The organism is Vagococcus elongatus (assembly GCF_003987645.1).
GTDB lineage: Bacteria > Bacillota > Bacilli > Lactobacillales > Vagococcaceae > Vagococcus_A > Vagococcus_A elongatus.
The window spans coordinates 1-53,018 of sequence record NZ_NGKA01000018.1; the positions used below are offsets into that span (position 1 = coordinate 1).

A 53,018-nucleotide genomic window follows, 5' to 3' on the forward strand; every position below is an offset into this window, starting at 1 on the left:
GAGTTCGTTTGGTGTAAGATGGGTGTAGGTCATTTGTACTCACTCCTTATAATTCTTTGGATGGAACTATCTTGAGTGTAGCACAGATGACTTTTTTTATTTGTCTAGCTTAATTTTACTATCGGCGCCAATAAAAAACCATCGTACTTATGCTGTGCTCTAAAATAAAATTTCTAGAACACGACATATAACGACGGTTTACAATTATTTTTTAAAATTTTAACCTTTTGCTATTCAGAAATCCCCTAATTCCAAAACTATTTATTTTCCCCTACAATCATCAGATCTTTTGGAAAATGATTGAGATTTTCATAGCCAGTTTCAGTTGCCACCACCAAATCTTCTATGCGAACACCTACTTCACCTGGCAAATAAATCCCCGGCTCGATAGAAAAAATCATTCCCGGTGCCACCACTGATGTATTGACTGCGGAAACATCTCCTGCTTCGTGACACTCAAGTCCGATAAAATGACCTGTGCGATGAGTAAAGTATTCCCCGTAACCTTTTTCTGTAATGTAATCACGGGCCGCCCCGTCAATGTCAGAAAATTTAACACCGGGTTTGACTGCTTCAATCGCACGGCGGTTTGCCTCCAAGACAATATTATAAATGTCCCGGTGCCGGTCGGAAACAGATTGGTAGAAAACAGTGCGGGTCATATCAGAACAGTAATCATTTTTTACCCCGCCGATATCCAAGATAATACTATCCCCTTCAGTCACCACACTGTCATCTGTCATGTGATGAGGGTCAGCACCATTGGCTCCGTAAGCAACAATGGGATCAAAGGAAACACCAGAATTTCCTAACTGTCGATAAATTTCTTTCAATCTATCAGTCATTTCTAGTTCTGTTAATTTCTCCGGTATTAAAGCGATCAACTGTTTCATCGCCTCATCGTTATCTTTAGATGCTTCACGCATCAATTCAATTTCCTCTGCCGACTTACGAGCTCTCACCGCATCAGTAATGTCGGAACCAAGTGCGATTTCCCCGATTTCCTTCTTCATCACTTTCATTAGGGCAATCAAAAAATGAGCCGGCCAAACTTTGTCCACAGCAATCCCTTGGGTTTCATCTAAATATTCAGATAGAATACCAACCCCGTCATCTGTATCATCTAAATAAACGATTTTGATACCTAACTCATTATTAATGGTAAAGAGTTTGTTTAGAAATAAAACATGTTCTCCGTTAGCTTTTAACATCAGAACTAGCAGACGTTCTCCCGGGTGAATCCATTCCCCCGTCAAATAAAATATTGTGGTAGGATCAGAAACCAATAACTGGCTTACTTTTTTTTCAGTCATTTTAGCTAAAATATTGTGTAATCTTTCTTGATTCAACGTAATGCCTCCTAAATTTTATTCATCTATCATTAGTTTATCATATTGCGCATTTTATATGGGATTTTGGCACTTTCAATTTCTGTCTCCATCAACAAAATGCAAAAAACTTCAGGTCTAACATCCCTAATCCCTGAAGCTCCTTTTCCCAAATGTCTTTTTCCTGTAATAAATAAAACCAGTTAGACTGACTATAAAACAAATGCCAATAAAAATCGACACGCTGACAGGATTACTGATAATGCCGCCTAAAACGATAATCAAACTGCCTAGAACTCCTAAAACAGGGGACAACAACCCTTTAAATACACTTTTTACTTCTTTTTTCCAATACATCTGAATGATTTTTACGTACAAAACAGGGTAACAAATATAGCCGAAAATAATAGCAATCTCGCTAATGTCTCCACCGGGGATAAGATTCATCTTCTGAGTCAAATAATGAATCAGCATCCAAAATATGGAAAAGAACAATGAAATATAAAAAGAGTTCTTCGATAATTTCTTTTTCATATCTACTTCGCCAACTTCTTTAGCGAAAGGAATCATATTTTTCGTAGCTAGAGCTTGAGGCATTCGCAAGTTACCGATCGTCAGTCCGTTAGTCACCCCTAAAACTGAAACGACGACAAACGATAAGATAATTGCTCCCCCTCGTTCTCCCAATAACAGTCTGCCCACATCATAAATCGCTTGATCTCCGACTTGCAAAATATACTCTGCCCCAAGAATTCGATTGATTCCTAAAAAATAAAGGACATAAACAGTCAAAACAACGGTCGGTCCAATAATCAGCGCTAAGGGCATATTGCGTTTTGGATTTTTTATTTCATTCGTAATGCTTGTAGCAACAGGCCAGCCATCATAGGAAAAAGCTGTCGGCGCCAGTGCTGCAAGCCACAACCAGCCCGACGAGTTAGTCGTAGCAACTTGCCCGCTAGTCTCTAGTGCAACGTCCGGCTGCCAAAACATACCTAATAAAGCAACACCAGCTAAAGGAATCAGCTTGACATAAGTGGTAATAATTTGAAAATTTCCCCCAAGTCGCAAAGATAGATAATTCATACCATAAATAAGTAATAAATAAACTGCTCCCACTAAAATCTGTCTTTCAAGAGTGGAGGTGACACCCAACATCATCAGTGTATAAATGCCTGCCGCCCACGAAACCACTACGTTTATTGAAGGGATGTATAAAAAAGTCTGAAACCAGCCAAAGGCGCTGGCAATCTCAGGAGAAATAAAATCTTCAAAATACCCAACCAGTCCCCCGTTTTTTTCTGTCCTCACAGACAATTCTGTCAAACTCAAACTCCCAAAGATGATGCTGAAGGCACCTAAACATAACACGACCACCCCCAGAGCAACATCTCCTCCAGTGTAACGTAAAATGTCATCTGCTTTGAAAAAAATTCCTGAACCGATACAAATACCGACTATCATAGTAATAGCGGTCATCAATCCATAGTGATGCTCATTGTTTTCCATCTAATTCTCCAAATTCTGTTTTTAGTCATAAAAATTATAACACACCTTGGAAAATATCATCTATCTCATCACAGAAATCGAACCTTCAGTGTAAATTAGCGATTTCCTCTGTGGCTTAAAGTCTCTTTCGTTGGCTTAAAACAAGAAAGTTCTGCTGGACAATTTTCCTTTTGTAACAATTTTCCCCACTAATAAGAGAAATTCTCTGTGGATTATTTTGTTTCTAATACAAAGACACCTCTCGAAGTATCTTGATAAAACTTACTAAGAACAAAGGGACTACCTGAGAAAATGAGATTCAAAAAAATTATGAGAGTTTCCTCCGTTCTATTTCGATTAAAACAAAAGCAGTCATAGAAAATCGCTGGATTAGCACAGAATAAAAGGAGTTCCTTTGAATCATCAGGATTAGAGTGCCCTGTCCAGTTTGATTCAACAAATAATTGTTATTTAAAAATAAATGTTGCAAACGAATTCAAATTGTGCTTTAATGAACTTGAATCGATTCAAGTAAAAAGAGAAAGTAGGAGTAAGTATGTCTTTTACAGATAAGTTAGGTAGTTGGTTGATGCCTTTTGCATCTAAAATGGCAAATCAAAAACATTTGGTCGCAGTACGTGATAGTTTTATTGATATTATGCCAATTATCATGGTGAATTCTTTATTCATATTATTAAATTCATTGGTATTTTCAAACATTAGCAGTTTAAATTTCCTATCAGACCTGGCTTTCATGGTAAATAATGGCACCATGGGGGTTATGACTATATTTTTAACTTTTATCATTGGCTATCGATTAGCTAATCATTATATTAACCAAGGGGATATCGAAGCAAAATTTTTAAATCCTATTCATGCTGGAATCTTGAGCTTGGCATTAACACTGATTATGTTCCCTTTAATAAACCCTGTTACACCGATTGGTTCTGAAGAAAGCGTTGAAGTATATGGTGTGTATTTACAATCTCTTACTTCATCTGGCGGTATGTTCGTGGGGATTATTGCAGCATTACTTGGAACAGAGTTGCTATTAAGAATTTCCAAAAACAAAAAATTTAGAATTTCAATGCCTGAAGGTGTACCACCTGCTGTATCAGACTCTTTCAATTCATTGATTCCAGAAAGCTTAGTTATCATAATATTTGCAACACTTACTTTTGCTTTTGTAAAAACAACTGATTCAACTGTTCCTGCTATTATTGAAAAAATAATATCTGCACCTCTTCAATATGCAATGGAATCACCTTTAGGTCTAGTTGTGGTACAATTATTTACACAAGTCTTTTGGTTTTTCGGACTACATGGACAGAATATTGTCTCATCAGTAACATCTCCATCTATGTTAACAGCAATCCAACAAAATGTTGATGCTTTTGCTGCTGGTGATGTTATTCCAAATATCGTTACAAACCCCTGGATTGGGATGTATACGTTACTTGGAGGGACTGGTGCCATTTTACCGTTACTGATTGCCATATTCATTGGGTCTAAACGAAAAGACTACCGTGACATAGGTAAAATCGGTTTGCTTCCTAGTATCTTCAATATCTCCGAGCCTGTAATGTTTGGAATACCTGTAGTAATGAATCCTTTTTTTGTTATTCCATTCATTTGTATTCCACTAATAAATCTAGGGATTGCATACCCGCTAACTGCACTTGGTTTAGTTGCTAAAAGTGTTGTAATCCCACCTTGGATATTACCTCCTATCCTAACGGCTTGGGTGACTACCGCTGGTGATATTCCGGCAACTCTACTGTCTGCCGCACTGTTTATACTAGATATATTTTTATACTTACCCTTTGTGATAGCTAGTAATAAAGCAATAAAAACTGATAAATTAAATTAAATAAAAGGGGTCATAATGATGGCGACAATACAAGAAGTTGCAGAACATGCTGGTGTATCTGTTGGTAGTGTTTCAAGGTATTTAAACGGTCATAAACTTAGGGAAGAAAATGTCAAAAAAATTGAAGCAGCAATCAAAGAATTAAACTACACAGAAAATTTTTTCGCTAAAGGTATGAAAAGTAATCAAACCCGTTCAATTGGTCTACTAATAAATAATATGCAAAGTAATTTCAGCGCTTCTCTTGTTGCTTGGATTGATGACATTTTAGAACGTCATAACTATACAATCCTATTATCCAGCTATCGAGATGACCCTTCTCGTATTGAACAAAAAATTGATTATTTCCGCTCTAGGTCAGTAGAAGGATTAATTGTAGTCGGAATAGAAAAGGATTGGGAACAAGTTTCCATGCTGAATCAAATAGATATTCCCATTATTTCAATTATTACCCCCTTAGATTTACCTAGAGTGGATTCAATAATTGTCGATAACCGTGTCAGTACAGAAAAAGTTATCAGTAAAATGATCGATCTAAATCACAACAGAATTGGAGTAATTGCAGCTCCTCAAACGGATTATGTCTCAAGAGAAAGACTCCAAGGTGTCTTTGATGCTTTTAAATCTCACAACAAAGTCTTACCTGAAGAATTAGTCTTTTATGGGGATTATTCCAAGGAGAGCGGGTCTCGAGGTATGGATTACTTGCTATCGCAAGAGACGACAGCAGTTTTCGTTTGTAACTATAATATGTCTCTTGGAGCTCTGCAAAGAATTCATGAACAAAAGATAGAGATAGGTAAAGATATTTCATTCGCTAGCTATGATTATTTTGATGCAAGCGACATCTTTTCACCAAAATTAACGGTCATAAAACAACGTGTTGCCGAAATTGGCTCTTTGGCAGCTGATCGGATATTAGAAAAAATCAGAAATAACAATCGACTCAAAGAACAGACGCTAATTGTCGCTAACGATATTTTGTGGCGAGACTCAATTGTTAAAATAAAAGATAAAAATGAGGATATATAATGAGTAAAATAAGAAATGATATCGAAGAAAATCACGACACAGCACGTGAGACCTACTCTTCATTATCTACTACCTTAAAAGATAAAATTGAATGGTTTAAAGACCAAAAAATTGGGGTTATATTCCACTGGGGTCTGTATTCCTTGGCTGGGATCGTTGAATCTTGGCAATTATCTGAAGAAGATGATTGGGCAAGAAAAAAGCCATGGCGAGATGATTTGAATTTGTTAAGAAGAGATTACTGGTCTTTAAACAAGTCGTTTAATCCTAAAAATTTCGATCCAGCCTCTTGGGCTAAACAATCCAAAAATGCTGGCTTCAAGTACATGTTATTTACAACCAAACATCATGACGGCTTTAATATGTATGACACTCAGTATTCTGATTATAAAGTGACTGATAAGTCTTGCCCATATTCCGATAATCCTCAAGCCGATATTTTTGGAATGGTTGCTAAGTCATTCAGGGAAGAAGAGTTATCCGTTGGTGCTTATTATTCTAAAGCCGATTGGCACAGCCCTTTTTATTGGGTACCAAATCAACATCCAAAGGGGAGATATGCGAGCTACAACCCAATTGAAGAACCTGAGACTTGGAAAAAATTTAATCAATTTGTTGAAAATCAACTCACTGAAATTTGTCAAAATTATGGAGATTTAGATATTTTATGGCTAGATGGAGGTTGGGTAAATTCAGCAAACAATGAATATTTAGAAATGGAAACCATAGTTCCTAAATTACGTGAAACACAACCTGACCTACTAGTAGTTGATCGAACTATAGGTGGAGATTTTGAAAACTATGTGACACCCGAGAGAAAAATACCCGAAGTTTTACCTGCAAAAGCTTGGGAAAGTAACATCCCTTTAGCTAAAAATTGGGGATATGTTCCAAATGATCAATATAAATCTTTCTCTGAAATTTTGGAAACTGTCGTTCGAGTTGTTTCTTTAGGTGGAAACATCGTCCTAGGTATTGGCCCCAAACCTGATGGTTCTCTACCTGAAGAAGCTCAAAAAATTATGGATTCATTGGGTGAATGGCTATCAGTTTATGGCGAAGGGATTTATGGGACACGGCCACATAGCATCCATTCAATTGATGAATGGCATTTCACCAAAAAAGAAAATTTATTATTCGCCTTTCTGATACCTAACAAGGAAGAAAAACATCCGTACACTTTAAATTTAAATGAACTTAACTTGAATCAAAAAATTAAAAGTTGCCATGACATGTACACGGAACAACCTTTAGAAATTATTTCAAATAGTGTCACTGTTTCAAACCTTAATCACGAGATTATCGGAATCAAATTCAACCTAGAAAATGAGGAAAAATAATAACATGCTTAAATTTCCAAATGATTTTTTTTGGGGTGCTGCAGCTTCAGCCCCCCAAACAGAAGGTTATAGTCTATCTAAAGGGAAAAGCCCATCTACTTGGGATCAATGGTTTAAGCTATCACCAGAAAAGTTTTATCAGAATCAAGGACCAACGGACACATCAAACACTTATGAGCTATATGGCGAAGATATTCAGCGAATGGCTGAAATGGGAATGAACTCATATCGTACATCTATTTCCTGGTCCAGATTACTACCAGATGGCCGGTCAGTAAACACTGAAGCTGTTTCTTTTTACAGAGCTTATTTTAATAATTTAAACGCTAATGGTGTTGAGCCAATCATCAATCTTTTTCATTTCGATATGCCTTGGTGGCTAATGGAAAAAGGTGGTTGGGAAACACGAGAGTCTGTGGAAGCTTTTACTTTTTATGCGAAAACATGTTTTGAACTTTTCGGCGACATCGTTAAGTATTGGACAACATTTAATGAGCCGATTGTCCACATAGAATGTGGGTATTTGTACGGCTTTCATTATCCAGCAATTCAAAATTTCAAAAAGGCTGTGCAGGTGGGATATCATACTTTGATAGCCCACACATCAGCAGTTGAAGCTTTTCGGAAATCTAAAAGAGAGGGAAAAATTGGAATTATTCTTAATATTTCCCCTTCGTATGCAAGAAGTGAAGCTGAAAACGACCAAAAAGCAAAAGAAAATGCCGATTTATTGAATATCAAAAGTTTTCTTGACCCTTGTGTTTGGGGAGAAATTTCCCAAGATTTGAAAATTCTCTTAAAGGAAAATAACCTTTTACCTAAAACACAATCAAATGATATCCATTTAATTTCTCAAAATACTGTAGACTTCATAGGATTGAATTATTATCAGCCAAGAAGAGTTAAAGCACCCGAAGAATATAATACCCCAGCTAAAATGCCAGAAGATTTTTACGCTCCTTATGACTGGCCCGGAAAAAAAATGAATGTTTATAGGGGATGGGAAATTTATCCGAAAGCTCTGTACGATGTGGCAATAATGATTAAAGAAGAATATAAAAATATTCCTTGGTTTGTGTCAGAAAATGGTATTGGTGTTTCAAATGAAGATCGCTTTATGGATGAAAATAAAGTAATTCAAGACGATTACCGAATTGAGTTTATACAAGATCACTTAAAAGAACTCCATAAGGGAATTAAGGATGGCAGTAATTGTTTCGGCTATCACGCATGGACTTTTGTAGACTGTTGGTCTTGGCTTAACGGGTATCGAAATCGTTATGGCTTTTATCGAGTTGATTTAGAAAACAACTATGCCCGCTCTTTGAAAAAAAGTGGTCTGTGGTATAAAGAACTGATAAAGAATAATGGTTTTTAAATTTTAATCTCTAAAGTAAAATTCCTATTCAGTTAGATTATTGTTTGTTTACAGAACGCAGCACACAGATTCTTTCAATTCAAAGACTTTAGCCATTAAGAGAAGTCATGTAAAAAAGATGTATAATATGCAAAAAAGAAGCAGGACGAATGTATCGACCTGCTTCTTCTTTTAATTATTGAAAAAATGGGTTGTGTTTTTTTTCAAATCCAATAGTACTAGATCCACGATGACCGGGATAAATTTTATAATTTTCTGGCAAGGTAAATAATTGCTCGCGAATGCCGTGAATCAACACTCGGCTATCTCCAGTGGGCAAGTCACTGCGTCCCACGCTACCGGCAAACAGAGCATCCCCGGTCACGACAAATCGTGCCTCAGGAAAGACAAAGCTGACACCGCCTTGCGAATGTCCCGGTGTATGACGCACTTCAAAAGTCATCTCTCCCAAAGTGTATTCTTTCAGTTCAAATTCAAACTCCGCAGGTTCGCAAACAATCATATCCATCGGGCGCAGTCCCGACAAGTTAAGGTTAGGATCAGTCAGCCAGCCTTGCTCTGAAGGATGAACATACACCGGAATATCGTAAGTGCTGCGAATCTCTTCTAACGCTCCGATGTGATCGTAATGTGTGTGTGTCAGCAAGATGGCCACCGGTTTGCGATTCAAGTTGGCAATCATTTCTTTGATTTTTCCCCCATCTTCCCCCGGATCAACGATAAGAAGACTTGTCTCATTATAAATAAAGTAACAGTTAGCCTCTACTGGTCCTGTGACCAATTGCTTGATTTGTATCATTCATTTGCTCCTTCAACAATAGTATTTATTTAAGTATAACGAATAAATCAAACTCTGCCAACTGTAAACGATTAAGCATAATGATGAATAACATCCCGTAAAAACCTTGCCGCCCCCTCGACGGTACGCTCATCATAGTAACAGGTAAACTCCTCCGATTCAACGTACATTTGTGCCACACCCTTATGACTTTCTGCGGAATATCTTCCCCAAGCTTGGCTTATCCAAGCTTTATGCAAACGGAAGATTTTTTCTGCTTCAGTTGAAGGGATGTTAATTTTTTGATGTTTGCTCAGTAGCTCAAACAATTCCTTTTCTACTTCTTGTCTTTCTTGATAATCTTTTTCCGACATATTTAAAAATTGGCGGTTGGATGCTTCGACCTGTTTTTCACCATATTTTTCACGAATTTCTTTACCGTAGTTCTTTTCGTTGTCTTCCAGCTGTTGTTTCTTGAATGCTTCAAATTTTTGCTTGTCTGACATATTAATCCTTCCTTCTTTTTCCATAATTGATTGGTCTACTAAATCAAGTAAACGGTCAAACTGTTCCCGCTTTTCCAGTAATGCTTCACGATGCTTTTTAAGCAAGGACAGATAATGACCCTCCTCCTGATTTAATAGCGACTGGATTTGTTTCAAGGGCATCTCCAATTCCCGTAAAAAAAGTATATGCTGCAGCTTTTCTACTTCTTCTTTTCCATAAATACGGTAACCAGACGAATTGATTTTTTTAGGCGGCAATAACCCCACTTCGTCATAATAGCGCAGGGTACGAGTCGTCACTCCTGTTAATTGCGCAAATGCTTTAATCGTATAGTCCACTGATGTCAGCCCCTTCATTTTCCAATCTGCTTACACTATAAAGGATAACGTAACGTTAATGTCAACAAAAAAGGAGAAACAATTTTTGTTTCCCCTTAGATATTTTTGTTTACTTCTTACTTAATTCCTCAATAAACGCCGCCGTTTCTTCAATAGAACGATTGTCGACATGAATCACAGTGGCATTTAATTTTTTATAAACATCTTCTGCGTACAGAACTTCTTCACTGATTCTTTCAAGGCAAGCATATTGCGAATCAGCATTCAAGCCTAAGAAATTCAGACGAGCTTTCCTGATCTCAACCAGTTTTTCCGGTTCTGCTGTCAAACCAATCAACTTCTCTGAAGGCACGTCCAGCAACTCTTGAGGTAAGGGCATCTCCGGAATCAAAGGCAGATTAGAAATTTTATAAGATTTATTTGCCAAATACATACTTAGCGGCGTTTTAGACGTACGGGACACACCCAAGATCACAAAATCAGACTGCAAGAACCCGCGAGGATCCTTTCCGTCATCATACTTTATCGCAAATTCTATGGCTGCCACACGATCAAAGTATTCTTTATCCAACTTATGCAGTGCGCCTGGCTGCTCCATGGCGGTAACACCGGATTTTCTTTGGACTATTTCTGTCAATGAAGACATATAATCTACATATTCCAGTCCTGTCCGAGCTGAAAAATCCTGAAGTACCTTAACCAACTGACTATTTACTAGCGTTGCAACAACAATAGCCTTTTCCTGTAGAGCATCTCTTAAGATTACTTTTAATTCTGCTTCATCTGTCACAAAAGGGTAACGTTTAAATTCTGAATCAGTCACACTCGGAAACTGAGCCATTACCGCTGATATCATTTTTTGAGCTGTCTCCCCTACAGAATCAGATATGATAAATAACGTAATTTTCTTCATTCTCTATACCTCTTTATTTTTTTCTATTTGAAGCCCAGCCTCAATAAAATGAGTGAGCAATTTACTTTTAGAAATCTTTCCGACAACTTTTTGCGAATCATCCGTCTCTACTACAGGCAATGAATCAACTTCCTGATGTACAATCAAATAACCTGCATCCACTACTCTTTCTTCTGGTGTGACTGTAATAATATTCGGCGTACGTGTCATGATAATAGCCACCGGCGATGTATCAATATTGGGATTGTTCAATGTGGCGCGAAGCAAATCCTTTCGTGATAATAAACCGACAAAGTGGTCATCATCATCAATCACATACAAACTGCCTGCATCGTGTAAAAACAAATCCGTCACTGCATCCTGAATGCTCGTCGTCTGTTTTATCAGTATCGGAGGCACCATGATATCACCAATTTTTTTATGATACAATTCTTCAAACAATAAGGGTTCAATTGTTTGTCCCGAGTAAATATAGCCGACTTTCGGCCGAGCATCTAAAATCCCGGTCATAGTCAATAAAGATAAATCACTCCTTAAAGTAGGCTTGGTCAACCCTAATCTTTTAGCAATCTTATCCCCACTGATCGGCTCATTTTCACGGACGATTTTAATTATTTCTTTTTGTCTCGTTGTTAATTCCATTCTCATTACCTCGTCCTATTCATATTAATTCTATTATATATGACGTTCTAATAAAATACAACACAACTTAATATGTAGATTAAAATTTTAATAAAACTCAACTCGATCTCTCATTTTAGCAAAAAATCATTTGTTCTTCTATCTGCTGCAAATTATCCTGACTGATACCAGATATTAAAATTTCTTAACGTGCCATTAAGACTGTGATTCATTTCTGCTCTATTCTTATCAAATGTGATTTACTTTGGTTAGCCGTCTGAAAAAGCTTACAAAAAATCACGAGACATCTAGCAAATCCAAAAATGTCTCGCGATTTTCTCCTGTTTTGTGATTAAGTTATTTCATAATGGCAGCCTGAGCTACCGCCAGACGAGCAATCGGTACCCGGTAAGGAGAACATGACACATAATTCAGACCTAACTGTTGGAAAAAGGCTATAGAGGATGGGTCTCCGCCAACCTCACCGCATACTCCGATTTTCAGATCAGGTTTTACTTGTCGTCCTCGTTCTACCGCAATTCTCATCAACTCGCCAACACCTTCAACATCTAATTTTTGGAAAGGATCTGCCGGGAGTAGCTTTTTTTGCTGATAAGTCGTAATGAATTTTCCTGCATCATCCCGGGAATAACCGTAAGTCAACTGTGTCAGGTCGTTCGTACCAAAACTGAAAAATTCGGCTTCTTCAGCTAATTGATCCGCAATAAAACATGCCCGGGGAATTTCTATCATCGTCCCTATCGTATAATCAAGGGTAATATTTTCTTCAGCAATAATTTTATCAGCCACTTGAATCAGCAATTCTTTTAAAATGGTCAGCTCTTTTTTTACCCCTACTAGCGGAATCATAATTTCAGGCGCTACGTTTATCCCTTTTTTAACTAAACCGCAAGCGCTTCGGATGATTGCTTCCACCTGCATCTCATAAATTTCCGGGAACGTCACCCCTAAGCGGCAGCCCCGGTGCCCTAGCATTGGGTTCGTCTCCATCAAACTGTGAACTCTTTTCTCCAGATAGTCTTCCGTTAATTCGAGTTCCTTGGCTAATTGCCGGATTTCTTCCGCACCATGAGGTAAAAACTCATGTAAAGGAGGGTCAAGTAAACGGATAACGATAGCTTTTTCTTGGGTAATATTGAAAATATTTGTAAAATCTTCAATTTGAATCTCCAATAATTTTTTCAAAGGGGCTTTACGCTGTGCACTGTCCCCAGCCAAAATCAGTCGACGCATTTCCGTCAGACGCTTGCCTTCAAAAAACATATGCTCCGTTCTTGTTAAACCAACGCCCTGAGCCCCAAAAGCAAAGGCTGTGGTTAAATCTTTAGGTGTTTCTGCATTTACACGAACGTTTAAATCAGCCACCTCATCCGCCCAAGACATTATGGTTTTAAAGACGGAACTTTCCTCCGTTTTTTCCATCTCCAACTTTCCTAAAAATACGATACCATTACTGCCGTCTACCGAAATGAAGTCTCCTTCTTCAATGACCCCGCCATCGAAAATAATTGAGCGTGCAGCTTCGTTAATTGTTAAATTAGCACAAGCGACCACGCAGCAAATACCCATGCCCCGGGCGACTACCGCAGCGTGGGAAGTCATGCCGCCGCAACTCGTAACAATAGCATTGCTCACTGACATCCCTTCCACGTCTTCAGGGGATGTTTCCCGTCGAACTAAAATTACTTCTTCCCCATCTTCAACATATTTTTTTGCCTGACCCGCATCAAAGACTACGCGTCCAGTAGCCGCACCTGGGCTGGCTGGCAATCCTCTAGCCACCTCCTGGGCAGTTTTGGCAACCTCCTTGGAAAAAACAGGATGAAGAAGCTGGTCGATCATCTCAGGTTTCAAATGCATCAAAGCTTGTTCTTTTGAAATCACCCCTTCTTCTTTTAAATCATAGGCAATCTTAAAAGCCGCCGCAGCTGTTCTCTTACCGCTTCGGGTCTGCAAAACAAATAATCGCTCTTCTTCAATAGTAAATTCTATATCTTGCATATCTTGATAATGATTTTCTAATAAGTCAGCTATTTTTATAAATTCTTCATAGGCTTTAGGCATTTTTTCAGCCAACGTATCAATTGGTTCAGGAGTTCTGATACCCGCGACCACATCTTCACCTTGTGCGTTAATAAGATATTCACCAAAAATATGTTTGTCCCCGGTTGCCGGACTTCTGGTAAACGCCACACCTGTGCCGCTCTTTTGACCGCTATTGCCAAAAACCATTGTTTGAATATTCACTGCAGTGCCTAGGTCATCTGCAATCCCGTGAAGACGGCGATAAACTTGCGCCCGGTGATTATTCCAAGAACGGAAAACGGCTTCTACCGCCATAAACAACTGGTCGATAGGTCCTTGAGGGAATTCTTTCTTGACGGATTCCAAATAAATTTCTTTAAAAACTTTTACTATCTCTTTTAAATCTTCTGCAGTCAACTCATTATCAGAAGCATAATTATTTTTTTCTTTCACATGGGTCAAATACTGCTCGAAGCGTTGACTCTCGATTCCAAATACCACTTCACCGAACATCTGCAGTAAGCGTCTGTAACAATCATAAGCAAAACGTTCATTCTGAGTTTGTTCAGCTAAAGATTCCACTGTCTTATCATTTAGTCCTAAATTTAATATCGTATCCATCATTCCGGGCATCGAATACATTGATCCGCTGCGTACCGATACCAATAAAGGTTTTTCAGTGTCATCAAATTTTTTACCGCTGGAGGATTCCATGTGTTTTAAGGCTGTTAAAATCTGCGACTTTAAATCTTCTGTCAAGTAATGATCCTGTGTCAGATATGTCATACAAGCTTCAGTGGTAATGGTAAATCCTTCCGGAACGGGTAAGCCCAGCTTTACCATCTCCGCTAAGTTCGCCCCTTTCCCACCTAATAATGGTTTCATTTCAGCATTTCCTTCAGAAAATTGATAAACATTTTTTTTCAATTTTATTCCCACCTTTATTAAGATGTGTTAAACCTTTATTAATACTATATAATACGTCTTATATAAAATCAATAGGCGTTTTATTTGTTTGGAGATAAATTTATATTAAAACTGCTTATCACGTAAACCAGCCAAAAAATTCATAGCAAACAAATTTCATTGCCTTCGCTATACATGAACAATTTTTCCGCAAATAAAAATAGAGAAAACATTGTCATAACAACATTTTCTCTATTTCTGATTTTATACTCTCTTACTAGCCAAAAAAACTCCCTGCCGAGGCAACTGCCCTCAGCAAGGAGTAAGAATCAAAAATTAGTCTTCTTGTTCTTTTTCAGTGATTACTTCTGGTTCTGCTACAGCTTCTTCATCTGAAGGCTCTTCTTCAACAGCCATTTCTACAACTGAAGCAACTTGTTCTTCCGGATCAGTGATGATAGTATAATCCTCATGTTTTGGAATATCAGCAACTGAAATAGATGAACCGATAGCCAAACCTTCAACGTTGACTTCAATACTTTCAGGCAATTTGTCTGGTGTTGCTGAAACTGTTGCAGTATACAACGTTTGAGTCAAGACACCGCCCTCTTTGACACCGACTGGCAAGCCTACTAAGACGATTTCAGCTTCAACTTCTTGTTCTTCACTCATATCAACAGCCAAGAACTCTGCGTGAACCCATTCATTAGTAAATGTATCTGTTTGTGTTCTATGAAGCAATGTTGGGATTTTTTCTCCGTTCAATTCTACATAGTAAACAGCATTCACACCGTTTTCTCGAAGTGCTTTTGATAAGGCTGGTCCATCAATAGAGATTGCTGTGTTCTCGATTTTGTTTCCGTAGACTACCCCTGGTACTTTTCCTGCTGTCCTTAATTGTTTACGAATAGAACGTGGACGCAACGCTCTTTCTTCTGCATGTAAAACTACTGCCATTTTCTGTTTCCTCCTTGGTCATATAAAATAAGCTTCAATGGTTTGTCGTTTGACAGGAAAATCCTGCAACAAATACCCACTAAAGCTTCACCTATAGTTATAGAGAGTTCCTCCTCAAAAAGAGGGGGCGAGTGTTTCCACTTAAACAAAAACAATTTCTCACTTTTGCTTGCTCATCATGATTACTTGACAGATTACAGGTAAAGCCCATTCTCTCAAGAAATCACACTATAGTATAAGCTTATAGCCCCCATCTTACGATAATATCCCCTCAAAGTCAAATACTCATATTTTTTTATTCATAAACCGCCCGGGCACCACCGATAAGTTTCGGCCTTGACCCAAGAGCTGTGACATGTGCTTCTCCCAAAAATTTCTCTTTCGGACGGATGGGGACTGCAACATGTTTGATGTGCATGCCTATAGCCGTATCCCCAATATCTATTCCCGCTTTAGCCACGATATGTTCGACTTCAACCGGGTCATTAAATCGATTGAATGCTGCCAGAGAACAAGACCCGCCTGCATGAACAGCCGGAATTACCGATACTTCTTCAAATTTTTCAGCTTCCATTACCGTCCTTTCAACAACAAGGGCACGATTGATGTGCTCACATCCTTGAACAGCAAAATTAATCCGATAATTTTCCAAAACTTCCAGCATGGCTTCAACAATCACTTCGCCAACTTCTAAACTAGAGTTTTTCCCAATGACCCCGCCGATGACTTCACTACTGCTGCACCCTAAGACAAATAGCTCTCCCGCCTTGATGTTTGATTTTTCAATCACATCCTCGGTCAAAGATGTCACGTCTCTGCTCAACTTGTCTAAATCAATTGTTTTGTTCATCTCGAACATCCCCTCTTTTATTTTTACTCATACTATGACTGTCGAATACCTTCTGTTTCAAAAGTCAAACATCACTTATCCGATCAAATGCTTTTATGCGAACAACTTCCCTAAAGCATCTGCCTCGCGAAGCTGATGATGTTTCTAAACTTTTATGGATGATTGCCACAACTTCGTTTCTGATACCCAGATTGACAGATTAAAAATGGGTTTTATACTTAAAAAGCAAACCATCCCTCATGTTATTTTAAGATAAAAACATCAAACTTGTTTCTATGATTTTTCACGGCCATCTAGACACTTTCCCTTTGAAACACGAGCAAGCTGCTAATACTTTCTGCCTTAAGAGTAACATAAACACGGAGCCTTTTCATGGATTTCTCCTTGTAATTATTTCTGCTCTTTGAAATCAGATTAGGTTGTCGTACAATAGGAAGTAGTTTTATTTTTTAGGGAGGAAAACATGGTTCGATTACTAAAATATTCAAAAAAATATAAAAAAGAAATTCTCTTGGGACCCTTCTTCAAATTGCTGGAAGCCATCTTTGAACTCTTTCTGCCTTTATACATGGCAAAATTGATCGACCAAGGGATTCGACAAAACGATCTGACATATATTTGGCAGACCGCAGGAAAAATGTTTTTAATGTCTTGCATTGGATTAGCTTGCGTCATGATTTGCCAGTATTACGCGTCCATCGCTTCACAGGGATTTGGCACGGAATTACGCCGAGTAGTTTTCCAAAAAATCAATCAATTTCCCCATGCTGAACTAGACCTTTTCGGTACTGATACGCTGGTTACGCGTATGACCAACGACATCAACCAATTGCAGCTTGCTTTGGCTATGTTGATTCGTCTGGTAATAAGAGCACCTTTTTTAAGTATCGGCTCTGTCATTATGGCCTTCTACATTCACCCGAGGATTGCCCTTATTTTTGCTATTGTACTGCCGGTATTCTTTTTTATTCTGGTCTTTTTAATCAAGCGCACCGTCCCTTTATTTCGCAGAGTACAAAAAAATATGGACCAGCTGACACGCAATATTCAGGAAAATCTAGTTGGGATTCGTGTGATTCGAGCGTTTGTCAGGCAAAGGTCACAATCAAAAAAAATCAGCCATACTAGTGAGTCTTTGGCAAAAAACAGCTTAAAGGCTGCTAATATTTCAGCTTTACTTAATCCACTAACAATTCTGATTATGAATTCAGCCACTATTCTTCTTCTTTATGTCAGCGGGGATGCAGTGAATATCGGTTCTCTCAACCAAGGAGAAGTGGTGGCCTTGGTCAATTATTTAATGCAAATGCTGCTGGCACTTATCATCGTCTCTAATTTAGTTGTTATTTTTACACGTGCTGCCACCTCAGCCAGCCGAATTAATGAGATTTTGGATACAAAAGAAACATTGACTGATTCTCCCGAAACGCAGATTCAGCTAACCGACCACGCAAAGAAGGACAAAATAATTTTCGAAAACGTCTCATTCAAATACCCTCGTCAAAACGGCTGGACGCTTGAGAATATCACTTTTGAATGGGGCATGGGAAAAACGCTTGGCATCATCGGGCCTACCGGAAGCGGTAAATCCTCATTGATTCAATTACTTCCTAAATTTTACGATTATGCAGAGGGAAATATTTTTCTTTTCGGAAAAAATATCGGCGCTTATCCTGTTTCTGAATTAAGAAATAAGATACGTTTGGTGCCGCAAAAAGATACGTTGATTTCTGGAACGATTCTCAGTAATCTGCAATGGGGGAAACAAGATGCCACAGAGGAAGAAGCTTGGCAGGCTTTAAGAATTGCTCAAGCAGAGGAGTTTGTCAGAGATTTAAAAGAAGGTTTAAACAGTCCGGTCGTCGAAGGGGGAGAAAACTTCTCTGGGGGACAAAAGCAGCGCTTGGCTATCGCCCGTGCAGTGATCAATCAGCCTGAGATTTTGATTTTAGATGACTCTTTAAGCGCTTTGGACTATCGCACGGACCTTGCGCTAAGAAAAAATTTAAAAACTCAGTTGCCTAATACAACCAGTCTAATTGTTTCTCAGCGAATCAGCTCTATTCGTCAGGCTGACCACATTTTAGTTCTTGACAATGGAAAAATCGTCGGGCAAGGCAAACATCATGAACTGATACAAACAAATACTGCTTACCAAAAAATTGCAGCATCTCAAGAAAACCAATCTGCGGAGGTGAAATAGATGGAGAATCAATGGACTTTAAGAAAATTTTCCCATTACCTTCTGCCTTATAAATGGCCGCTGCTTTCTGCTTTTTTATTTGGCATTATCGGTGGAGGCAGTTCTGTCTTGATGACCTACTTGACAGGGAAATCTATTGATAAAATGCTTGGAGAAGGTCAGGTCCTGTTTGCAGAACTTTATTCTGTGTTGACTTATTTTGCACTTGCCATTCTGACTGCTTCATTGACCCAGTGGTTCATCCAAAGAATTGCCAATCACATCAGTTATCAAGTTGTAGATGAAATTCGAAAGGATACCTTCGACAAGTTAAATCACTTGCCCCTTCACTTTTTCGATACCCAGTCCATAGGGGATATTACTAGCCGTTTCACCAATGATTTAGATTACGTTGCTGAAGCAATGATTTCAATTTTTAATAATATATTTTCAGGCATGACCATCGTCATTATTTCGCTCATCACTATGCTGAATTTAAATATCACCTTAACCCTTGTGGTTCTGCTGACGACGCCTTTTATGTTTTTTGTCACGTGGCTCATCGCTCAAACCAGTCAAAAAAGATTTTTGGAACAACAGGAAATCGTGGGAAATATTTCAAATTATGTAACAGAAATCGTTGGAAATCAAAAATTGGTGAAAGCTTTCCAGTATGAACACGTCAGCATGAATGAATTTGATAGTCGAAACGAGAAACTTTATGGCGTAGGTCAAAAGGCCCAACTGGTTTCTTCTCTGACAAATCCTCTATCACGATTTATTGACCATCTTTCTTATATTGCCATCGGATTCACTGGAGGCTACTTAATTTTGAAGGGACATCCGTCGCTGAGTGTGGGGATTTTAAGCAGTTTTATCATTTACTCTAGCCAGTTTACAAAGCCATTCATTGAACTTTCTGGTATCACGCCGCAAATTCAATCTGCTTTAGCCGGCTTGACAAGAGTTTTCAAAATCATGAATCATAAGAACGAACCTGATGACAGTCACTTGCCGGATGTGCCTGGGAAAATCCATGGGGAAATCGAGTTTCGCAATGTTAATTTCTCCTACCAAAAAAATCAACCGTTGATTCAAAATTTTTCTCTTAAAGTTACTGCAGGCGAAACTATCGCTATTGTCGGGAATACCGGTGCAGGTAAATCCACCTTAGTAAATCTGTTGATGAGGTTTTACGATATTGATGCCGGCGAGATTTTATTAGACGGCAGCTCCATCAGTCATTATCGCAGAGACTCCTTGCGCCGCTCCTTTGGGATGGTGTTGCAGGATACATGGTTATTTGACGGCACCATCAGGGAAAACTTGACATTCGGCAACTCCGAGGTAACAGAGGAACAACTAATAAGTGCTGCAAAATCAGCTAAAATCGACCGTTTCATTGAAAACTTGCCTCAGAAATATGATACGCTCATTGGAAATAACGGTATCAGCATCTCAGAAGGTCAGCGGCAATTACTGACAATCGCCCGTACCATGATTGCTAACCCGCCCATGTTGATTTTAGATGAAGCTACAAGTTCAGTGGATTCATTGACCGAACTCTCCATTCAAGAAGCTTTTTTAAAGATGATGACAGGTAAAACCAGCTTCGTTATCGCCCATAGACTTTCGACCATCAAAGAAGCCGATCGAATCTTAGTCATGAAAGACGGCCAAGTGGTAGAAATCGGCACCCATGATGACTTATTAGCAAATAAAAACGGCTTTTATTACCAACTCTACCATGCCCAATTTGCTGAAGTCTAAACTTCGAAAATTGAAAAATAAAACGAATGAGTGAGATGTTTGATAAACAAAACACCTTGCTCATTCGTTTTTATCTGTTCTGACTTTTAATCTAACGGAATATAGGGATTTTCAATTACTAGAACTTGTCCTTTAATCAGTATGCTATCTTCCAATCCATTCCACTCAACAAGCTCTTTTAATGGCACTTCTGTCTGTTCCGCAATTGATACAAGCGTATCTCCCACTTTGACTTGATACGTCTTTGCATCTTTAACTTGGCTGCTGCCTAACTTAACAACCTTCTCACCCTCAAAACTAGCCGGCAGGGCACGTGTCATAGAGTAGGCAATCTGACGTGCTTTTAACATTGCTAATTCTTGCTGACGTTTTTTTTCAATTTTTTCGTTCTGTTTTTCTTCTTCGCTAAGCGCCGGATTCTTTTCAGCCGAATCATCCGTGTCATCTTTTTTGTTCTCATCGATTCTCTCACGTTTTACAACAATTAATTCATTTTCCACTAAGTCTTTTTGACTCTGGATGTCATTTAATTCTTTAAGTTTATTGATAGTCGTTCCATAAGTCTTGGAAATATCCCATAGTGTTTCATTGCCCATCACTTTATGACGAGTGACGCGGACTTTTCTAACTATTTTTTGAGCATGATCATACTCGTCCAAATCATAGGCAGAAATCAAGCCATTTAATTTTTGATTATAGAGCGTATCTGTAGCGTATCTTCCTGTCAAAAAAGCCGTGGCATCCTTATAAGAATCAGTATGACTTTTGCGTGCACCTGTATAGAAACTAGTATTCAACAGTTTTGCATAGTCTTCTAAAGATTCTTTATAGGACGGATATTTTCTAAAGGAGGCTTTAATCATATACATGGCACCTTTGCCATCATCTTCAAGTGTTGACATTTCAACACCTTTACCTCTAAAAGTACCTTTGATGCCAAAAAGATTATAGTTTGGCTGGCGTGCCAAAGCACTATTTCCAGAAGCACTCTCCAATATCGCTTGAGCAATCATTACTGAAGCATATAAATCATGTTCCGCAGCTATGACCCTTGCCTCGTTGCCGATTTCTTGAACAAACTCTTGTGTTGTCTGATTTTTCCCGAAAACGATACTTCCCTCTTTGTCGATAGATTGAGAAATATCATCGTCCCGTCCCCTATCATTAGTACTTGGATGAGTTGTTTCTTTTCCATTCACATCCGTGCTTGGGTTTGCACCGCTATCGATATTTGAACTAGAATCTGTACTCGAATCAGAGCTGCCAGTATCTGTACTGCTGCTATCGTCGGTACTACTAGAGTCGCTAGTCTCCTCCGAACTACTTGAGTCGCTGTCTGATACATCTGTGCTTTCTGTTTCCTCTGGTTCGATGTCAGAAGGGGGATTATCAGTGCTTGGTTCTGATGGCACATCAGAGACTTCGGGTGCCGTCTCAGCAGGCGATTCCTCTGGCCCATCTAGATTATCCTCTCCCGATTTCCCAGCCTCGTCGGCCAACGTTTGAGAATTAAGCCCGGATAAATTAGTTTCTTTTGCAAACGCAATAGAACTGACGGTAGGTGCCACCGCTGAAAACAAAAGGGTCCCTACCCCGACACAAGTATAAATGCACTTAAAGCATATATTTTTGCCGTTCTTGCCCACAAATCCTCCTCCTCATCTATACAAAAAGCAGTCATTTGCATCTATTTTTATTTTTTCCAAACTGCTAATAAACTATAATAGACTCCTTATCCTAAGCAGATATAACGTTTTCAAACAATCCCGATTTGCTCTCTTACTTTCAATTTCTTATCCCTCTGCCTTATTAATAAGTTTCGTCATAATAATTACTTTCATCTTAAAATATGCTTCTTTTCAAAATAATCATCATATATATAATCTCTTTACTTCCAATAAAATAATTATCAAAAAAAGAATATTTCTTCCGATGCCTGTTATTAAATAACACGACATTTTAATGCTATCTTATAGTATATATTATATCACAATCCTTTGATTAAAGTAACGTAGCTTTTAAAAATCAAAGGCCTAAAACTGCCTTTGATCCAGTAAATATATTCTAATCAAATGTTATGATACTCTTTGTAAACTTCTTGTTTTTTGAGCCCTCTAAGCTTAGCAACTTCTTTGATTGCCTCTTTAGAACTCATATTGTTTTTTTCTTCCAGTAATTCGACGTGCGCTTTGATACTTATTGCCTCGAAACTTTCTGATAAAGTTTCTTTTTCTTCCAAAGTACTTCCGCCGATCAGAAGACAACATTCTCCCTTAAGCTCCTCATTTTCGGCTATGTTCAGCACTTCGGTTAGGGTCCCGCGGATATATTCTTCATGAATTTTAGTCAACTCGCGGCACAAAACGACTGGGTGATCCTGAGGATAAACTTCCAGCATATTTTTCAATGTATTTTTGACCCGATAAGGCGATTCATAAACAATCAACGTTTCTTTGCGAGTCGATAATTCTTTCAAATATTTCTTTTGCTCGCTTTTTTTCCGCGGCAAAAAACCGATAAAGGTAAATTTTTCAGCAGAGAGTCCGGAAGCAATTAATGCCGTCACCCCTGCTGTCGCTCCCGGCAAGGAAATCACTGGGATATTTTGACGGATACACGCTTGGACTAATTCATTTCCCGGATCACTGATAGAGGGCATACCTGCGTCACTGACTTGAGCAATCGACTCGCCCCTCTCAAGCTTTTCCAGAAATTCAGGAATTCTTTTTTGGGTATTATGTTCATGAAAACTGATTTGATTCGTTGAAATATTGAAATAATTTAAAAGCTTTTGCGTATTTCTCGTATCCTCACTGGCGATCCAGTCAACATCTTTTAATACTTTTAAGGCTCGAAAGCTGATATCTTCCAAGTTGCCAATAGGAGTGGGAACCAAGTACAGTGTCCCTGTCAACGAATGGTCTTTATAACTTTTTTGACGATTCAATTATTTTTCCTCACTTTATTCATCATGATAAAAAAGTTGAGATAAATGATTATTTATCTCAACTTTATTTTCTTTCTCCATAAATAACATCCAAACAAAAAGCACATTCCTCATCGTTTTCTCTTCGCGTGCCATAATATATATTGCAGACGTGAAACCCTTCTTCATAGATATTTTCTAAATTCATGCGAGATTTTGATAATCCGTGTTTTTCATCTGTCGACTCCACTTGTTCCCGCTCCAGCTCAAGCAGCCGTTCACGAAGATGCTTATTTTCCACTTCCAAACGGACATTTTCTTCAATAACGGTGTCCAAAGATGTTTTCATTTCACTCAAGCGCAACATCATATGTTTAAGATCATTTTCAAAATTTGAAAACTCGTCATGTAACATTCGTTTATCCATCAAGATCTTCCTTTGGTTTTAAGTACTTTTATTTCATCGTGATCAAAATTTATCGCCATTTCTTGGTGAAACAATCTGACTTTTACTATCCGATCTAATAAATTCAACCCCACAACTTTTCCTTTGCCTTCTGGCGTTTCTACTTCATCACCGAAATCCGGCAATTCTTTTTTTGCTTCTTCATATAAATCATTTTCGTATTTCAAACAACACATCAGCCGGCCGCAAAGACCAGAAATTTTTGTCTGATTCAATGAAAGATTTTGATCTTTAGCCATCTTGATCGACACAGGCATAAAATCACCTAAAAAAGTAGAACAGCATAGCTGACGACCACAAGGCCCAATCCCACCTAATATTTTTGCCTCGTCTCTCACACCAATTTGTCTCAGTTCGATTCTGGTTTTGAAAACGGACGCTAAATCACGGACCAATTCACGAAAATCAACCCGTCCTCCTGCTGTAAATTGAAAGACCATCTTCGCACGGTCAAAAGAATATTCCACATGGACTAATTTCATTTCCAACCCATGTTCCTCGATTTTTTTTCTAGTGATCCCAAAAGCATCTTTGGCATCTTGAACATTTACTTCCTGCTGGTGCAAATCCCTATCAGTTGCTACACGAATTACCGGCTTAAGACCTTCTGGCAAGTCCTCTTTTGCTATCTCTTTACTGGGAATGGCAACATATGCCAACTGCTTGCTTTGTTCCGTTTCAACTAAGATTCGCTGATTAAATTGATAATCACTATTTTTTTGAGCTAAAAAATAATAAATTTGTCCGGCAGGTCTGAATCTCAATCCGACTACTCTAGCCATGTATCTTCACCTCATTTACCTACGATTTTAATAACTAATTGTTCCAATGTTGCCTGAAAAGCTACGTTAAAGCGCCATTTTTCTTGGCACGACAAGACTATTGCCAACCCTTCAGACAATTCCTCCTTGTGCCACTTCTCGACTCCGGGGAATTGCTGTTGGTCAGTTACTGTCAGCAGTTGATGAAAATAGGCAATCAGCAAGTCATATAATGTTTCCTGTTGCTTCTTGTCACGACACATCTTCACCAAAGACTGCTGTACGAAAACAAACGCATAAGGATCTTTCCTGACTAAATACTGGACCCATTTATCCATGAGTTCTTTTAACTCATTAAACCACTGATCTTGATATAATGTCAAAGCTCTATCCAAATCATTAGTTAATTCTGACAACAAACTTGCCATCATCGGCGGAACACCCTCGTCTGTCAACGCATTCTGCAAGACCGCAAGTGAAAAGGGCGTAAAATGCAAGATTTGACATCTGGATTGAATCGTGGGCAAGATTTGTTCTTTATTTTCAGTGAGAAAAACAATTTGCAGTTGTCCTGTGGGTTCCTCAATAAATTTTAGCAAACTATTGGCAGACTGTACCGTCATTTTTTCCGCCTGTTCCACTATCAAAAATTGCTTGGACTGTTCCAAACCGCTTTTTCCTAAATAACTTTTGATTGCTGCCACTTGACTGATTTTAATACTCTGACCGTCAGGCTGTAAAAAATGCACATCTGGATGTTCCTCTGCCAGCACCCTTTGACAGTTATGACAATGGCCGCAAGCTATTGGACCATTCTGACAAAAATATGATTGTGCCAGCCATTTCGCCATTTCTTTTTTGCCAGTCCCTTTTTCCCCTTCAAACAAAAGGGCATGGACTAGTTGTCCTTTTTCAATACTTTTTCTAAGCATTTCCCAAATTCTAGGTTGTTTTTCTTGAATAGACATGATTAGTAACGATGAAAGCTTTCTACTGGCATTACGAAGACCGTTGCTCCGCCGACTTGTACCTCAATAGGACGTCCTCCCATATATGAGTCGATAGATGTGTCCAAATGTATCGGTGCCGTCAGATACTGTTCCCTAGATTCACAAGTATCTTTGATGAGTTTCAACACTTCATCCACTCGTTCGTCTTCGATTCCCACGATGAACGTGGTGTTGCCTGATTTAAGAAAACCACCTGTCGTCGACAATTTTGTCGCCCGCACATTGGCATCAATAAATTTATTGGACAATCTTTGACTATCCTTATCCTGAACAATCGCTAATATCAGTTTCATCGTCATTCCGCCTTTCTGTTATGAATGAAACTTATCTGCATATTTTTGTTTTATTACCTGATAGCACTCCGTTACTACCTGATCCAATCCTTTACGAGCATTGATTGTTACAATCCTCTCAGGGAACTGCTCTGCTAGTTTTAAATACTCATGCTGAACTCTCTGATGGAACACAGCGCTCTCTTGATCCAAGCGGTCTAATTCCGCTTGAGTGCGCCCTTTCTGGATTCTGTTCAAACCAGTTTCCGGATCAACATCAAGATACAACGTCAAATCAGGGGTCAATCCCTCTGTCGCAAACTGATTGATTGAGGCGACTGCCTCAACCCCGATTTTGCGACCGGCTCCTTGATACGCAAGAGAGCTGTCAACAAAACGATCACACAAAACAAAGGTATTCTTTTCAAGAGCTGGCAATATTTTTTCAATCAGATGCTGGCGTCTAGCAGCTGCATATAGCAGGGCTTCCGTACGCTCATCCATTTCCATATTCTTCGGATCCAGAATGATTTGACGAATTTTTTCGGCAATCGGAATGCCGCCCGGTTCCCGTGTAACAATCAAGTCTACTTGGAGATTTTTCTTCAGCATACGCTCCAGCTTTTTGATTGCACTCGTTTTTCCTGCGCCATCTGGTCCTTCAATTGTTACAAACACACCTGTCAAAATATTTCCGCTCCTTCTTCTTCACGATAACATTCAATTATTTCAAATAATAAATCGCTAAGAATAGAGGTTTCCTCAGCCTATTTATTCTTTTATTCTACTTGATTATTCCGATTATGTCTACGGAATTCACATCTCCCGCCGGCCTTCCACTGCCTTCAAAAGGGTAATCTCATCTGCATACTCAATGTCGCTGCCTACAGACAGGCCATGAGCAAGTCTGGTCACTTTGATTCCCGCCGGTTTAATCAATTTAGACAAATACATGGCGGTCGCCTCCCCTTCAGTCGTTGCATTTGTTGCAATGATGACTTCTTTTATTTCATCATTGTGCAGACGCTGAATCAAAGAAGTAATATTGATGTCATCTGGCCCCGTACCATCCATCGGAGAAATGACACCGTGAAGCACATGATATTGCCCTTTGTATTCGCGCATTTTTTCCATCGAGATAACATCCTTAGGCTCCTCCACCACTAGCACTTGACTTTTGTCCCTTGAAGTATCTTGACAAATGGTACACGTTTCACTTTCTGCAATATTACCGCATATGGCACAAAAATGCAGGTCTCGCTTCACACTAATCAAAGCTTTGGCAAAGTCATTCACGTCTTCTTCACGCATGTCCAAAGTGAAAAAAGCTAGTCTGGCCGCAGTCTTAGCACCTATCCCCGGTAATCTCATGTAGCTTTCTATTAATTTAGCAATCGGTGCTGGATAATACATGTTCATCCTCTTTTCATAAAAAATTTAACCTATCCTAAAAAAACAGGAAGTTCCCCTCCTGCTCTTTTAAGCACTAGAATCCCGGCAACCCTTGAGTATATTTGCCCATAGTTGCTTCGGTTTCATCTGCAATTTGCGTCAGGGCATGATTGACAGCTGTCAATACTAAGTCCTGTAACATCTCCGGATCTTCCGGATCAATAACTTCAGGTTGAATACTTAACTCAAGCATTTCTCTTTTGCCATTGAATATAACTTTCACTAGATCATTTGCCGCTGACCCTGTAAATTCTTTTTTTTCTAAAGCTGCCTGAGCTGCTTCCATTTCTTTTTGCATTTTTTGAACTTGCTTCATCATCCCTTGCATGTTGCCCATTCCGCGCATCATCTTTTACATCTTCCTCTCACAGTTCTCTAGTTTATGCCGCTATTCTTACAGCAATCAAAACAATCTGTTTTTTATCCTTTATTCGTTCACAATTTCTACCACATCACTGCCAAAAAGCTCTAATGCTTTGTCCACGACCTGTTTTTCAGGATCCTCCTGGAGCAGTGCTGCATCCTCACGCATCTCCGTCGCTGTTTGACCAGAAGCTTGTTCATCCACCGGATTAGACTGCAAAAATTCCCGGCGCAACACACTCCATGAATCTTTAGGAACAAACACCACATTCAATTCTAACTGAATCAAACGCTGAATGCCGCTTGCAATCACTGTTTTAAGTTCCATATCATCATCAGCACGCTGACAAATGATTTCATAATCAAAGGCAATAACGACCCCTTTGCCGCTGGCTGCAACCGGCTGACTGGCCTTGAGCATCGCACGGTGAGTGACAGATAAAAATTGCAGCAACTCTTCCCAGACGTCCTGCGTCATACGTAAATATTCCCTAGTTGCTTCATGGAGAATCTGATAAACTTGCTCCTTCGGCAAACGATACTGTGTCACAGGCCGATTTTGTACAGGAGCACTAGCGGTTTGCGACTTGCCTTCCGCATTTGCATTAGCCGCCTGCCATTGCTTCATCTCATTTTTTAAAGCAGAAAGTTGCTCCTGCAGCTCAGTTATTTCCTGAGTAGACACTGAGGAGTGAGCCTCCATATTTTTTTCAGAGCCGCTGTCACTGGCTAATTTCACTGTTGCTACTTCCAAATAAATCGCTGTATGAGTCGACATCTTTAGTTGTCTTTGTGTGTCACTCAGCAAGTCAATGTAGCGATATATTTTTTCCGCAGGCAATGCCTGCGAAAGAGTTTTAAACTTCTCGCTTAAAAAGCCTCGCTCAGTTAAGAGAAGTTGCGGTGCCTGCTGGTAGATCAGCAAATCTCGACAATAAAACAGCATGTCCTCAATAAAACGGCTGCTTTCCTTGCCTTCAGACAAAATAGCTTGTACCGCTTGAAGGGCCTCATCGACACTGCCTTGGGCACATAATGAGACATACCGATCCATCATTTCTGTGGTCAAACTCCCTGTCACTTGCAAGGCAGCTTGATCAGTTAATTCACCATCGCTGAAAGACAATGCTTGATCCAGTAAACTCAAAGCATCCCGCATGCCCCCTTCAGCCGCTCTGGCAATAATATATAAACTTTGTTCTTGAAAGTTGATACTCATCTCTGACAATATATGCCGTAAATGCTCAACAATATCCTCTGCGGTAATACGTTTAAAATCAAATCGTTGCGTACGGGAAATAATCGTCGCCGGAATTTTATGGGGCTCAGTGGTGGCCAAAATAAACAAAACATTTTTAGGAGGTTCCTCCAGTGTTTTCAGCAACGCATTAAAGGCTCCTGTAGACAGCATATGGACCTCATCAATGATATATACTTTGTAAGTTGCTTGAGTAGGAGCATATTTCACCTTTTCTCGAAGGTCCCGAATCTCGTCAACACCATTGTTACTTGCCGCATCGATCTCTATCACGTCATTTAAACGTCCTTCAGTGATCTCTCTGCAAATATCACAGTCATTGCAAGGCTCCCCGTCTTTTTGATTAGGGCAGTTGATTGCCTTGGCAAAAATCTTGGCAGCACTTGTTTTTCCAGTTCCTCTTGGTCCGGTAAAAAGATAGGCATGAGAGGTTTTATGCTGCGATAAGGCATTTTTCAATGTTTGAGTTACCATCTGTTGGCCAACGAGGTCTGAGAAGCGTTGGGAGCGCCACACACGGTACAATGCTTGATAAGCCATGATTTCCTCTCCTGTACATTCATTTTGATTTTTACAGTTGATTCCTTAGTCATTTCGACACACAACTATAAATTTTCCTCTCATTATTATACGTGATAAATTAACAAAAAACCACCTTAAGACGTATTCAATAGATTTTTCCGATATGGTACAATGAATGCATAAAATAACGAATGGAGTGACAACTATGGGTATTATTAAAGCTGCTGCAAGTTCTGTTTCCGGTAGTCTGGCTGATCAATGGCTTGAGATTATTGAACCTGAGCAACTTACCAGCAAGACACTGATTACCAAAGGGGTACAAATCGTTCGCAGCCGCAGAAATGGTTCTAACACTAAACAAACAGACGGTGTGATTACAGATGGTTCTGTTATCCATGTTTACCCGAATACAATGATGCTGTTGATCGATGGAGGAAAAATCATCGATTTCACAGCGGAAGAAGGCTACTATACCGTAAAAAATGACAGTGCCCCTTCCATGTTCCAAGGTGATTTGCGTGCGTCCATCGCTGAATCTTTCAGTCGTTTTAAATATGGCGGTACCACGCCTAAAAACCAGCAGGTAGTTTATATCAACTTGCAGGAGATTACTGACATTAAATTTGGCACACGTGCACCCTTAAATTATTTTGATAACTTTTATAATGCGGAATTATTTCTGCGAGCTCACGGAAGCTACTCCATCAAAATCACAGACCCGGTACTTTTTTACGGAGAAGTTGCTTCAAAAAGCAGCGTACATTTGGAAACAGATGATTTGCCGAAACAATTTTTGGATGAGTTCCTGACAGCCTTGCAGACATCTATCGCTAAAATGTCAGTCGCAGGTGTCCAAATCAGTCATCTAGTCGCCAAATCTCAAGAATTAAGTCAGTATATGAGTCATGCGCTGGATGATGAGTGGCGCGAACGCCGCGGGATTGAAGTTGTCTCTGCAGCTGTGGCAAGCATCTCTTACGATGACGATTCTAAAGAGCTTATACAAATGCGCAACAAAGGAGCCATGCTCAGTGATGCTTCGATTCGTGAAGGGTTCGTTCAAGGTTCTGTTGCTAGCGGACTCGAACAAGCCGGCTCCAACCCAAGCGGCAGTGCTACTGCTTTTATGGGCATGGGGATGGGTATGGGCGCAGCTGGCAATTTTATGGGCGAAGCTTCCAAAACCAATAGAGAGCAAGCCGCTGCCCAAGCCAAACAACCATCTGCCAAAGACAGTTGGATTTGTCCAAATGACGGCACAGAAAACACTGGCAAGTTTTGTTCAGAATGCGGCGAACCTAGGCCGGCGGTTCAAGGCGACGGTATCCAAATGCGATGTAGCGAATGTCACGAAATCATCACTATTCATGGATCAATGCCTAAATTCTGTCCGGAATGCGGCAAACCGTTTTCCGGTACGGCTATTTAAGAAAAGAATTTAGATATAAGATGAGAATTTAGACAATAATTATTACACCAAAAAAACGGACGATTAAACATCAAGGAGGGATGGTATGAGTGAAGTATTAACACACAAGTGTCCAAATTGCGGTGGCCCTTTATTATTTGACCCGACAAAACAACTTTTTCATTGTGAATATTGTCTGAGTGAATTCAGCGAAGAAGCACTCACATCACTACTGACGGCCAAATCTGAAAAGACCTCCGCTGAAGCTGACCTGTCGGCTGATTTCGACGAACAGTCGTTAAATCATACAGACAGCGAAGATGAAGGAATAACTTTGGAACTTTTCAGCTGTCCCAGCTGCGGAGCGGAAATAGTCACAGATGAGACCACTGCAGCAACGTTTTGCTATTACTGTCACAATCCGGTGGTTTTATCTGGAAGAGTGAGCGGTGAATTCCTTCCCGAATCCATCCTGCCCTTTGCTGTCGACCGTAAAAAAGCAGTGGAACACTTCCTCGCTTGGGGAAGGAAAAAGAAATTTGTTCCCAAAGATTTTTTTAACGATGCACAAATAGAAAAAATCACAGGCGTCTATTTCCCTTATTGGCTGATTGATGGAGAACTGTCAGCTACCTATCACGCAAGAGGAACGACTATCCGCGTTTGGCGGGCAGGGGATTATGAAATGACCGAAACGAAATATTTTAATATCGCCCGAGAAGGAACTATGAATTTTCGTAATTTCATTAAAAATGCTTTGAAAAAAAATCAAACGCTGACGATGATCCAATCTGTACAGCCTTTTAATTTACAGCATACGAAAAAATTTTCATCTAAGTATCTTTCAGGATTTCAAGCCGATAAACGTGATTTGAATTATCAAGATTTGCAAGAAGAAGTCCGCAGCGAACTCAAAGGATACGGTCAGTCTCTGCTCAAAGATACGGTCAAAGGCTACACCCAAATTTTCCAAGAGCAAACAGATTTCCATGGCGTCAAAGATACGTCCCAATATGTCCTGCTGCCAGTGTGGGTGCTGACTTACCGAGGACGGGGAGATAAAAATCAGGAGCAGCTCTATTATTATGCCATGAATGGAGATTCTGGGAAGACTAGCGGCCGGCTGCCCGTCGACAAAAAGAAAGTCGGACTTTTTGCCGCCGCGATTTTTTCAGCCGTGTTTATCCTCGTATTGATCGGAGGGTATTTCATATGAAACGTTTGACATTTTTACTTCTCAGCGGAGTCATGTTCGTCTTATTTGCACTGATTAGTCCTCTAGTTTCGGCAAATGAACAGGTGGTTGTGGATAATTCCGGACTTTTTAGTGAAGAAGAAACTCTGTCCTTAGAACAAATGCTGCGTGAATTTATCAATGATACAAACATGGACGCAGTGGTTTTAACTACTAACAGTACGGACGGGCAAGCTATTGAGCATTACGCCGCAGATTTTTATGACTACAACGACTATGGTGTCGGAGAGCATAAAGATGGCTTTATTTTCATTATCGACATGGGTGAACGAAAGTTTGATATCGTCACCACAGGTAAAACGAAGGCTCTTTTGTCTGATTCAAGAGCCAGCTCCGTCCTTGACGCAGCGGAAAGCGACATGGGAAATGGCGACTTTCCAAGTGCCCTCCAAAGCGTGGTCAGTGCTGTGCGTAGTTATGTGGATCAAGGAATGCCTGCCGGCTATGCTTATGATGAAAACGTTGGCGAGTTAGACAAAGTAAAACGCATCAGCCCTTTAGAAGCACTGATCGCTTTCATTGTCGCAGCGGCTTCTGCAGGTGTCGCTATTGCCACCATCGCTTCAAGGTATCGGCTTAAAAAGAGCAGCTATTCCTACCCATACCGTGAGGAGGGAACTTTGAATTTGGCAGTGAAAAAAGACGATTTATTTGATGTCCGTATCACACGCCGGCATATCCCACGTCCTTCCAATAATAACAAAGGCGGTGGCGGAGGTTCATTTACCTCCAGCAGCGGGCGTTCCCATGGAAGCGGCGGCGGACGCAGTTTTTAATTAATGATGACTTCAAGAAACAGGATAGAAAAGCATTATCCAGTAAAATAAATTTCTACATGGTTTGTTTTTAAGAATCCTATAGTAAAAAACATCAATAACAATTTCTGTTTTGAAGATGCCATTTAGAACCTAATATCCTTTTTTTGAAGGGACTTTATTTGAATTAGCTGAAAGTTTAAGATAAGCTATACATAAGAGCTTTACACTAACAATTAACTCAATCATTTTATACCTAAACTCTATAAACTGATCCAATATTGAGGGAATATTGTGTAAAGTTCTTTTTTTGTGTTCAGTTAACGGAAATGTTTAAGGCTTAAAACAAGCTATTGAGAATCGGAGCACATTTTATTCTCAGCTAAAAGTGAGCTGTTCGATAAGCTATCGAGACTGGCGCTCTCAATTATTAACGTTTTCCTAAATCAACACGTTGATAATTTCCCTAGGAGCATCGACGATTGCTGTTGCTCCCGCTTGTTCCAATTCGTCACGAGAACCAAAACCATACAAAACCCCGATACTTTTCAAACCGTTTTTCTTTGCTCCCAAAATATCATACTCTCTATCGCCAATCATGACGACTTCTTCTTTTTCAATTGCGGGAAAATGGGTCAGAGCATAGCTGATAACTTCTGCTTTTTGCGAACGAGTGCCATCCATCTTACTGCCAAAAACACCTGCAAAATAGGTTTCTAAATTAAAATAAGTCATAATCTGCTTGGCATATTTTTCAGGTTTTGACGTTGCAATCCCAAGTAGCAATCCCTTTTCCAAAAGAATTTGAAGGACGTCTGACATACCCGGGTAAAGGTAATTTTCAAAAATGCCCTTCGTTGCATAGTACTCCCGGTAAAAATTAACTGCTTCATGACTTTCTTCGTCAGACAAATGATAGTGTTTCTGAAAAGAATCTTTCAGAGGAGGCCCTATAAATTTTTTCAACTGTTCATCAGATAAAAGCTCTAAATCCATATGTTTCAATGAATACTTTATTGCGGCAATAATCCCTTCTTCTGGATTAGTTACAGTGCCATCCAAATCAAACAATACCAACTTTTTATTCTTCATTTGACCAACTCCTTAACCATTTTATTTTACACAAATTTCTACTAATGCTCCTAAAATCATCACAATAAATTCACATCTTGAAGATATAGTATAAGCATACCAATAAACAACCCTAACAAAACTTTTCATTATTTACTCCTCCAAAGTAAATAAAATCTCCTTTAGCCCTCATGCGTAAAAGCTGAGGGCTTTTTTGTTGCCTTTTAAGCTTTTCATTAATAAAAACACATAACGACAGGCTATGTGTTTGATTAATACTTCTTCATATTTACTTCGTACTCAAAAATTTTACTTTTGATACTCATATCATCTGAGAACCCGTAGCCGCAATACACCAAATCGTTCACAAGCAATTCTTTTTCAGTTGCCTGCCTTTCCATCAGTATCACAGCAAAGCCATCATAGTAAGTCATCCTCAAGTAGCCTTTTGGAGAAGTACTGTTTCTAGAAATATAAAAATATCCGAATAAAGCTGTTTTCATACTCTCCCTCCCTTTCACACTTCCTATGATACCTACCATTATACCAAAACATTGATAAATTGACGATGAATGAATTCCTTTTAATCAATATATAACCTACAGTTTTTGTCAAAATCTAGATTACATTGTCATTTTAGGTTTTGATTTTACATCTATTCGATAGATAATCTTCAAACTAAAGATGTTCGGCGACAAAAGAATATATTACCTGTCTTCTGTCTCATACAGAGGGTGTGTCAGCATTTTTTATCTTTACAATCAGAACTAATGTTCGTATAATTATTGTGAAGAGCATTGTCATCCGGAGGGATAAACTATGAAAAAAAACTTAGTAGGGACATTTGAAAAAATCAGATTTATCGGCAATTATCCAAATATTATGATCCGCTTTACGCTAGTGACTGATGAAGGCAATGTCAACTGTATTGCAACTAAGGAAATCGCTAATAGTCTTATGATGATGACAGAAAAAAAAGAACTCGCTGTTTTTGGACACTACAATGCTAAAAATCAATTAATCATAGAAAAAATGATGATCAGAAATCCCAGCAGCTTCACCTTAGCCTACATCTCAAAGAACAGAAAATATATTTAACCCTCTCTGGAACAGATTATTTTATAAAAACGTCTTTAATGGTTCAGCAGCAATTACTTGAGAGAATAATAGGGTTCCTATTTTTTGTAAACGCTTCTTTGTGTTACAATAATAGACAAAGGAGGGGCTTAAAATGACTGTAGAATACAAGAAAATACTTGTCGCATTTGATGCTTCGGAACAATCTAAAGTTGCTGTGGAACATGCTAAATTATTAGCCCAATTAAATAATGGACACGTCACTATTTTGCAAGTCCTCGAACCAATTATTGACTACTTGGCTCCTGATTCATATGTGATCAGTGAACTCACTAAATCACAAAAAGAAATACAGACAAATTTGAAACGAACGCTGGAAAATAATTATATTGCTGAGGGAAATGATAATATCGATGTGATGGTTTTGATAGACACGCCAAAAGATGCCATTGTCAAATTCGCCAGAGAAAATAATTTCGACATCATTGTCATGGGGGCAACTGGGAAACATGGTATCAACAAACTGTTGATGGGGTCCACTGCTTCTTATGTCGTCAATCATGCCCCGTGTACTGTTATGACAGTTAAATAACGATTTTCCTTTTAAATATTGGCACTAATACACTGTTCAAAAGAATCAGCTGGTCTGTCCGGCATTGCCCCGTATATTTTCATAAAAAAACAAGTCTAAGAGATAATCTAGGCTTGTTTTTATCTTTCACTCTATCTCATCATCAAATCATCTGTCTTTTATTTCTTAGAATAGACAACTCCCATCCTTTAGCTAAGAAGTGAACGCCATAAACCATGGATAATGAAGAAAATAAATGCTGGCAAGGAAGTGAGCGTATATACCAGACGGTTGTAATAGATTATTCCCCGAAGGCTGACAAAATGGCACAAGCAATCGTGAAAAAGGCGAATGAAATGCACGATAAAGGATTTATTCTCGTCACAATGTCAATCACTAACTCAGCAAAAGCGATTCTAGTATTCAAACAAAGTGAGTAGATTATTTGCGAAGTTGAAAAGTCATTTTATTTTGATAAAATGATTCTTTTTGCTGTTTTCTAGTTTCGATGATGTTATATATTCGAAACATCATTATTTTTGCATACAGCATTCCTCAACAACTACGGATTCAAATGACGGCATCTCTGACTCCCAATTAGTCATAATTCTTGCCGTTCATTGACTATTATTTAGAGTGTTAATAGTTCAGAAAAATTAGATTCAAATATCCCGGTTTAATTGCTGCAATATAGCTAAACAATTAAAAGGAGTCATTATATGTTGGAATTTATTAATTCAATCAATCCCATTTTTTTAATAGGGTTTTTCTCTATGGTCATCTTTATAAGTATTGGTTATCAAGGCATAAAAGAAATTAAAAGACAGAAACGAGGTTCTAAGAACTAACGCTTAGAATCTTTTTTCAATTTCAAACTAAATATTTCATCGCAATGATTCTACTTCTTAATTTAATGCTTTAGGAATCGGTATTCCCCCCATTTAGCATTATATTTTGAAGTGTGCTATAATGCATGAATACGAAAGATATTTTTATGCGACAACTTTAATTTGTTTTTATGAAATTTATTCAAAACTGGCGTAGCTAAAGGGCTACAAGGGTGTATTAGTGGTTAGGGAATACATCGTTTAAATGAGAAATAGTTAATTTTTAGTAATAGTAAACTGCAACCTTAGAATAATAAATATTGATTAGTTAGATAGCCTTCTCATGATTGAGAAGGCTATCGTTCATTTTGAACTTAATAACCCGACGATAAACAGCTATCCCCATAAAATATAAAATGCCCGTTCTCTCTCATAAAAAACTAATCTGTTTTTCATCCCTCTTGATTTTCCAAAAAACAGGCGTAATATGTTGGTTAATTCTTTTATTGGGGGGAAATTCATGAAGCATGTTAACAAGGCTGATGAAATGTTTAAAAACATCAGCACAGCTTATTCAGACGAGCAAATCAAAAAAATACCTGAGTTGCAAAAAATTCTTTTAATGTATGGGGCAGAATTAGAAAAGACTGGTGATTTCAAATTAGTCGCAGCTAAACTATGCAGAGCTATCGAGCAAGAAAGCTTATACAAGCATTTTGACCTCCCGAAAGCCTTAATGACCTTGTACCATCAACTTAAACCTGAAGCTAGAAAATATGAAGCAGTCATGGTCAGTGCCATGATGACACCTTTTTGGCTCTAACATCTGACAGGACTTCCGTAAACTCGGGAGTTCTTTATTTTTTATCATGATGAAAATATTCTACCATTTTCTGCCGACAACAGGCACATATAGGTGTTTTGCTATTAAGTACATAGAAATTTTACCTAATAAAAAACTACTCAACCATTTGCCCTCTGCTTGACCCCTCTCGGAGGATTTCAGAGCTTTTACGTTGAGTAGTTTTTATTTTATATTGTTAGAAACATTGAATTACAGACGTTCGTTCAATTCTTTTGCCAAGTCTTCAAAGCCCGGTTTGCCTAACAAAGCAAACATATTTTTCTTGTAAGCTTCTACACCCGGCTGGTCAAACGGATTTACGCCGTTCATGTAACCGGAAATACCGCAGGCAATTTCGAAGAAGTACATCAAATACCCCAAGGTGAACGCATTTTGTTCCGGAATCGTAATGACGAAGTTTGGTACATCTCCATCTGTATGAGCTAACAAGGTACCTTCAAAAGCCTTCGTGTTGACAAAATCCACATCTTTTCCTTGCAAATAACCCAAGCCGTCCAAATCTTTTTCTGTGATTGGAATATTGATATTATGACGAGGCTTGTCTAATTTGATGACTGTCTCAAAAATATTGCGGCGTCCTTCTTGGATGTATTGTCCCAGTGAGTGCAAGTCTGTAGAAAAATTAGCACTGGAAGGATAAATCCCTTTTTGGTCTTTACCTTCTGACTCGCCAAATAATTGTTTCCACCATTCTGAGAAATATTGCAAGCTTGGCTCATAGTTGATCAGAAGCTCTGTCACTTTACCTTTGCGGTATAAAATATTACGCAAAGCCGCATATTGATAAGCCGCATTTTCCTCCAATTTGTCGCTGGAGAAGTCTTTACGTGCTTGGTTGGCCCCTTCCATCAGTTGTGAAATATCAGCACCGCTGGCAGCAATTGGAAGCAATCCCACTGCCGTCAACACTGAAAAACGTCCGCCCACATCGTCAGGAATAACAAAAGTTTCCCAGCCTTCTTCATCAGCTTCAACTTTGACTGCCCCTTTAGCCTTGTCAGTTGTCGCATAAATACGTTTGTTGGCTTCTTCACGGCCGTATTTTTTAATCAGCATTTCTTTAAAAACTCTAAAAGCAATCGCTGGTTCAGTTGTTGTCCCAGATTTTGAAATCACATTGACTGAAAAATCACGGTCTCCGATGATATGAATCAAGTCTGTCAAGTACGAAGAACTGATACTGTTACCGGCGAAGAAAATTTGCGGTGCTTTTCTTTCATCATTGTCCAGCAAGTTGTAAAATGAATGATTTAAAAAGTCCAAAGCCGCTTTTGCTCCTAAATAAGAGCCGCCAATCCCAATGACAATCAATACTTCTGAGTCAGATTGAATTTTTTCCGCTGCCTTTTGGATTCGTGCAAATTCCTCTTTATCATAATTTTCCGGCAAATCGATCCAGCCTAAAAAGTCATTGCCTGCCCCTGTTCCTTCGCGAAGTTCTTTGTGCGCAGCTGATACCTGATTTTGCATATACCCCAACTCATGCTTGCCAATAAAAGTACCTTCTACTTTTGAATAATCAAATTGAATATGTGCCATTTTCTTCCTCCTAAGTTTGATGGTTCCGTAACCATGATTTTTAAGGTCATTTCCCAACAAAGAGTAGCAACTGTCCTTAAAAGTTTAACACTTTCTCTATACTATATACTTTACGTTTTTTTCATTCTTTTTTCAAGTAAACACAGCAAGTTTTTACTCTTTCTCAGAATAATAAAAAAGGCCTAGAAACACTAGACCAATCCTTGGATAATCATTGCATCAGCCACCCTTGCAAAACCGGCAATATTAGCACCGATAACTAGGTTGCCTGCATGACCGTATGTCTTTGCTGTATCTCGACAGGTAACATATATATCTTCCATAATCTTTTCAAGCTTGCCATCGACTTTTTCAAACGTCCACGGTAATCTTTGCGAATTTTGCGCCATTTCTAATGCGGAGACCGCCACACCCCCTGCATTAGCTGCCTTAGCAGGGCAAAAGAGCACACCATTTTCCTGAAAAACTTTAACTGCTTTAAGTGTTGAAGGCATATTAGCTCCCTCTGCCACTATTTTCGCACCATTTTCAATAATAATCTTAGCGGAAACCTCATTGATTTCATTTTGGGTCGCACAAGGCAAGGCAATATCATAGCTTTCCTTCAGAGTCCAGACAGACTCATTAGAAAAATATTTGGCACTAGGTTTTCTTTCGGCATACTCTGATATCCGGCCCCTCTTAACTTCTTTTATCTCTTTCAGCAGTGCAACATCAATGCCCTGCTCGTCATAAATAAAACCGTTGGAATCACTGCAAGTCACTGCCACAGCACCTAGCTGATGTACTTTTTCAATAGCATACGTTGCCACATTTCCACTGCCGGAAACAGCAACTTTTTTTCCTGCCAAACTATCCTGGTAATCTTTCAGTAAGTTTTGTACGAAATAAGCCAAACCGTAACCAGTAGCTTCCGTGCGCGCCAAACTTCCCCAAATTCCAAGAGGTTTACCAGTCAGTGTCCCGCTGCTATATTGCTGGATTCTTTTATATTGGCCAAAAAGATAGCCGATCTCTCTGCCCCCCACACCGATATCTCCGGCAGGCACGTCGGTATCCGGGCCGATATAGTTTTGCAGTTCCAACATAAAACTTTGACAAAAACGCATGATTTCGCCGTCGGATTTTCCTTTTGGATCAAAGTTGCTGCCACCCTTGCCGCCGCCGATAGGTAAACCTGTCAAACTATTTTTAAAGACTTGTTCAAACCCTAAAAACTTCATAATACTTTCGTTGACTGTCGGATGGAGACGCAAACCGCCTTTATAAGGTCCAAGTGCAGAATTAAATTGAATTCTGTACCCTCGGTTGACCTGCCATTTTCCCTGATCATCTTGCCAGGGGACTCGAAATTTGATGACCCGTTCTGCTTGCATTAATAATTCTAAGATACTGTTTTCTTCAATCTGCGGATTTTGCTCAACATAGACTTCAATACTAGGCAAAAATTCGTCCACCGCTTGCAGATATTCGGCTTGATAGGGATTTTCACGTTGAATTCTTTCTCTAATCGTTTTTAAATACTCATTTTTTAACATTCTCATCCCTCTTTCATCATTTTTTAATAGTATAATCTATTTGTGAAAAAAAATAAATTCATTTTTTTTATTTTTTCTTATGGTACACTATTTTTAGAATTGGAGGTTATCAAATGTCTATAGATGTGATTGTAGTTGGTGCTGGCACTAGTGGGATGATGGCAGCCATCTCCGCTGCTGCTCATGGTGCCGAAGTTTTGTTAGTCGAAAAAAATAACCGGTTAGGAAAAAAATTATTACTGACAGGGGGCGGACGATGTAATGTCACAAATAACCGTCCTACAGAAGAAATCATCCGTTATATTCCCGGCAATGGGAAGTTTTTATACAGTGCATTTTCTCAATTCGATAATTTTGATATTATTCGCTTTTTTGAAGAACGGGAGATTCCCTTAAAAGAAGAAGATCATGGCAGAATGTTTCCTGTCAGTAATCGTTCAAGAACAATTGTTGACGCCCTACATCGGGAGCTTGAAAGATTAAACGTAAAAATATTGACAGACAGTCCCGTCAAAAAATTATTGAAAAATGAGCACAAAGTTCTTGGAATCCGATTAGAAAACGGGAAAGAATTTATTGCTCCCTGCACGATTATCGCCACAGGAGGAATGTCCTATCCATACACAGGGTCTACCGGCATTGGTTACACCTTGGCAAAAAGTGTCGGTCATAAGATTACTCCTTTGTTTGCCACTGAATCTCCGATTAAGTTAAATGACTCTTTTGTTAAAAATAAAACACTGCAAGGTCTGTCTCTCCAAGATGTGACGTTATCCGTATTAAATTCAGCGGGTAAACCTGTGGTCAGTCATCAAATGGATGTTTTATTCACTCATTTTGGTGTTTCCGGCCCAGCAGCCTTACGATGCAGTATGTTTGTCAATCAGGAACTTGAAAAGAGTGATGAAGTTTCACTTACCTTGGATGCTATGCCGCAAAAATCTATGGAGGAACTCGAGGTGATTTTGTGCCATGCTAAAGAGTCATCCGGTAATAAATCAATCAAGAACGCACTAAAAGGTCTCCTTCCTGATCGTTATCTGACTTTTTTATTACAGCAGGCAGAGATTGACTTAACAATGCCCTTTAAACAAGTAAGTCAAACGCAAATGGACGATCTTGCTGGTTTAGTCAAATCTTTTCAGATGACGGCAGTTGCCACCTATCCTATCGAGAAATCCTTTGTGACCGGCGGCGGTGTCCATCTCAAAGAAATCGACCCTCGCATGCTGAAAAGCAAACTGATTGACGGACTCTTTTTTGTGGGCGAATTGCTTGATATCAACGGCTACACTGGAGGATATAATATCACTGCCGCATTTGTTACAGGATATGTGGCAGGAAAACACGCTGCCGAAACTGCCGGTTTCTTCTGAAATGACCTTAGTTGAACCCGCTGATTTCGCTGAGTTTCCAGAGTAAATATCAGAAAATTTCAGTTTCTTTTCAAAATAATTCCTTGGGATAATGATAAATAAACTCAACAAAGCCAGTTTCTCCACATAGAAACATTTTTCAGCATTTCCTCTGCTATACTGGTAATAAACGTAAAATAATTTTAGGAGAAAATGTAATGAAAAAACCTGTGTTACCTAAGCTACCTTCAAATTTAACCGCTGAACCTTCCTTCCAGATAGAAGAAGGTGAGTTTTATCAACAGCTGCTGATTGAAAATCAAACCTATCATAATTTGGAAGCAACTCACGTCATTTTGAAAGATTCTAAATTGGTCAAAGTTTCGCTCAACAATAGTTACTTGCATCATCTAGAGATGAAGAATATTGTTTGTGATCACTGCGACTTTTCCAACGCAGAATTTCTCTACGGCTCTTTTCACCAAGTTCATTTTAAAAATACGAAACTTACAGGTGCCAATTTTGCTGAAAGTTATTTTCAAGACTGCACTTTTGAAAATTGTTTGTTGGATTTTTCTTCCTTTAATTACTCCAAATTTAAAATTGTTTCTTTTGTGGAGTGTTCTATCAAAGATAGTGAGTTTTCAGAACTAGATTGGCAGCATCTAACTTTAGATAAATGTCAACTGGACAATACTAACTGGTTTCATACAAAGTTAAAAGGACTAAATCTTGCGTCTTGCGACTTTGAAAAAATCGCCTTTAGTCAAGAAAAAATCGCTGGACTCATCGTCAACCAAGAACAAGCGCTGTTGATTGCTTTGGCACTAGGCATCGTTTTAGAAGAAAAATAAAAATCAGAAGGGAAGTTTTGGCTTCTCTTCTGATTTTCAATTAATGAACTTTTTCATTTTAGTCCATAGCAAATCCCCCTAGATAAATTACTCCTGTTTGTGAGCACCTTATCTAGGGGGATTTATTGTAAAAATGGTTTTTCTTCATCAAAATCTTAATATTCTGAATCCTCTAGCCTTGAACGATATCCGCAACATGAGCCCCCACAACTTTTTTTAAGTCTTGCGGGTTCAAAGACATTTGCAAACCTCTTTTTCCAGCGGACACATAGACAACCTCAAGTGTTTCAGCAGATTGGTGGAGATATGTTGGAAACTGTTTCTTCATGCCTAGGGGCGAGCAGCCGCCGCGAATATAGCCGGTCACCGTCTCCAGCTCTTTAAGAGGAAGCATCTCAACTTTTTTATTGCCGCTGGCTTTGGCCAGTTTTTTTAAATCCAGCTCGTGGTTGCTGGGGATAACAGCCACCAGATAGCCTGTTTTGTTGCCTACTGCGACTAAGGTTTTAAAAATATTCTCTGCCGGAATACCTAAGCGTTCGGCAACGTCTCCAGCAGTTAGATGCTGGGTGTCATCGATTTCAAAACTTTGTTCTTGATGACTGATTTTTTTCTGTTCTAATAAACGTAATGCATTGGTCTTCACTTGTTTTTTCTTTGCCATAGTTTTTCATTCCTAATCGATTGCAGTAATTAGATGTGCCAATTCTTCCACAGGGATTTGTCCCGGTGCCGATGCTCCTGATAAGCTGGCGAAGGTCATTTCCGACCCGAAGTGATGTCCAATCAGGCGACTGACTTTGCCAATATCTCCCATTGATATGCAGACTAATGGTTGAAAGTAGATGGCTTGCGCCTGTTCAGAAACTGTCAACACTCTCAAGACATCGAAATTATCATTTGGCATGACAGCAATTTTAAAAATATCCCCCTGAGATTCTTTCATGCGGGCAAATATTCCCAATAAATCATCAGCTTCCGGTGTTTCTTCAAAATTATGATAGGAAACTAACACGAGATACTCTTTTTCGTGGGCTGATTGAATTAAAGTGGAGCGGTCTTCGACTGTCATTAATTGAATGTCGAGAATATCCGCCAGTTCTGTCTCCATAACCGTGTGGTAAAGATGTTCATAGTCACTGAGCGAGACAGCCTTATCGCCGCCCTCTTCAGCCGTTCTGAAAGTGAATAACAACGGCTTGTCTTTGATAATTTCACGTAATTTTTCCAGCACGGCAGTTAAGGTCTCGGGAGTTAAGTCATCATCAAAAAAATCCGCCCGCCATTCAATCACATCTGCCTTAGATTCCACTGCTACTTGTGCTTGCTCATAGATTGATTCTTGAGTTCTTCCTATTATAGGAACACAAATCAAAGGCTTTCCTTCAAACCCATCTTGCTCTAACCCTAATAACTCTCTCATTCACAGCCCCTCCAACTCTAATTTTTCAACCGATAAATCAATACCTTTAAATAATTCCCTTCCGGAAAATCCTTTGAAACTTTAAAATCTGCTGGCAAACGGTGGGTTTCTAACAATTCGAAAGTCCGTCCAGCGGCTCTCAATCCCTTTTCGACCAGACTGACAAATTTTCCATAGTCCAGATTGGCAACATTGGTCGATGCCAGCAATAAACCATTTTCCCTTATCAAACTAGCTGCGTCGTCTACAAGTTCACCATAGTTTTGACTCACAGAAAAAGTTCTTTTCTTATTTCTGGCAAACCCCGGCGGATCCAATATGACCAAGTCAAAGGAAATGTTTTTTCTTTTGGCATAACGAAAATAATCGAAGGTATCCATCACGATGATGTCATGATTAGTTAAGGACAATTGATTCACTTCAAACATTTCTTCTGTTTTTGGCCGGCTTCGTTTGGCTAAATCCACGCTGACGGTGCTCTTGGCACCTCCCAATGCTACTGCAACAGAAAAAGCACCGGTATAGCTGAATGTATTTAACACATCCAGTCCCTTAGCCATGCCATCAATCAATCGTCCGCGAACTTCTTTCTGATCTAAAAAAATCCCAGTCATCATACCTTCGTTTAAATAGGTAGCAAATACTGCACCGTTCTCTTTAATCAACAGTGGTTCTGGGGCAATCTCTCCATAAATGTGCTGAGTCTCAGGCAAACCTTTACTTTCAAAACGATTTTTTTCATACATCCCTCGACATTCGGGAAATACAGCTAAAAAACTGTCCATGATGAGATTTTTAAAGAAATAAATACTCTCATTGTACCAAGTAACTAAAACGAACTCACCATACGCATCCATTGTGACTCCGCCTATCCCGTCACCTTCCCCATTAAACAACCGATAAGCCGTCGTTTCTTCATCTTGAAGAAATGCCCCTCGGTTACGTTTGGCTTCTTCAAAAACATTTTTAAAAAAGTCTTCATTCAATGGAACATGTTCATTTCTGCTGAGAATCCAGCCAATCCCTTTATTTTGTCTTCCTATATAACCGGTCCCTAAGTACTCATTATTTTTCGTCGTAAACGAAACCCATTGTTTTGTTTTTTTCTCATCTCCTGCATTGAGCAAATCCTTTGCCACAATCAGCGGGTAGCCTTTGCGAAATTTTTCAACACTTCGGGAACAAATCTTTACTTTTTCCATCAATCATTTACCTTTCTTGGTCTTTCATGAGAATATTCTAGCACACTTTCCCCCTCTTGAAAGTTATTATTGGAAATTATCCTACTGCTAAAGTATGATTTATCCTACAATAAATTGACTTTATCATGGGTTCGCTGTAAAATACTAACGATAGCTTGATGCGACTTAACGTTTTTCGTTGAGTTCAGTCATCAGAAAGGATGTTACAAATGAAAAAATCTTATACTCCAAGCTGGATCAATAAGAGAATGGGATTTTTCTGTTTGCTTACGATTTTATTTTGGGCTAAAACTATATTTGCTTATTTATTCGACTTTAATTTGGGCATTGAGAGCCCTCAACAGTACTTTATTTTGTTTATCAACCCATTAGCAACGACCATTTTCATTCTGTCCATCGCGCTTTATGTAAAAAATAAAAAGCGTGCCTACTGGACAACAATGATTTTATACAGCCTGATTACTTTGCTGTTATTTGCAAATGTGGTCTACTATCGTGAGTTTACAGATTTTATCACCATCAATACCATGCTGGGAGCTGGAAAAGTTGCCTCCGGTTTAGGTGAAAGTGCCGTACGACTTTTCAGACCTTATGATTTGCTTTATATTGCCGACATCGTCATCATAAGCTGTCTGTTAGGATTTAAAAAAATCAAAATGGAAGAACAATACGTCCGTAGCAGATATGCTTTTGCGGTCACGTCATTATCACTCTTGATTTTTTCCATCAACTTGACCTTGGCAGAAGCAGATCGCCCAGAGTTGCTGAAACGGACCTTCTCTAAAGACTATATCGTCAAGTATTTAGGTCTGAATGTATTTACCGCCTATGACGGTGTACAAACGTATCAGACCAACCAAATTCGTGCACAAGCAAGTGAAAACGACTTGGTTGATGTCGAAAATTACGTCAAAGAACATAGGGTGCCAGCAAATGAAAAAATGTTTGGTATCGCTAAAGACCGAAACGTAATCTACGTTCATCTGGAGAGTCTGCAACAATTTGTCATTGATTATAAATTGGTTGATGAAGAAGGGGTAGAACATGAAGTCACACCTTTTCTAAACAGTTTATTCCATGACAAACAAACTTATAGTTTTGACAACTCGTTCCATCAAGTCGCCTCTGGGAAAACCAGTGACTCAGAAACATTATTAGAAAATTCATTTTTCGGTTTAGATCAAGGACCATTGTTTACTCAATTAGGAAGCAAAAACACCTTCCAAGCGGCACCAAATATTCTGGCACAGGAAGCCGGCTATACTTCAGCAGTCTTCCACGGAAACGGCGGGACATTCTGGAATCGTAACGAAACATATAAAAACCTTGGTTATGACTACTTTTTTGATGCTAATTACTATGATGTTAATGATGATAATTCGTTCCAATATGGACTACACGACAAACCGTTTTTCCAACAGTCCATTCAGTACCTTGAACATTTGCAACAACCATTTTATACTAAGATGATTGCTGTATCGAACCACTATCCTTATTCTGAAATGGAAGGGGAAGAAGGTGGTTTCCCACTGGCTGATACAAAAGATACGACGATTAATGGCTACTTTGCCACAGCCAACTATCTGGATCAAGCGGTGGAACAATTCTTTAACTATCTAAAGGCTTCCGGTCTCTATGAAAATTCATTGATTGTACTTTACGGAGACCACTACGGAATTTCTGATTCCCGTAACCCTGATTTGGCAGATCTGCTTGAAGGCAAATCCAAAGAGACATGGGATAGCTTCGATGATGCACAGATGCAACGTGTCCCATTGATGTTCCATATCCCCGGTCAGTCTGACGGGACAGTGAATCATACCTTCGGCGGTCAAGTTGACGTCTTGCCGACCTTGCTGCATTTGTTGGGAATAGATAACTCTAAATACATGATGCTCGGTCAAGATTTATTTTCCAACGAAAATGAGCAAATCGTAGCTTTCCGTAACGGGAATTTCATGACACCTGAGTATACAGTCGTTGGAGAAAATATCTACCGTAATGCTACAGAATCAGTGGTTTTTGAGACTACGGAAGAAGAACAGCTGAAAATAGATGAGCTAAGAGAAAAAGTTTCCCGGCAACTGGCCATCTCAGATGCGTTGACTAACGGCGATTTGTTACGCTACTACACAAACAGCGGACTCAAAGAAATAAACGTCGACGACTTTGATTACAAAAATCAAATGGAAAAAATGCTGAAAATAGAAAAAGAAAAAGGCGATAAGTCTACCAGCCTTTACTCTAAAAAGGATAATAAGTCTACTGTTGATTTGTATGAGATGAAAACTTATCATGAGCTTCACCCAGAAGCAGTGAACGAAGAAAATGCTGACTAGACTTGCAAAAAATATTAAGACATAAGATTATTGGTTCTAAAATATAAAGTGTTGATGAGAAATCTGCATAAGATTTTTCTCAACACTTTTTTGTTTTCCCTCATTTATAATTGTTATCAGCCACCAGTCATCTTCGAAAAAAATCCTCATTAACTACGCAATAAAAATTTTACTACCAAAAATGATACTCAAACTAATTTAAACACTAAGAGAGTTCGAACTCACAACATACTTGAAGACCTATAAGTTAAAATCAGGCAATCTCTATTGACAACCGGAACATATGATTGTAAAATCAAGTTATGAATATATTAAATGAATATTCATATAATATATTTCTTTAGGAAAGGAGGATTATTTTTGGCTAGCACCCGTAAAAACTTCACATCGGAAGATAAGGAGAAACTAAAAGAAACATTGCGTGAGATATGCTGCGCATTTTGGGTCGAGCGAGGCTACAAAGAAACGAGTATAAGTGAGTTTTGTAAAAGTGCTAATATCTCCACTGGTACTTTTTACAATCTTTACGCGTCTAAGGAAGAGTTATTCCTTGAAACGTTAAAAGAAGTTCAGAGTATCGTCAATGAAAAGTTTATTGAAGATGTCAAACAAGTGCCTTCGAAAAAAGGGTTTGTGGAGGCAATCGAAAATTTGTATTCTGAGTACGAAAGCAAACCTTTTTTATACGACAGCAAAACGGTGGATTTTCTAGCATTTTATAATAAGCTGTCAAGGGAAGATAAAGCACAGCTGGAAAATGATAATAGTGATTATTTCCGACAGGCGATTGCTTATGCCAACTTAAAGCTTAAATGCTCTGAAGAAATTGCCTTTTCCGTTTTTAGTATTTTATTATCAACGGTGTCGTCTAAGGATATGCTATCTAAATCATGTGATTTCAAAAATGCCTTTCAATTTATGGTTTATCATCTGATAAACCACATCTTTATTTAAAAAGGAGGAAAACAAATGAAAAGTTTATTTTTTGCCATTATAGAAATGCTAAAGAAAACTGCACCCGTATCAATTGTTACCAATATCGTATTGGGGTGTGTTTTATTCTTCGTAGGACTATGGCTGCTTAAAAATCATCCCACAAAAAAAACAATGTATTCAGCTTGCTTTATCATCTCCGGGCTTTTAGTTGTTGGTGCGGTGTCTACAAGCGTTGTCAGCTATTTGATTTTTTAAAGTCGTAACTACTCAGCTTTTCTATTTGGAAAATAATTACCTGTTGTTGATTTTTATCATTAGTTTTGAAAAAGAAAGGAAGAATGATGATGATTTTACGAATGTTTGATGTGATGGATTCGGCTTGTGAAAAAGCAAATGATACACTGGGGAGCTCAATCAGATTTCCTAGACCGAGCAAACGACATTTAAAACACACACAAGTTTTAAACGTGACCACAGGGGTGGCATGTATTATGGTCGGAATGGTCACGCCTTATAAAAAAGTAGCTTTATTGGGCGGATTAAGCTTGTTAGGCGCCGGCTTTGTAGGTTCTCAACTAAAACACTTTGATTAAATCCACAGATACCTGATGACTAGAGCATATCAAATTTAGTAGGAGGAAAGCACTCGTGAGTGAAGCTATGACTTGGCTATATTGTCCAACCTGTCAAAACAAAACAAGAAATAAAATTCGATTAGATACAGAGCTTAAAAACTTTCCGCTTTACTGTCCAAAATGTAAGCGGGAAAACTTGATCTGTCTGAAAAAACTTAAACTAACTGTTATGAAAGAGCCGGACGCTAAGACGCAGAGCCAATAACTTTCAAGATTTGATTCTTGTCATGTTGTTGGCTCTTTTTATCTGCAACGAATCATGTCAGCCAAGTAATAGCCCACCTGCTTAAATTTTTATCACAGCAAAGAGATGGGTATCGTCACTAACTAAAAATTCCTACGAGCTTGGAAAAGACTTATTTATAGAATAAGAAATCCCAATAAACAAGTTTAAGTCAGACAAACCAACACTGTTTAATAGAGAAACTTTTTATTCCGTAAAATGTTGGCTGATTAAGAATAATCAATTTCCACATCTACTGCCGACACCAGTTGATATAATGCGCCTAGCAGATTAGAAGAGTTACGAAAAGCACAAGCTTCAATTTCTACTGGCGCAAAGGTCTTCTGGAACAATGGACTCTCATCTCTAAGCAACTGATGCTGTTCTGTCATTTGGTAATTATCCGGAAACGGACTGCTTTCACTAAAAGAAAGAACTTTTCCTGAAGAAACATATAGAAACTACTACACAATCCTACACCTTTCGTTACTCCAATAGCGTAACAGAAAATGTTCAATAATAAATTCAAACTCATTAAACTCTTTTCTTTTTGCTGCCAAAATTTTTATCATTTACGCAATAGAATCTGTAGCATACAGGAATTTATTTAAAAACAAATATCACAACAGCTTCTTCACCGATGAGTCGATTTCTATTCATTTTCCAGTCCCATCAACATCCACTGACAAAGAACCAAAATAGACCAGTAAAAGATAAACACCCTCACTGGTCTACTTATATTATTTAGTTTTCTCTTATCAATCCCATTTGAAGAAGAGCAATTTTTCTTTAGCCCAGCCATTAAGACAGTCTTGACTTCATCGTAAATCAGTGTTCGATTTAGTGGAAATAAGTCTAACTTTCTGAACTAGTTTTGAAAATATGCTTGTAAGCTAATATCAAGCCTCCACACCAGAAAATAACTAACCCGATCACTAATAAAAAGAATGCTCTCTCTTCACCAGTTTGCGGCAATTTCCCATCTTTATCTGGCAGACCTGCAACTTTGTCCCCTTTAAACGTGTTAAAAAAAGATAATTCCTTTACTTTATAACCGGTGCCGTCCTTAGCAATCATCAGAGCTTGCAGGTCACGATTCCTATCGTAAGAAACCGTTACCTCAATCGTCAAATGTCTGCGGTCATAAGTATAACCTTTTATCAGCTTGTCAGGAAGGACTTGAAAAAGCTCGTACTGATAAACACCCGGTTCAGTAAATGACAGCACCATACTATGGGAAGTAGAGCCGGTCAATTCAAATTCATTCGTATATTGGCTATCCGGTACCGATGATGAGTCTTTTAGTGCCTTAAGTTGGTATAAAAATGTTTGCTCAACCCCTTGAACATCTGATTCAAAAACTTGTTGAACTGAAAATGTCACACTTGCATTGCTTTGTGCCTCAACTTTTTCAGGAGTCAGCATTATTCCAAAAGCTATCAAATAAAACAAGACAAACATTTTTAATTTTATCTGCTTCGTCATTTTCACCATCCTTCCAATGACTCTTATCGACGTTTTTTCTTCAATTTCATGATTAAAAGCAACAGTCCTAGCAGGAGCAAGAAAAGCAGCACCATTAGCAACCATCCGTGTTTTTCCCACTGGAATAAACCCGAAATAAAGTTTTTCTTATGAACCGTTTTTTCTGCTTCTTGGAAAGTGTCAGGATAAACCTGATCCACAATGCGGCCGATAAGTATGTGACGACCATTCGTCGAATTTTCCGTACAAGTACTCAAAAGTATCAAACGGTCGTTAATACTGATATCCATCGGACGAGTATACATGGACTTTTGCTGAATCGTCTGCAAATAGGTATTTTTTGCTTCATCACCTGTGACAGGTGTATAAAATATACTGGTATCAAAAGCATCAACTTCCATAAATGCAAAGAACTCGATGCCGTGATCCTTTCCGTCAAAATAGAGATTCCCGTAAGGATGTTTCTCAAAAAAATCTTGATCGAAAAAGAGATCCAAGTCTCCAAACATCGCAGATTTTTCCATGTGGTGTCCATAAACAATCGTATTAAAATCCGAAAAATCTTTGGCATTTTTATAATCCAGAAAAATACTGCCCGCCATACTGTAGTTGCCTTCAACATCCGTTGAAACATATTTTTCATTGTCTTGCGCCTGGACTAGCGGATGGTCTATCTGGGTCCCAAAAACAGAGACCCAGCCAAAAACATCCGAATTAAGCATGGTTAATTCTTCAAAAGATTTACTTTCTTTTTTATCTGGTTTATATACTTCATATTTTTTTGAACTGCCAGTGGCATAGAGTTGTTCAGAATCCCATATAGCATAACTGCTAAACAGGAAGAGCAGCAGGAAGAGCATTAACACGCAAAAGTTAAATCCGTTATCCAAAAGCTTGATACCTGCTCGTAACCACTTATCTCTTTTCATCCTATCACAACCTATACCTTACTTAGTTTTCTTACCACCGATTAAACTTCTCTGCGTTTTTTACTCACTACATAGAAGGCAAATCCGCCAAGGGACACTAACATCAACATGACGTAAGGCATATTTTTCAAAATAACACCTGTTGGCGTCGTTTTATTCCATGTGTTAGTATAAGCAGCTTTATTCTCATTCTCCCCAAGAAGTCCTGATGCCTCGGTAGTACTACTTGGTTCCGTCGCAGGATCACCATTTAAAGTTAAGATATGAGATGGTTTATAGTCCCCATGCTTTGTTTCCACTACTGTCATATTTACACCGGCAGATACACCTTTCAAAGTTGCATTTTGGCCACCTTTTAGAGTAAATTCAACGTCGGTTCCATTAGCTTTAACTTTTATCGGATCTGCTTTTCCATCCACAACCAAATCATACACATCGTCTCCTGCTAAAACACTTTGACCTAAATTGATAGTAAATGTAAATTCATCAGCTGTGTTCTTCAAGTTACCAGCAATTTCTTTAGTAATAACTAAGCTGGCTTCTCCATCAGGACTCCCGGCGTTTTTCGTATAAATGTTAACAAAGTTAAAGCCATTAGCGGCTACAACTTCGTTATCTCCGCCACCTTCGCCTGGATCTATTGGATCTGTTGGTCCTGGGTCTACTTTTCCATCCGGACCTTGAACAGTTCCGCCATCGACTACAGGATTACCTTTATCATCACGGCTGACATAAACACGCAAAGTATACTCTGCTCCATCGTATTTTATTTCTTCGCCTGCTCCTAAAGTATTAGTGTCTGCTTCCTCAGTAATCGTGTACTCATAGACACCAGCAGGTTTGTCTTTAAAATCTAGTAATTTGAAAAGATTATCCGTCTGCTTATAAGTAGTTTTGACGCCGTTTTCCACCGTGCCTTTGTCTGTTCCAGTAAATACTAAATCTGGAATCACAAGAGTTGGTGCTACAACTTTGTCATCTACGACATCAGAGCCGTGGGGCGTAAAGGTCGGTTTATTTTTCTCATCGCCTGGCTCACCGCCTACCTTGAATCTAAATGTAAAAGTCTTGTCTTTCAAATCCACTGAATCTTTATCTGGTGTATGGAACGTTTTTGAAAGGCGAATATCATTTACAGGGGCCTCTCCCTCGTCACCAGGTGCTGCTAAAACTGTTTCTGTTGCAACGAAAGCCAAAGATAACACGCTGGCAAATGCAACAATTTTTCCTAATAATTTTTTCATTTTTTTCTCTCCCTCATATCTTTTATCCTGAATTTTTCATACTTCAACCTTTAAAAGTTTTTCTTCCACTTCTTGTGGTGAAAAGTGGAAGAAAAAATTATTTTTCAACTTAGTAGGATAAAATCTGATAAAAATTTAAGGAAGCTGGATTCT

Annotated in this window: 49 protein-coding genes; 19 read left to right on the forward strand and 30 right to left on the reverse strand. The window is 38.8% G+C overall.

What is annotated here, in order from left to right; genetic code table 11:
- Window positions 1–257: 257 nt before the first annotated feature.
- Window positions 258–1,349, reverse strand: a complete 1,092-nt coding sequence (locus tag CBF29_RS10620; protein ID WP_126809706.1) for a M24 family metallopeptidase — start codon at window positions 1,347–1,349, stop codon at window positions 258–260.
- 126 nt (window positions 1,350–1,475) lie between these two features.
- Window positions 1,476–2,837 carry an APC family permease gene (locus CBF29_RS10625; protein WP_126809707.1) on the reverse strand — a complete coding sequence of 454 codons (1,362 nt, stop codon included), beginning with the start codon at window positions 2,835–2,837 and terminating at the stop codon, window positions 1,476–1,478.
- Between the two features lie 535 nt (window positions 2,838–3,372).
- Here CBF29_RS10625 and CBF29_RS10630 point away from each other — a divergent pair.
- Genes CBF29_RS10630 through CBF29_RS10645 form a run of 4 tightly spaced genes read left to right on the forward strand, consistent with a single transcriptional unit; the run spans window position 3,373 to window position 8,436 of the window.
- Complete coding sequence (locus CBF29_RS10630) at window positions 3,373–4,686, forward strand: PTS sugar transporter subunit IIC (protein ID WP_126809708.1); 1,314 nt, start codon at window positions 3,373–3,375, stop codon at window positions 4,684–4,686.
- An 18-nt stretch (window positions 4,687–4,704) separates the two neighbouring features.
- A complete protein-coding gene (locus CBF29_RS10635) occupies window positions 4,705–5,718 on the forward strand; it encodes a LacI family DNA-binding transcriptional regulator (RefSeq protein ID WP_126809709.1) in 1,014 nt (337 codons plus the stop codon).
- Window positions 5,718–7,058 carry an alpha-L-fucosidase gene (locus CBF29_RS10640; protein ID WP_126809710.1) on the forward strand — a complete coding sequence of 447 codons (1,341 nt, stop codon included), beginning with the start codon at window positions 5,718–5,720 and terminating at the stop codon, window positions 7,056–7,058. The genes CBF29_RS10635 and CBF29_RS10640 overlap by 1 nt, the downstream gene beginning before the upstream one ends.
- Before the next feature lie 4 nt (window positions 7,059–7,062).
- Window positions 7,063–8,436 (forward strand): glycoside hydrolase family 1 protein, encoded by a 1,374-nt coding sequence (locus tag CBF29_RS10645; protein ID WP_126809711.1) that lies wholly within the window; start codon window positions 7,063–7,065, stop codon window positions 8,434–8,436.
- 175 nt (window positions 8,437–8,611) lie between these two features.
- Here CBF29_RS10645 and CBF29_RS10650 read toward each other — a convergent pair whose 3' ends face one another.
- The 7 genes from CBF29_RS10650 to CBF29_RS10680 form a co-directional block, all read right to left on the reverse strand.
- The gene (locus CBF29_RS10650) at window positions 8,612–9,235 is read right to left on the reverse strand and encodes an MBL fold metallo-hydrolase (RefSeq protein ID WP_126809712.1); all 624 of its coding nucleotides are present in this window, start codon (window positions 9,233–9,235) and stop codon (window positions 8,612–8,614) included.
- A 71-nt stretch (window positions 9,236–9,306) separates the two neighbouring features.
- Window positions 9,307–10,077 carry a MerR family transcriptional regulator gene (locus CBF29_RS10655; RefSeq protein ID WP_211334283.1) on the reverse strand — a complete coding sequence of 257 codons (771 nt, stop codon included), beginning with the start codon at window positions 10,075–10,077 and terminating at the stop codon, window positions 9,307–9,309.
- A gap of 91 nt (window positions 10,078–10,168) precedes the next feature.
- Window positions 10,169–10,972, reverse strand: coding sequence for a pyruvate, water dikinase regulatory protein (locus tag CBF29_RS10660; RefSeq protein ID WP_126809713.1), 804 nt, complete (start codon window positions 10,970–10,972; stop codon window positions 10,169–10,171).
- Between the two features lie 3 nt (window positions 10,973–10,975).
- Window positions 10,976–11,614, reverse strand: coding sequence for a helix-turn-helix transcriptional regulator (locus CBF29_RS10665; protein ID WP_126809714.1), 639 nt, complete (start codon window positions 11,612–11,614; stop codon window positions 10,976–10,978).
- A 336-nt stretch (window positions 11,615–11,950) separates the two neighbouring features.
- Window positions 11,951–14,566 carry a pyruvate, phosphate dikinase gene (gene ppdK, locus CBF29_RS10670; RefSeq protein WP_170170051.1) on the reverse strand — a complete coding sequence of 872 codons (2,616 nt, stop codon included), beginning with the start codon at window positions 14,564–14,566 and terminating at the stop codon, window positions 11,951–11,953.
- Between the two features lie 315 nt (window positions 14,567–14,881).
- A complete protein-coding gene (locus tag CBF29_RS10675; protein ID WP_126809715.1) occupies window positions 14,882–15,502 on the reverse strand; it encodes a 50S ribosomal protein L25/general stress protein Ctc in 621 nt (206 codons plus the stop codon).
- A gap of 295 nt (window positions 15,503–15,797) precedes the next feature.
- The gene (locus CBF29_RS10680) at window positions 15,798–16,352 is read right to left on the reverse strand and encodes a TIGR01440 family protein (protein ID WP_126809716.1); all 555 of its coding nucleotides are present in this window, start codon (window positions 16,350–16,352) and stop codon (window positions 15,798–15,800) included.
- 463 nt (window positions 16,353–16,815) lie between these two features.
- Between CBF29_RS10680 and CBF29_RS10685 the strand changes: the two genes are divergently transcribed.
- Both CBF29_RS10685 and CBF29_RS10690 read left to right on the forward strand, forming a co-directional pair.
- A complete protein-coding gene (locus CBF29_RS10685; protein ID WP_126809717.1) occupies window positions 16,816–18,555 on the forward strand; it encodes an ABC transporter ATP-binding protein in 1,740 nt (579 codons plus the stop codon).
- Entirely contained in the window at window positions 18,556–20,304 is a 1,749-nt protein-coding gene (locus tag CBF29_RS10690; RefSeq protein ID WP_126809718.1) for an ABC transporter ATP-binding protein, read from the forward strand.
- Between the two features lie 86 nt (window positions 20,305–20,390).
- On the opposite strand, the gene CBF29_RS14155 is transcribed toward CBF29_RS10690, so the two are convergent.
- From CBF29_RS14155 to dnaX, 10 genes are all read right to left on the reverse strand, one after another.
- A complete protein-coding gene (locus tag CBF29_RS14155; protein ID WP_126809719.1) occupies window positions 20,391–21,950 on the reverse strand; it encodes a glucosaminidase domain-containing protein in 1,560 nt (519 codons plus the stop codon).
- Between the two features lie 422 nt (window positions 21,951–22,372).
- Window positions 22,373–23,251 carry a 16S rRNA (cytidine(1402)-2'-O)-methyltransferase gene (gene rsmI / locus CBF29_RS10700; RefSeq protein WP_126809720.1) on the reverse strand — a complete coding sequence of 293 codons (879 nt, stop codon included), beginning with the start codon at window positions 23,249–23,251 and terminating at the stop codon, window positions 22,373–22,375.
- 64 nt (window positions 23,252–23,315) lie between these two features.
- On the reverse strand, window positions 23,316–23,657 hold the full coding sequence (locus CBF29_RS10705) for a DNA replication initiation control protein YabA (RefSeq protein ID WP_126809721.1): 342 nt from the start codon (window positions 23,655–23,657) through the stop codon (window positions 23,316–23,318).
- Window positions 23,657–24,478 carry a PSP1 domain-containing protein gene (locus tag CBF29_RS10710; RefSeq protein WP_126809722.1) on the reverse strand — a complete coding sequence of 274 codons (822 nt, stop codon included), beginning with the start codon at window positions 24,476–24,478 and terminating at the stop codon, window positions 23,657–23,659. The genes CBF29_RS10705 and CBF29_RS10710 overlap by 1 nt, the downstream gene beginning before the upstream one ends.
- 11 nt (window positions 24,479–24,489) lie before the next feature.
- Window positions 24,490–25,425 carry a DNA polymerase III subunit delta' gene (gene holB, locus CBF29_RS10715; protein WP_126809723.1) on the reverse strand — a complete coding sequence of 312 codons (936 nt, stop codon included), beginning with the start codon at window positions 25,423–25,425 and terminating at the stop codon, window positions 24,490–24,492.
- 2 nt (window positions 25,426–25,427) lie between these two features.
- On the reverse strand, window positions 25,428–25,760 hold the full coding sequence (locus CBF29_RS10720; protein WP_126809724.1) for a cyclic-di-AMP receptor: 333 nt from the start codon (window positions 25,758–25,760) through the stop codon (window positions 25,428–25,430).
- Between the two features lie 18 nt (window positions 25,761–25,778).
- The gene (tmk, locus tag CBF29_RS10725) at window positions 25,779–26,426 is read right to left on the reverse strand and encodes a dTMP kinase (protein WP_126809725.1); all 648 of its coding nucleotides are present in this window, start codon (window positions 26,424–26,426) and stop codon (window positions 25,779–25,781) included.
- A 129-nt stretch (window positions 26,427–26,555) separates the two neighbouring features.
- Window positions 26,556–27,152 (reverse strand): recombination mediator RecR, encoded by a 597-nt coding sequence (gene recR, locus CBF29_RS10730; RefSeq protein ID WP_126809726.1) that lies wholly within the window; start codon window positions 27,150–27,152, stop codon window positions 26,556–26,558.
- A gap of 73 nt (window positions 27,153–27,225) precedes the next feature.
- Window positions 27,226–27,540 carry a YbaB/EbfC family nucleoid-associated protein gene (locus tag CBF29_RS10735; protein WP_126809727.1) on the reverse strand — a complete coding sequence of 105 codons (315 nt, stop codon included), beginning with the start codon at window positions 27,538–27,540 and terminating at the stop codon, window positions 27,226–27,228.
- A gap of 78 nt (window positions 27,541–27,618) precedes the next feature.
- Window positions 27,619–29,352, reverse strand: a complete 1,734-nt coding sequence (gene dnaX / locus CBF29_RS10740; RefSeq protein ID WP_126809728.1) for a DNA polymerase III subunit gamma/tau — start codon at window positions 29,350–29,352, stop codon at window positions 27,619–27,621.
- Window positions 29,353–29,539: 187 nt separating this feature from the next.
- Between dnaX and CBF29_RS10745 the strand changes: the two genes are divergently transcribed.
- From CBF29_RS10745 to CBF29_RS10755, 3 genes are all read left to right on the forward strand, one after another.
- Window positions 29,540–30,763 (forward strand): SPFH domain-containing protein, encoded by a 1,224-nt coding sequence (locus CBF29_RS10745; protein ID WP_126809729.1) that lies wholly within the window; start codon window positions 29,540–29,542, stop codon window positions 30,761–30,763.
- Between the two features lie 85 nt (window positions 30,764–30,848).
- On the forward strand, window positions 30,849–31,958 hold the full coding sequence (locus CBF29_RS10750; RefSeq protein ID WP_126809730.1) for a TFIIB-type zinc ribbon-containing protein: 1,110 nt from the start codon (window positions 30,849–30,851) through the stop codon (window positions 31,956–31,958).
- Window positions 31,955–32,773, forward strand: a complete 819-nt coding sequence (locus CBF29_RS10755) for a TPM domain-containing protein (RefSeq protein WP_126809731.1) — start codon at window positions 31,955–31,957, stop codon at window positions 32,771–32,773. The genes CBF29_RS10750 and CBF29_RS10755 overlap by 4 nt, the downstream gene beginning before the upstream one ends.
- Window positions 32,774–33,193: 420 nt before the next feature.
- On the opposite strand, the gene CBF29_RS10760 is transcribed toward CBF29_RS10755, so the two are convergent.
- Window positions 33,194–33,844 carry an HAD family hydrolase gene (locus tag CBF29_RS10760; RefSeq protein ID WP_126809732.1) on the reverse strand — a complete coding sequence of 217 codons (651 nt, stop codon included), beginning with the start codon at window positions 33,842–33,844 and terminating at the stop codon, window positions 33,194–33,196.
- Window positions 33,845–34,095: 251 nt separating this feature from the next.
- The gene (locus tag CBF29_RS10765; protein ID WP_126809733.1) at window positions 34,096–34,326 is read right to left on the reverse strand and encodes a hypothetical protein; all 231 of its coding nucleotides are present in this window, start codon (window positions 34,324–34,326) and stop codon (window positions 34,096–34,098) included.
- A 316-nt stretch (window positions 34,327–34,642) separates the two neighbouring features.
- Between CBF29_RS10765 and CBF29_RS10770 the strand changes: the two genes are divergently transcribed.
- From CBF29_RS10770 to CBF29_RS10780, 3 genes are all read left to right on the forward strand, one after another.
- Entirely contained in the window at window positions 34,643–34,921 is a 279-nt protein-coding gene (locus CBF29_RS10770; RefSeq protein WP_126809734.1) for a hypothetical protein, read from the forward strand.
- A gap of 133 nt (window positions 34,922–35,054) precedes the next feature.
- A complete protein-coding gene (locus tag CBF29_RS10775) occupies window positions 35,055–35,492 on the forward strand; it encodes a universal stress protein (protein WP_126809735.1) in 438 nt (145 codons plus the stop codon).
- Between the two features lie 1,326 nt (window positions 35,493–36,818).
- Window positions 36,819–37,121, forward strand: a complete 303-nt coding sequence (locus tag CBF29_RS10780) for a bacteriocin immunity protein (RefSeq protein WP_126809736.1) — start codon at window positions 36,819–36,821, stop codon at window positions 37,119–37,121.
- 231 nt (window positions 37,122–37,352) lie between these two features.
- Here the strand turns inward: CBF29_RS10780 and CBF29_RS10785 are convergent, their stop codons facing one another.
- Window positions 37,353–38,702, reverse strand: a complete 1,350-nt coding sequence (locus CBF29_RS10785) for a glucose-6-phosphate isomerase (protein ID WP_126809737.1) — start codon at window positions 38,700–38,702, stop codon at window positions 37,353–37,355.
- A gap of 191 nt (window positions 38,703–38,893) precedes the next feature.
- Window positions 38,894–40,240: an NADP-specific glutamate dehydrogenase gene (gene gdhA, locus CBF29_RS10790; RefSeq protein ID WP_126809738.1), complete on the reverse strand. Its 1,347-nt coding sequence runs from the start codon at window positions 40,238–40,240 to the stop codon at window positions 38,894–38,896.
- Between the two features lie 113 nt (window positions 40,241–40,353).
- On the opposite strand from gdhA, the gene CBF29_RS10795 reads away from it, so the two are divergent.
- Together CBF29_RS10795 and CBF29_RS10800 are read left to right on the forward strand one after the other, a co-directional pair.
- Window positions 40,354–41,616, forward strand: a complete 1,263-nt coding sequence (locus CBF29_RS10795; protein WP_126809739.1) for a BaiN/RdsA family NAD(P)/FAD-dependent oxidoreductase — start codon at window positions 40,354–40,356, stop codon at window positions 41,614–41,616.
- A 197-nt stretch (window positions 41,617–41,813) separates the two neighbouring features.
- Window positions 41,814–42,449, forward strand: coding sequence for a pentapeptide repeat-containing protein (locus tag CBF29_RS10800; RefSeq protein WP_126809740.1), 636 nt, complete (start codon window positions 41,814–41,816; stop codon window positions 42,447–42,449).
- Window positions 42,450–42,621: 172 nt separating this feature from the next.
- On the opposite strand, the gene ybaK is transcribed toward CBF29_RS10800, so the two are convergent.
- From ybaK to CBF29_RS10815, 3 genes are read right to left on the reverse strand one after another with little or no spacing between them, the layout of a single operon-like run.
- Complete coding sequence (ybaK, locus tag CBF29_RS10805; protein WP_126809741.1) at window positions 42,622–43,113, reverse strand: Cys-tRNA(Pro) deacylase; 492 nt, start codon at window positions 43,111–43,113, stop codon at window positions 42,622–42,624.
- Window positions 43,114–43,125: 12 nt separating this feature from the next.
- Window positions 43,126–43,872: a type I 3-dehydroquinate dehydratase gene (gene aroD, locus CBF29_RS10810; RefSeq protein WP_126809742.1), complete on the reverse strand. Its 747-nt coding sequence runs from the start codon at window positions 43,870–43,872 to the stop codon at window positions 43,126–43,128.
- 17 nt (window positions 43,873–43,889) lie between these two features.
- Window positions 43,890–45,074, reverse strand: a complete 1,185-nt coding sequence (locus tag CBF29_RS10815) for a class I SAM-dependent rRNA methyltransferase (protein WP_126809743.1) — start codon at window positions 45,072–45,074, stop codon at window positions 43,890–43,892.
- 209 nt (window positions 45,075–45,283) lie between these two features.
- Between CBF29_RS10815 and CBF29_RS10820 the strand changes: the two genes are divergently transcribed.
- The 5 genes from CBF29_RS10820 (at window position 45,284) to CBF29_RS10840 (ending at window position 49,189) form a co-directional block, all read left to right on the forward strand.
- The gene (locus CBF29_RS10820) at window positions 45,284–47,413 is read left to right on the forward strand and encodes an LTA synthase family protein (RefSeq protein ID WP_126809744.1); all 2,130 of its coding nucleotides are present in this window, start codon (window positions 45,284–45,286) and stop codon (window positions 47,411–47,413) included.
- A gap of 360 nt (window positions 47,414–47,773) precedes the next feature.
- A complete protein-coding gene (locus CBF29_RS10825; RefSeq protein ID WP_170170053.1) occupies window positions 47,774–48,367 on the forward strand; it encodes a TetR/AcrR family transcriptional regulator in 594 nt (197 codons plus the stop codon).
- A 15-nt stretch (window positions 48,368–48,382) separates the two neighbouring features.
- Window positions 48,383–48,604, forward strand: a complete 222-nt coding sequence (locus tag CBF29_RS10830) for a hypothetical protein (protein ID WP_126809746.1) — start codon at window positions 48,383–48,385, stop codon at window positions 48,602–48,604.
- Between the two features lie 89 nt (window positions 48,605–48,693).
- Entirely contained in the window at window positions 48,694–48,942 is a 249-nt protein-coding gene (locus CBF29_RS10835) for a hypothetical protein (RefSeq protein WP_126809747.1), read from the forward strand.
- 67 nt (window positions 48,943–49,009) lie between these two features.
- Window positions 49,010–49,189, forward strand: coding sequence for a cysteine-rich KTR domain-containing protein (locus CBF29_RS10840; protein WP_126809753.1), 180 nt, complete (start codon window positions 49,010–49,012; stop codon window positions 49,187–49,189).
- A 248-nt stretch (window positions 49,190–49,437) separates the two neighbouring features.
- Here the strand turns inward: CBF29_RS10840 and CBF29_RS10845 are convergent, their stop codons facing one another.
- From CBF29_RS10845 to CBF29_RS10860, 4 genes are all read right to left on the reverse strand, one after another.
- On the reverse strand, window positions 49,438–49,599 hold the full coding sequence (locus CBF29_RS10845; protein ID WP_211334284.1) for a hypothetical protein: 162 nt from the start codon (window positions 49,597–49,599) through the stop codon (window positions 49,438–49,440).
- 463 nt (window positions 49,600–50,062) lie between these two features.
- A complete protein-coding gene (locus tag CBF29_RS10850) occupies window positions 50,063–50,692 on the reverse strand; it encodes a Spy0128 family protein (RefSeq protein WP_170170055.1) in 630 nt (209 codons plus the stop codon).
- Between the two features lie 23 nt (window positions 50,693–50,715).
- On the reverse strand, window positions 50,716–51,621 hold the full coding sequence (srtB, locus tag CBF29_RS10855) for a class B sortase (protein ID WP_126809749.1): 906 nt from the start codon (window positions 51,619–51,621) through the stop codon (window positions 50,716–50,718).
- Between the two features lie 41 nt (window positions 51,622–51,662).
- Entirely contained in the window at window positions 51,663–52,865 is a 1,203-nt protein-coding gene (locus CBF29_RS10860; RefSeq protein ID WP_126809750.1) for a DUF7601 domain-containing protein, read from the reverse strand.
- Window positions 52,866–53,018 lie beyond the last annotated feature (153 nt).

Coding starts and splice junctions, on each gene's coding strand:
- CBF29_RS10625 (WP_126809707.1), bottom strand. CDS start 2,837: ATGGAAAACAATGAGCATCACTATGGATTGATGACCGCTATTACTATG.
- CBF29_RS10630 (WP_126809708.1), top strand. CDS start 3,373: ATGTCTTTTACAGATAAGTTAGGTAGTTGGTTGATGCCTTTTGCATCT.
- CBF29_RS10635 (WP_126809709.1), top strand. CDS start 4,705: ATGGCGACAATACAAGAAGTTGCAGAACATGCTGGTGTATCTGTTGGT.
- CBF29_RS10640 (WP_126809710.1), top strand. CDS start 5,718: ATGAGTAAAATAAGAAATGATATCGAAGAAAATCACGACACAGCACGT.
- CBF29_RS10645 (WP_126809711.1), top strand. CDS start 7,063: ATGCTTAAATTTCCAAATGATTTTTTTTGGGGTGCTGCAGCTTCAGCC.
- CBF29_RS10650 (WP_126809712.1), bottom strand. CDS start 9,235: ATGATACAAATCAAGCAATTGGTCACAGGACCAGTAGAGGCTAACTGT.
- CBF29_RS10655 (WP_211334283.1), bottom strand. CDS start 10,077: ATGAAGGGGCTGACATCAGTGGACTATACGATTAAAGCATTTGCGCAA.
- CBF29_RS10660 (WP_126809713.1), bottom strand. CDS start 10,972: ATGAAGAAAATTACGTTATTTATCATATCTGATTCTGTAGGGGAGACA.
- CBF29_RS10665 (WP_126809714.1), bottom strand. CDS start 11,614: ATGGAATTAACAACGAGACAAAAAGAAATAATTAAAATCGTCCGTGAA.
- CBF29_RS10675 (WP_126809715.1), bottom strand. CDS start 15,502: ATGGCAGTAGTTTTACATGCAGAAGAAAGAGCGTTGCGTCCACGTTCT.
- CBF29_RS10680 (WP_126809716.1), bottom strand. CDS start 16,352: ATGAACAAAACAATTGATTTAGACAAGTTGAGCAGAGACGTGACATCT.
- CBF29_RS10685 (WP_126809717.1), top strand. CDS start 16,816: ATGGTTCGATTACTAAAATATTCAAAAAAATATAAAAAAGAAATTCTC.
- CBF29_RS10690 (WP_126809718.1), top strand. CDS start 18,556: ATGGAGAATCAATGGACTTTAAGAAAATTTTCCCATTACCTTCTGCCT.
- CBF29_RS10705 (WP_126809721.1), bottom strand. CDS start 23,657: ATGGATAAACGAATGTTACATGACGAGTTTTCAAATTTTGAAAATGAT.
- CBF29_RS10710 (WP_126809722.1), bottom strand. CDS start 24,478: ATGGCTAGAGTAGTCGGATTGAGATTCAGACCTGCCGGACAAATTTAT.
- holB (WP_126809723.1), bottom strand. CDS start 25,425: ATGTCTATTCAAGAAAAACAACCTAGAATTTGGGAAATGCTTAGAAAA.
- CBF29_RS10720 (WP_126809724.1), bottom strand. CDS start 25,760: ATGAAACTGATATTAGCGATTGTTCAGGATAAGGATAGTCAAAGATTG.
- recR (WP_126809726.1), bottom strand. CDS start 27,152: ATGTATTATCCAGCACCGATTGCTAAATTAATAGAAAGCTACATGAGA.
- CBF29_RS10735 (WP_126809727.1), bottom strand. CDS start 27,540: ATGATGCGCGGAATGGGCAACATGCAAGGGATGATGAAGCAAGTTCAA.
- dnaX (WP_126809728.1), bottom strand. CDS start 29,352: ATGGCTTATCAAGCATTGTACCGTGTGTGGCGCTCCCAACGCTTCTCA.
- CBF29_RS10745 (WP_126809729.1), top strand. CDS start 29,540: ATGGGTATTATTAAAGCTGCTGCAAGTTCTGTTTCCGGTAGTCTGGCT.
- CBF29_RS10750 (WP_126809730.1), top strand. CDS start 30,849: ATGAGTGAAGTATTAACACACAAGTGTCCAAATTGCGGTGGCCCTTTA.
- CBF29_RS10755 (WP_126809731.1), top strand. CDS start 31,955: ATGAAACGTTTGACATTTTTACTTCTCAGCGGAGTCATGTTCGTCTTA.
- CBF29_RS10760 (WP_126809732.1), bottom strand. CDS start 33,844: ATGAAGAATAAAAAGTTGGTATTGTTTGATTTGGATGGCACTGTAACT.
- CBF29_RS10765 (WP_126809733.1), bottom strand. CDS start 34,326: ATGAAAACAGCTTTATTCGGATATTTTTATATTTCTAGAAACAGTACT.
- CBF29_RS10770 (WP_126809734.1), top strand. CDS start 34,643: ATGAAAAAAAACTTAGTAGGGACATTTGAAAAAATCAGATTTATCGGC.
- CBF29_RS10775 (WP_126809735.1), top strand. CDS start 35,055: ATGACTGTAGAATACAAGAAAATACTTGTCGCATTTGATGCTTCGGAA.
- CBF29_RS10780 (WP_126809736.1), top strand. CDS start 36,819: ATGAAGCATGTTAACAAGGCTGATGAAATGTTTAAAAACATCAGCACA.
- CBF29_RS10785 (WP_126809737.1), bottom strand. CDS start 38,702: ATGGCACATATTCAATTTGATTATTCAAAAGTAGAAGGTACTTTTATT.
- gdhA (WP_126809738.1), bottom strand. CDS start 40,240: ATGTTAAAAAATGAGTATTTAAAAACGATTAGAGAAAGAATTCAACGT.
- CBF29_RS10795 (WP_126809739.1), top strand. CDS start 40,354: ATGTCTATAGATGTGATTGTAGTTGGTGCTGGCACTAGTGGGATGATG.
- CBF29_RS10800 (WP_126809740.1), top strand. CDS start 41,814: ATGAAAAAACCTGTGTTACCTAAGCTACCTTCAAATTTAACCGCTGAA.
- ybaK (WP_126809741.1), bottom strand. CDS start 43,113: ATGGCAAAGAAAAAACAAGTGAAGACCAATGCATTACGTTTATTAGAA.
- aroD (WP_126809742.1), bottom strand. CDS start 43,872: ATGAGAGAGTTATTAGGGTTAGAGCAAGATGGGTTTGAAGGAAAGCCT.
- CBF29_RS10815 (WP_126809743.1), bottom strand. CDS start 45,074: ATGGAAAAAGTAAAGATTTGTTCCCGAAGTGTTGAAAAATTTCGCAAA.
- CBF29_RS10820 (WP_126809744.1), top strand. CDS start 45,284: ATGAAAAAATCTTATACTCCAAGCTGGATCAATAAGAGAATGGGATTT.
- CBF29_RS10830 (WP_126809746.1), top strand. CDS start 48,383: ATGAAAAGTTTATTTTTTGCCATTATAGAAATGCTAAAGAAAACTGCA.
- CBF29_RS10835 (WP_126809747.1), top strand. CDS start 48,694: ATGATTTTACGAATGTTTGATGTGATGGATTCGGCTTGTGAAAAAGCA.
- CBF29_RS10840 (WP_126809753.1), top strand. CDS start 49,010: ATGACTTGGCTATATTGTCCAACCTGTCAAAACAAAACAAGAAATAAA.
- CBF29_RS10845 (WP_211334284.1), bottom strand. CDS start 49,599: ATGACAGAACAGCATCAGTTGCTTAGAGATGAGAGTCCATTGTTCCAG.
- CBF29_RS10850 (WP_170170055.1), bottom strand. CDS start 50,692: ATGACGAAGCAGATAAAATTAAAAATGTTTGTCTTGTTTTATTTGATA.
- srtB (WP_126809749.1), bottom strand. CDS start 51,621: ATGAAAAGAGATAAGTGGTTACGAGCAGGTATCAAGCTTTTGGATAAC.
- CBF29_RS10860 (WP_126809750.1), bottom strand. CDS start 52,865: ATGAAAAAATTATTAGGAAAAATTGTTGCATTTGCCAGCGTGTTATCT.